The sequence below is a fragment of the Stenotrophomonas sp. BIGb0135 genome (assembly GCF_024810105.1).
Classification (GTDB): Bacteria; Pseudomonadota; Gammaproteobacteria; order Xanthomonadales; family Xanthomonadaceae; genus Stenotrophomonas; species Stenotrophomonas maltophilia_AB.
Genome location: NZ_JANUDX010000003.1, coordinates 1 through 48,859, shown reverse-complemented (window position 1 = coordinate 48,859; position 48,859 = coordinate 1). Strand labels below are relative to the sequence as shown.

The following is a 48,859-nucleotide window of genomic DNA, read 5'->3' as shown; positions in this document are numbered from 1 at the left end:
CTATTCGTTCAGATTCTGGCAGTTGGGTTCAGCAGCAGGGCACTGTAGAGATCGTCGTCAGGGTCGTACGATCGGATGCGTTTCTCGGACCCTGGAACGGCATCCAGCACCACGGTGCCGTTGTCGTAGACGAACGCGGTTTCATGCTTCATAAACCCCAGAGGTCGGACGAGGACGACGGCCTCCAGATCCGGGGCACTGCTGATCCTGAAGCCTGCGCGCAGGAGGATGCAAAGCCTCCGAAACCCACGGGCTTCAGTCGGTTCCAAGGCGCACCCTTGGGGAGCCACTCAACTGGATCTGCTGCTCAAGCATCTGCCGTAGCGCCTGAATCTCCCGCTTGGCGTCCTCGGCGGCCTGAATCGCCTTCCTGGCGTTGCGCCTGGCACCCCAAGCTTCGAGGGTTACCCCCAACAGAAGAACGATGGTTAGCCATTGGAAAACGGTCATTTGGTCACCCGTATCGAGAGCGGAGAAGGCCGGCGTCCTCAAAGGCCACGCCGTCGCGCATGCAGTCCTCGGCGCGCTCGAGGTCCTTGTGTAGCTGGATCAGGTCGTCGTCCGGCAGCTGCTCGATGTCCGCCAGACCAAAGCAGGCTTGGTCTATGACCATCTGCATCGGCAGGCCCCAGCGTCTCCGGAAGTGCCGGATCATCCTGCAGTGGGAGTCCCGCACCATCGCATCCATGCGGACGCCCTGAGGCTCCGTAGGCTCGATGGGAACGACTCGCAGGGCAGGGCGCTGCTGCGCCTCCCCCCCGGAGTGCGGCGGTCCTAGCCGCCAGCCGCTGCGCGAGTTCCTCGAACTTGTCCTTCTGCATCCTGTGACCCCCTGATCCGCTTCGCCAGTACCTTCGTTAGGTCGAAGACATTGCCCGGCTGGACCTCCGCGCCGAACTCTTCGACCACCTCAAACGCCGTTTCCAGAAGAACCTCGTCACTGATCCACTCCGGTGGGTCACCGGTGAAGTCCAGGTAGTGCCGGAGCACTAGAACCGACGCAGCCAGCTTGCCGAAGTCCGGTCGCGCTGCCTGAGACGACGGACGCTCGGTCAAAGAGCGCGGTCCTTCCCCTGTAGACAGCCAGCGTGGGCTGACCGAAAAATGCCGGGCCCAGCCGGTAAGGAACACCCCATTGGGAGTTTGGTTCAGTCCTTTTTCCAGCCGGCCAACGTACTGCTTCGTCGTCCCGACGATGTCAGCCATCTGTTGCTGGGTCATCTGCGCGGATCGCCGCAGCTCCTCTAATCGGGCGCCAATGCTCATGTAACGAATGATTGACGGAAACGTGGAAATCATGGTTGACTTCTCCCAGTAACCGATGATTTACTGGAGCCATGAACCCGACCCTTGCCCAAGCCAAAACCGCCCTCGGCATCGAAACCAATGCCGATTTCGCCCGCTTCCTTGGCCTTCCCAGGCAGTCCATGACCGGCCGGGATGAGAACAAGCCGATCCCCGACGGCTGGTGCTGGCGGGCTGCCCAGAAGCGCCCCGATTTGTTCTCGCCGGCTCCGAAGGCGTCCCGTCGCCGCAAGGCCGCCGCTGCCTGACATGCGCACCTCACCGGCCACCGCTGGGGAAGGGCACCACGGTGCCGCTGCCGGGAGCCGGCGGGTTCTTCCGCTCCACCTGCGTGATCTTCACCCGATCGCCGTAACGCCTCAGCACGAACAGCCGGCCGGCAACCGGGACCAGCTCTACGACACCGCTCGACCGCTTCAACTCTGAATTCACTTGGCTCAATCCGTTGTGGGTTGGGCCTTTATTCCGCCCTAAGGCGGTTGGCAACGATAGGAAACGCATGGAAACGCTTGGCAACCAAAGTTCGCTCCCCCTCGCATTCGGCGTCCACCACGCCGCGAAGGATGCGCCGTCACAGATCGTCCGGCAGATCGAATCGGCAGCCCATGCGCTGGCCGTGATGATCCGCGCCGGCCACCACAAGCTGGACTACGTGGCTGCCTGCGTGGGCAAGTCGCGGTCGTACATCTCGCGGATGCAGAACGGCGTCCGCCCGATCCCCGAGAAGCTGGTCGGCCCGCTGTGCGCCGCCACCGGCTCCAATCTCCTTCGCCAGTTCCTCAGCCTGCAGGCCGCCCTAGAGGGCATCTGCGAGGTCGAGCGCCTGGCCGACCTGATGAGGTCCGCCAATGAAGAAGTCCGAGTGCCTGCAAAGGCTGGACGAGTGCATCCGGGTTATCGAGTCCAGCCCGCCCATGACGCGCGAGCAGATCGTCGCGCACCTGTCCCGATGCGCGCACGAGCAGGCCAGGGCGGAAGCCCGGCGCTCGGCTACGCCGCAGCCTGACCTCCTGGGAGCTGCGTAGTGGCCCGCATCCGAACAATCAAGCCTGAATTCTGGAAGCACGAGGACCTGAGTGCGCTTCCGGAAATCACGCACATGCTCGCGGCGGCGCTGCTCAACCACGCCGATGACGAGGGGTACTTCAACGCCAATCCTGCTTTGGTCAAAGCCGAGTGCTTGCCGCTCCGTGAGTACTCACTGAGTACGCAGGAAATGCTCAATCAGCTCTCAAACGTTGGCTACATCGAGCTCGGTGCGGGCGCTGACGGAAAACGCTACGGCCGCGTGGTGAAATTTGACGAGCACCAGCGGGTGAACCGTCCGACTGCCAGCAAAATCAAGGTGATACACATCGTTTGGGGTGATGGTTTGAGCACTCACGGAGCGCTCAGTGAGGACTCATCGCCTGAAAGGAAGGGAAAGGAAGGGAAAGGAAAGGAACAGGGAAGGGAACCCACTGGCGTGGGTTTGTCGACAGGCGGCGGCGATGCCGCACCTGACGACCACGCCGACGACGAGGGCGAAGAAGGGCAGCACCTGCTCGGCAACCGCCCGAAGAAGCCGGCAGTGCCCAACTGCCCGCACATGGAAATCATCGACCTGTACCACGAAGTGCTCCCGGAGCTGGCGCAGGTCCGGGTGTGGGAGGAGGACCGCAAGGAGCTGCTGCGAGCCCGTTGGAAGGGGGCGCCGGAGCGGCAGAGCCTGGACTGGTGGCGGGAGTTCTTCACGTCGGTGAGGGACATGCCGTTCCTGATGGGCGAGCGCACGGGGCGCGATGACCGCGCCTTCGCCTGCACCCTGGAGTGGCTGGTCAGGCCCAAGAACTTCGCCAAGGTCCTTGAGGGGAACTACCTGGAGCTGCGCCGATGAACGCCCTGATCGATTCGGGCGTCGAGACGGCGCCCCACAACCTGGACGCGGAGACGGCGGTTCTGGCTGGCCTGATGCTCCACAACGACGAGCTGTCGAACGTGCAGGACTGGCTCTCGGAGCAGGACTTCTACAGCCACCAGCACCGGGTGATCTACTCGGCAATCGTCGCGCTGGCTGGCAGCAACAAGCCCGCTGACGGTGTGACGGTGGGCGAGTGGATCTACGCAAACGTCGCCGATGGCGCCGACGCGCTGGCGATGCTGGCGATCAACCTCGCCTGCGAGGCCTACACCGCCGCCAACGTGGTCAGCTACGCCGAGGTGATCGTTGAGCACTCGCACAAGCGCCAGTTCATCGACACGTGCCAGAAGGCGCTGCAGGCGGCCTACAGCCGGCGTGGGCACTCGGCCGAGGAACTGGCCGCGCACATGGCCGCGCGCCTCAGCTCCATCGCTCCAGTCCGCACCACGGGCCTGCGGCCGTACCGGGAGGTGATGAAGCGGTTCTCCGACGAGCTGCTGGCCCGGCACCGCGACGGCAAGCCCATCGGCATGCCCACGCCGTGGGCCGACGTGAACAAGGCCATCGGCGGCCTGCAGGACGGCCAGGTGATCGTGCTGGCGGCGCGCTCGAACATGGGTAAGTCGGTGATGGGCTTCCAGCAGGCTCGATTCACCGGGCTTCGGGGCGACCCGGTCGCAGTGTTTTCGATGGAGATGGTGGACACCGACGTTGCTGCACGCGATGTGGCAGCGCTGGGCGAGATTCCTTTGCAGTGGGTTATCGGACAGGACCTGAGCGAATCGCAGGGCGACACGGATGGCTATTGGTCCCGTGCCACGGTGGCCATCAGCGACATGATGGGCGCGGCGATCATGATGGACGACGACCCGCAGCTCAGCGCGCCGCAGATCGTTGCCCGCGCCAAGCGTGCGCACGCGCGCAAGCCCCTTCGCCTAGTGGTCATTGATCACCTGCACGAGATGGCGCTGCCCGGTAAGCAGGGCGAGGTGATCGAGCGAGGGCAGGCTATGCGTGACCTGAAGGGACTCGCCAAGTTCCTGCGCTGCCCGGTCCTGATCTTGGCGCAGCTCAACCGAGATGCAGCGAAGGGCGAACGGCCTCAGGTGAAGGATATCCGCGGCTCCGGCGGCATCGAGGAAGTGGCCGACGTGATCCTGTTCGTGCACCGGCCCGATGTCTACAACCCGACCGACCGACCCGGCCTGGTCGAGGTCATCGTGGGCAAGGGTCGAAACATCCAGACGGGCACCGTCGTGTCCCTGCGCAACCAGTACCAGTACCAGCGAGCCGTCGATTGGGACGGACCCGCCTACGAGTTCAACGAAGCCCCGGCAGAGCCGAAGAGGCCGACGCGCCAGCTTGCGCCGCGTCTTGGCAGCCGGCGCGCCCGCCAAGGAGATGACGAATGAGCGAGATCGAATTGAAGGACGCATACATCGTGAAAGATCTGCGGCGCATCGTCGGCACTGGCGAGGGCGAACCAGTATGGATAAACCGCCACCACGCCGAAGCATTGCTGGCCGCCATCGATTCGCTCGCGCCGCAGTGGCAGCCGATTGAGTCGGCAGATGCAGCTACGCCGGTTCTGACGCTTGGTCCCGATGGCATGAAGATCGCCTTTTATTACGACGGGTCATGGGCCGAGCAGTGCGGCGATGAGTTGTTCTGCATCGACAAGCCTACCCACTGGCAGCCGCTGCCCGCTCCGCCGGAGGTGGAGGGATGAGCATGTCATGGGTCCGCAAGAACTATCGGGTTCCGGCAAAGCGCGGCGGCCGGGTGGTGTACACCGGAGAGGGCAAGCCTGAGTTGGGCACGATCCGATCCGCCAGTGGTGGCTATGTCCACATCCAGCTGGATGGCGTGAAGCACACCATGCCGTTCCATCCGACGTGGGAACTGAGGTATCTCGACGGTAGCGCCGAGGTGCAGGGATGAAGCGCACCTACCTGATCGACCCGCAGGGGAACCGTAACTGGCCGCAGGTGATCTCCAACGTCGTGAGCGCCATCAACGACTGGATCAAGGGCGGCCCGGTGCAGATCACGCTGGACGAGCCGAAGCGGAGCCTGGACCAGAACGCGGCGATGTGGCCGGCGCTGACGGACATCGCCAAGCAGGTTCCGCTGGTCATCACTCGTCGCGATGGCAGCAGCCGCCAGGCCACGGCCTACGACTGGAAAGACGTGCTCACCTCTGCGTTCGAGGAAGAAACCGAGTGGGCTCCCGGTCTGCGCGGTGGCGTGGTGATGCTCGGCGCGCGCACCAGCAAGTACAGCAAGCGAAAGATGGGCGACTTCCTGACCTTCATCCACGCCGAATTCTCGGACCGGGTGCAGTGGTCGGACAGCGCCGTGGAACGACTGGCGCAGTTCGCGCCGACCATCAAACAGCAGAGGGCAGCAGCATGAAAATGTGGAATGTTGAGGTCAGCCATGTAGCGGTGGTGCTGGCTGATAATGAGATTGAAGCGGCTGAGGTCGCACGCCGATTCACCCGCGAAATAGTCAGTGATTCTGACGAAGCTCATTGCGTGGTTACCCATGAAGTGAAGGCCATCTCGGACTTCCGTGATGGCTGGGATGGGGCTTGCCTTCCGTATGGAGGAGACGGCAATACGCGTATCAACGAACTGAACCAAGCGCTTCGTTCGGAGGGAGATGCAGCATGAACCTCCAGCAGATCGATGCCGTCCCGGCCATCATCGCCATTTTGTCCTCGCTCGTGCTGGTGTGTGTGAGCAGAGGGTTTTGGGCCAACAACCGCACCTACAGCGAGCGCATGGAAATCATCGGTGCGCTGAGAAAATTGGGTTGGCCGATGGGCGAAGAGGGCGACTACAAGCGGGTTGAGTACCACGACCACTACCGTGAAGTCTTCTGGGGCCGAGATCCACTGAGGCTGTATAGCCCCCGGCTGGTGGCGATCATCAAGGCATATCGCAGTGCGGAGGCATCGGCATGAAATACATCGACGTAGCATTGTTCCTACTGGATGGTCACACCGACCGACTGATGGGTGTGGCCGACCTGGTTGGCGACGTAACAGGAAGCGAGGCAGCGCGGGCAGGATCGATTCTGCCGCTCATTGTGGTGAGCTTCGTTAGCGTGATTCTTGGTTTGGTGCTGCTGATCGTGGCCGCCCCGTTCCTTGCGGTGTGGACGGCCGTATCGCTTATCTGGTCTGCGCTGAAATGGGCGTTCAAGGTTGTTCGCCCGGAGGTGCCGTGATGGCAGCAGTGGCAGCCGCAACCGTTGTCGCAGCTGGATTGGCTTACCAGGCGGATGGCCGCCAACGCAACGTTATCGAGCCTGGCAAGGCTGCGATTCTCATTCAGCCGAATGTTGCTTCCCGCTGCCCGGCTTGCGGATCGCACAGCTACGCTCGCATGCAAGGCGTGGAGGTTTGCAGCTACTGCAGGACTCCGAGGGGTAGCGCATGAACTACCGTGACCGCAGCCTGTTGGACCTGGCCTACCAGCTCAACTGCACCCTGCAGATCGACGGGGTGTGCGAGGGCGGCCCGGGCGAGCCCTGCCACAGCAACCAGTCCCGCCACGGCAAGGGTGGCAGCATCAAGGCCCATGATGTGTTCTTCGCGTCGGGGTGCCGGTGCTGTCACCGAGAGCTCGACCAGGGGAAGCGCTTCACCCGCGAGGAGAAGGCCGACATCTGGCAGCGCGCCCATGAGCGGACCATCCTGCAGCTATTCCAGCTTGGCCTGGTCAGGGTGGCGGCATGATCGTCCTGCCGTGGCCGCCGTCGGTCAACACCTACTGGCGAACCTTCCGGGGCCGGATGCTGATTTCGGCCCACGGTCGGGACTACCGCGTCCGGGCCGTCGCCGCGGCGGTCTCTGCCCAGCGGTATGGCCAGGCCAAGGTCGCCGTCCGCATCGAGGCGTGGGTGCCGGACAACCGCCGCCGCGACGTGGACAACCTCCTGAAGGCTCCGCTGGATGCGCTGGCCCACGCGGGCGTCTACGAGGACGACAGCCAGATCGTGGAGCTGTCCATCCGCCGCGCCGGGCTGGACCGGGCCAACCCGCGCCTGGAAATAACCGTGGAGGGGGCATGAGCGCGCTCAAAACACAGATTGGCGGAAACCACTACCGCGAAGGCGGAGTTCAGCCGGTTCAGTACATCGAGGCCAACCAACTCGGGTTTTTGGAGGGATGCGTGGTCAAGCGGCTGACCCGCCATAACCGGGATACCGGGAAAGGCAGACAGGACATTGAGAAGGCGATCCACGAGCTGCAGTTACTGCTGGAGCTGAGGTACGGGAAATGACACCGGCCTTCCCCCAGTACACCACCCCTGAGCTGGAAATCGTCGCCCGCATCGATCGCGCCCTGGCCGATGAGGTGTTCAGCCTCCACCGGCAGGGCTACGACGTGCGCGAGGTGTTGCACGAGGCCCGCGCCTTCAAGGCCGAGGCCCAGATGATGAAACGTGAAATCCAACGGAGGAAGTCGAAATGACCGACGTTCGCGAGATGCTGGGCCGTCTGAACGAACAGACGGTCAAGTTCGATACTGGCCGGGGTGGCATCCCTGAGCTGACCAATCAGGACATAGCCGCAGCTCTTGCCTTTATCCCGGCAGGGCTTGGGAGGGAGGTCTTCATCGCTTGCCATTGGCCGGACGGGGCCGCGCTGAGCCGGCGCCGGTTGGATGCCCTGTTCAACCATCTGGCGCTGACCGAGTGGCGGAAGCGCATCAACCGCGCCATCGACGCCAAGGTCACGTACGGCCTGGCCGTGGCGCTGCGGCAATGGCAGCGGGCTGAGACGGCTGAGCAGCGGGCCGAGGTGTATCGGGCGCAAGTGGCCCTCGACAAGGCGCGTGAGGACCAGTGGCCCGATAGTCTGCCTGAGGTGCTTCCCAGCCTGCTGCGAACCATCGTGGAGGAGATCGCCTGCCCAAGGAACTGCGGTGCCTGCCGAGGCCGTGGCAACGTCCTGGCCGGCGAGTTGGTCAGGGCCTGTGCGGATTGCGACGGGACCGGCCACACGAAGAACAGCGACGGGTGGAGGGCAAAGAAGCTGGGCAAGGACCCCTCCAACTTCCGGCGAGACTGGAAACCTTGCTACCAGTGGCTGTTCGAGCGGATCCGTGACGCGGAGGCAGAAGCGGCGCATCATATGGCTGATGCTGTGAAGCGGGAGGCTGCATGAACCAATGGGAGTCAATGGGCTCTGCGCCGAATGACGGCGTAATTCTTCTGCGGGTGAGGGCTAAGGAACTTGAGAGGGAGGAGAAGGTCTTCGTAGCAGCACCCTCTTTCAGAGACGGCGTTAAAGTCTGGCTTATCACTGTGGGCTGGGCTGGTTGGACAACTCTGCACAGCGGATGGCAGCCGGTTGGTTGGCAGCCCCTCCCTTTACCTGTCGGCGAGGTCGTGACCTGACCTTGTTTTAGGTGTCATCCTACGCGCGACCAAAGTAGCCCCTGCGAAAGCCGGGGCTTTTTTATTGCCTGGAGAAAAGCCGTGTCAGCCCTTGCCTACGCCGTCTCACTCATCAAGAAGTGGGAAGGCTGCAGGCTGGCCGCCTATCCCGACCCTGGATCCGGGGGTCACCCTTGGACCATCGGTTACGGCGCCACCGGGCCCGGCATCAAGAATGGTGTCACCTGGACGCAGGCGCAGGCGGATGATCGCCTGGCGCTGGATGTGGACCGTTTCCTGAAAGGTGTCCGGTCGGTGCTGAAGAAGCCCGCGACTGACGCCCAGCTCGGTGCCATGACCAGCTTGGCCTACAACATCGGCGTCAAGGCGTTCGCCAATTCCACCTTGCTGCGCAAGTTCAATGCGGGCGATGTGGCCGGGGCAGCAGCGGAGTTCCCGCGCTGGAACCGAGCGGCGGGCAAGGTCATGAAGGGCCTGACCAACCGCCGGCTGGACGAGCAGGGGGTGTTCCGCTCATGAACTGGCAGATCGTGGTGAACGTGGCTGTCGGGGTGCTCATGCCCCTGGTGATCTTCGCTCTGGGCTACATCGTGAGCCTGTCGAAGCGGATCACGGACCTCCGAGTCCTGGTCTCGGACGAGTTCGTGAAGAAGCCCGAGATCACCCGCATCGAGCAGACCATGGCCACCATCAGCCAGACCTGCACCGAGCTGCTCAAGGCCGTGGCCGAGATCAAGGGCGAGATTCGAGGCTCTGGCCGGTGACCGACCGCCTCACGGATCCGCTGGATAGGCTGGAAGCCAGCATCACAGACCTGAGCGCGATGCTCCGCCCGCCGGCCAGCAGCAACAACAACACGCTGCGGATCGAGGGCGCCGGTTCCATCTGGAACGGGATCGCCATTGGGTTGTCCATGGCAGGCGTCATCGCCGGCGCGGTCTGGATCTCCCATGTGGCCACTGCGGTGGATTCCGCATCCCGGCAGGCAGAGGCCTACCAGAAGGCGGTGTACATGCTGGCCCCGCGCTTCGCCGAAGAGATCGACAAAGAGCTTCAGCGCCAGAAGGAGCGCGAACCCAAATGAGCAGCCCGACCCCCATCATCACCCCGCCGACACGGCCCAAGAAGGTCAGCCTTCTTCCGCAGGGCCTGGTACCGGTCAAGGACACCCTGAAGCACTGGACCACCTGGCTGTGGGGCTTGCTGCTGGCCAGCCCGGACGGCCTGTACGCCGCCGCCGCTGCGCTGGGCATGCTCGCCGATGAGGCAATGCCCGGCGCGATCACCACGTTCATCCGGGTGTTCGCAGGGGCCGGCCTGGTCGCCAAGTTCGTGAGCCAGCGGAAGGGCTGACAGTGAGCATCCTGTCCCGCGCCCTCATCGCGGTCGTTCTTGCCCTGAGCCTGCTCGCCATCTGGCAGCGTGGCTCGGTGGCCAGCGCCAAGAGAGAGCGGGACAACGCGGTCACGGCCAAGAAATCGGCCGAGATCGAACGAGACAACGCCAAGGCCATCACGGCCATTGAGCGCCAGAGGGTGGCGCGGGCCGAGCAGGTCGCCACCCAATTCGAACAGGAGAGGCAAGATGCGGAGCGCAAAGGGTCTGCTGTGGCCGCTGGGCTGCGCAATGGCAATCTCCAGTTGCAGCAGCGTTGGCAAGGTTGCGAGGCCGCCCGAATGTCCGATCTTGGCGCCGGTATCGCCCAGCCTGATGCTGGAGCCAACGACCGAAGCGACAGTGCGGGCCGAATTGTTCGCGCCGCCGCCCAGTGTGACGCCCAAGTCCGCGGACTCCAGGCTCAAGTGAGAGCTGACCGTGAGTGACATGGGGCGCGCCACCCGGAACATCGTCTCGGGCTACAACCGGGACCGTGTGTTCCAAGCCAGGCTGTACGCCCCGGAGCGCCGCGCACTGGTGAGCGACTTCAATGGCGCTCTGCCAGTCGGTGTGACCATCGCCCGCGCGGTATGGGACACGCTCGACACCTTCACCGCGGCCATGAGCACCCCGCAGGTTCTGGCCGGCGGCCGGTCTTGCCAAGTGATGCTCACTGCCCAGGTCGACGGCTTCTGCTGCATCCGACTGACCGCAGAGCTGAGCAACGGTGAGAAGTTCGTGGCGCACCACGTGATCCAGATACTGCCCGCACGCTACATGTCCACGGACATCTGGGCGAATGGGCCCACGCAGATGGTCGCCACCCCGGCAACCTGAATAACAATCATAGGATTCATATATGGCACGCGGAGGCAAGCGTGAAGGCGCCGGCCGGCCGAAGGGCGCCATCGACAAGAACAACAAGCAGCTCCGGGAGATGATCCTCGAGGCGCTGGAGCGCAACGGGGGCGTTGACTACCTGGCTGCGCAGGCAGTTTCGGAGCCCAAGGCATTTATGAGTCTGCTGGGCCGAGTGCTGCCTTTGCAGGTGACTGGCGAAGGTGGCGGGCCGCTTGAGACGGTCACCTCGTTCAAGCTTGTGCCGATGAAATGACTGAGATGCGGATCGAGCTTCCACCGAAGCTCATCCCGGTGTTTCAGGGCCGTGCGGACGTGCGCGGCGCATACGGCGGTCGCGGCTCTGGCAAGACCCGATCGTTCGCCACGATGGCGGCGGTTTGGGGCATGAGGTTCGGGCAGGCCGGCATTCGAGGGCAGATCCTCTGCGCTCGCCAGTTCATGAACTCACTGGATGACTCCTCGCTGGAGGAGATCAAGCGAGGAATCGAAGGCGATCCGCTGTTGTCCAGGTACTGGAACGTCGGCGAGAAGTTCATCAAGAGCCACGATGGCAGGGTGTGGTTCTCCTTCGCCGGCCTGGATCGGAACATCGGGTCTGTCAAGTCGAAGGGCCGCATTCTCCTGTGCTGGGTCGATGAAGCCGAGCCGGTCACCGATACCGCATTCGACACTCTGGGGCCTACCCTTCGAGAGGAGGGTGCTGAATGGAACGCCGAGCTCTGGGTGACCTGGAACCCTGCGCGCAAGTCAGCCGCGGTTGAGAGGTTCCGGCGCTCGACAGATCCGCTCGTCAAGGTCGTGGAGATCAACTGGAACGACAACCTCAAGTTCCCCGAGGTTCTGAAGCGCAAGCGCCTTCGGGATCTCGATGAGAAGCCTGACCAATACGCCCACATCTGGGACGGTGCTTACCTGATTGCGGTGGCAGGCGCCTACTTCGCGAAGGACCTGGCTGCAGCCAAGGAACAGGGGCGTATCAGCCGGGTTGCAGCCGACCCCCTGATGACCCTGAGGGCGTACTGGGACATCGGCGGCACCGGCGCCAAGGCTGACGCATGCGCAATCTGGATCGTCCAGTTCATTGGGCGCGAGGTGCGCGTGCTGCGCTATTACGAGGCGGTCGGGCAGCCGTTGGCCACTCATGTGGACTTCCTGCGCCGGAATGGTTTCAGCAGCGCCATGTGTGTGCTGCCACACGACGGCGCAGCGCACGACAAGGTGTTCTCGGTCAGCTACGAGAGCGAGCTGCGCAAGGCTGGCTTCGAGGTGAAGGTGATTCCCAACATGGGACAAGGCGCGGCGATGACCCGTGTGGAGGCCGCGCGCCGGCTGTTCCCCAGCGTCTGGTTCAACAACACGCCGGTCAAGGACGCACGCAAGGGCGAGGACGCCGAGGCGCTTGACGCGACCGAAGCGGGCCGCGATGCGCTGGGCTGGTATCACGAGAAGCGCGACGAGAAGAGAAACATCGGCTTCGGCCCCAACCACGATTGGGCCAGCCATGGCGCTGATTCGTTCGGGATGATGGCCGTGGACTACCTGAGCACCGACCACAGTGAGCCGGACATGTCGGCCCTGGACAACTACACGACGGACTACTGATGGCTGACAAGAAGCGGGACGATGCGCTGGCTGAGATGCTGAAGCGCAGGGATCTTGCGTCCGAAGCCTGCCGCGAGCTGTACGACCAGGCCAGTGACGACGTGAAGTTCGTGACCGTTCCGGGCGCTCAGTGGGATCAAAAGCTGAAGGCGCGCCGCGGCGATCGCCCGACCTACGAGTTCCCCAAGCTGGCCGCACACGTCCGCCAGGTCATCAACGAGATGCGCCAGAACCGGCCGCAGGGCAAGGTTCGCGGCACCGAGGAGGGCGACAAGGGCCTGGCCGAGCTGATGCAGGGCATCTGCCGAAACATCGAGGCGGTCAGCAACGCCGACCAGGCCTATGACATCGCCTATGACTTCGCGGTCAAGGGCGGCTTCGGCGTGTGGCGGATCTGCACCGAGTACGCCAACCAGGACGATTTCGACCAGGACATCTTCATCAAGCCGGTGCGCAACCCGTTTGCCATCAAGTGGGGGCCTTCGGTTGAGCTGGATCGGTCAGACGCAGAGTACGCCTTCGAAGAAGAACTCATCTCGAAGGAAGAGCATGAGCGCCGCTGGCCTGACGCCAGCCTGACGGACTGGGAAGACGACAACAGATGCACGAGCTGGCGCGACAAGGGCCAGGTTCGGATCGCAGCCTACTGGTGGAAGAAGCCGCGGAAGGCGGAGATCTGGCAGCTTTCCAATGGCGCCACGGTGTCGGTCGAGGACTTGGGCAAGGAAGCGAAGCGGCAGGGCATGGACCAGTCGCCGGACGCTCTCGAGGCGATCCTGGCCGGGGAGGGCGTGCAGATCATCCGTCGGCGCGAGATCGACACGCACGACGTGAAGATGCGCTTCACCAACGGGCACGAGTGGCTCGGCGAGGAGTATGACTTCCCGTCCAAGTTCATCCCGCTGATCCCGATCTGGGGGAACATCACCAGCATCGACGGCGAGGACTACTGGTTCGGCATGGTCCGGCCAAATAAGGACCAGCAGCGCCTGCACAACGTGCACCGCACCGCGGCGATCGAGGCGGTGGCCAAGGCTCCGAAGGCCCCGTTCATCGTCAAGCTGAGGTCGATCAAGGGGCTGGAGCGGTTCTGGCGCAACGCCAACTCCGAGGATTACCCCTACCTGCCGATCAACGACGAGGCAACAGAGATCCCGACGCGCGCCGGCCAGGCAGAGATCCCTGCGGCGCTGCTGCAGCTTGGCGCGCTCGACAATGAGGACATCAAGGCCAACACGGGCATCCACAACGCGAGCCTCGGCGCTCAGGGCAACGAGACGAGCGGTAAGGGCATCCTGGCCAGGCAGCAGCAGGGCGCCACGGCGACCTTCAACTACATCGACAATCTGGCCTATGGCATCCGGCACACCTACCGGGTGCTGGTGGACATGATCCCGCGCGTGTACGACACCCCGCGCGTGGTTCGCGTGCTTGGCCCCGATGGCGGCGAGAAGTGGAAGCGGCTGTACCAAGAGGTGATCGACCCGGCCACAGGCCAGAAGATCGTCCTGAACGACATCGGCAAGGGAAAGTACGACGTGGCTATTACCGTTGGCCCCAACTTCGCCACGCAGAGGATGGAGGCGGTCGACGCCTTCACCACCATGCTCGGCCAGATGGGCCCGGGCTTGCCGCCGCCGATCGCCTCGCTGATGGCATACACGGCAATCAACAACATGGACCTGCCTGGCAGCGAGGAAGTGGACGCGGCATTCCGCAAGATCCTGGTCGGGGAGGGCTTGCTGCAGCCGAAGGATGGCGAGGAGCCGCCACCGCCCCAGCAGCCCGATCCCAAGGCCATGGCCGACGCCCAGAAGGCCGAGGCAGATGCAAAGAGGTCCGATGCACAGGCCCAGCTCTATGGAGAGCAGGCAGTCGGGCAGGCGATCGAGAACGCAGCCGGCTTGGCGCTTCTCGGCGGACCTCCGCAGCCACCGTCACAGCCACCGGCAATGCCGATCACCCAGCCGCCTCAGGGCGGCTTTTTTGTGCCCGAACAAACAGGCGGCTATCCCGCCTGACCGCATCGGCCCGGTCTGGCCGAACCCCGTGAGGATGCTATGAGCGACGAGAACAACGCCCTGGATCAGGGCGGCGGCGAAGTGCTGCCCACCACCCAGCAGCCCCGCAACGATGCGGAGGCGGCCAGCCAGGATGATCTGCAGCGGCAGGAAGCCGACAAGGCGAAGGACGCCGAGCAGCAGAAGGCCAAGGCTGACGAGGAGAAGCGCAAAAACCGCACCAGCCAGTACATCGACCGGCTGAAGAACGAGGCCGCTGCCGCGCGGCAGGCTGCTCAGGAGACGAGCAAGCGCCTGGAGGCATTGGAGGCCCGTTTCCCCAAGCACGACCCCAAGCCGCCCACCATGGAGAGCGCAGGCTTCGATCCCGAGGAGCTGGCCCGGCAGACGGCCCGCTACGAGGTCGAGCAGGCCCGAAAGCAGTGGGATGAGCAGCAGAAAACCGAGACTGCAGCGCGGTCGGAACAGGAGAAGGTGCAGGCGTACGGAGCACGTGTGCAGGCATTTGCCGCGGAGAACCCCGACTTCGAAGAGGTCGTTGGGTCCATCCCGGCGCAGTACCTGGTCCCTGAGCTGCAGAAGGCGATCATGTCCCACGAAAAGGGGCCGAAGATCGCCTACCAGCTCGCCTTGAACGAGGACGAGCTGTTCCAGCTGGCAAGTGTCCGGCCGGAACTGATGGAAGCGGCAGTTGCCCGCTATGCATCGCGCTTGGAAGCAGCGCCGCCGGCCCAGGAGCTGACCGCTCCGCCGGCACTTGCTCCGCAGACCAACAAACCCGTGTCGCAGGCTCCCGCCCCGGCCCCGCGCGTCAGCGGCCGCTCGCCGTCGGAAACCCCGCCGGAGAAGCTCACCGATGACCAGTGGTTCGCCAAGCGGCAGGAAGCCCGGCGCAAGCGCTAATCCATCCTCAAGGACACCGAAATGGCAAACATCAACCAGGCACTGACCCACCAGATGATCGCCCGCGAAGCAGCGGCGATGCTGGTGGAGGAAAACACCGTCGTCCCGAACATCAACACCTCCCGCGAGCGCGAGTTCGGCGAAGAGGTCAATGGCTACAAGAAGGGCGATACCGTGCGCGTCATGGTCCCGCCGGTGCCGGTCACCTTCAGCGGCTCCGTCTTCGCCGGCGGCGGCAATGCGCCGTCCACCAATGAGACCTCCGTCAACCTGACCGTGGACCAGCAGGAGCACGTCGCCCTGACCTTTACGGCCAAGGAGAAGAAGCTCGAGCTCAGCGACTTCAAGGAGCGCTTCCTGCGCCCGGCCATGAACTCGCTGTCCAGCAAGGTGAACTCCATCCTGCTGGCCGAGATGTACCGCAAGACCCCCAACGTGGTCGGCACCTGGGGCACCGTCCCCAACACCCGCACCACCTGGCGCTCCGCGGACTCCTCGCTGTCGCGCTTCCTGGCCCCGAACGACATGCGCTATTCGCACTTCTCGCTGGATGCGAGCGATGCGCTGGCCGAGGCCAACTCCGCGCTGTTCCATGACGGTAAGGAGATCCGCGGCGAGTTCAGCGACAACGCGGTCGGCCGCTTCGCCAACCTGGACTTCTTCGAGCAGCTCTCGCTGCCGGTCCACACCAACGGCGCGGGCACCGGCTATGCGGTCGGCGGGGCGGGCCAGACGGGCAACACGCTGGCCGTGGTCACCGGCACCGGCGCGATCACCCGAGGTTCGACCTTCACCATCGCCGGGGTGTTCTCGGTCCACCCGATCACCGGCGTCAGCACCGGCAAGCTGCGCCAGTTCGTGGTGACGGCCGACTACGCCGGTGGCGCGGGCAACGTGTCGATCTTCCCGGCGATCACCCCGACGAGCTCCACTGTGATCGGCACCGTGAACGCCTCGCCCGCGGCGGCAGCTGCGATCACCATCTTCGGCACCGCGTCCTCGAGCGCGCTGCAGAACCTGGTGTTCCACAAGAACGCTTTCGCCTCGGCATTCGCCCCGCTTCCGGTGCTGGCGTCCTGCGAGGGCTACACCGCGACCACCAAGGGCATCAGCGTCCGTGTGATGACCTTCGGCGACGGCAAGAACGATATGGAGAACACCCGTATCGACGTGCTGTTCGCACTGCCGGCAGCCATCCGTGCGGACCACGCGGTCCGCGTCACTCAGTAACGCCCAACGGGGCCGGCCGGATTGGCCGGCCCCTCTTTTTCGGAGGTCCTATGGACTACCCCAAGATGATCTATCTCGGCGGCGATCTGGCCGGCGAGTACCGAATCGTGCAGGACGAGGACGAGGAAGCCACCGCTGAGAAGGACGGCTTCTTGGCGCATGATCGCCAGCCCAAGAAGGTTCCGGCGCGGGCGGCCGCGGCGGAGCCCGATGAGGGCGCGAGTGCTGCTGATGGCCCGAAGCCGAAGGGCAAGCCCGGCCCGAAGCCGAAGGCACCGTAATGAGCAAGGTCGGCGAGGTCATCCGCGATTCCCTGCTGCTGCTGCGCGTGCTGGACGCTGGAGAGGCCCCGGAGGCGGAGGATAGCCAGGACGCGATACGGGCTCTCAACCTGATGATGACCTCGATGGAAGCCGAGGGCATCAGCATCGGTTGGTCCAACGTTTCATCGCCTGATGACGAGATGCCTTGCCCCTTTGAGAACGAGCAGGGTATTGCCTACCTGCTCGCCACGCGGCTTCGTCCGAATTACGGGAAGCCGCTGGACCCTGACGTGATCCAAGGTGCACGTGAGGGGATGGCGGCGATGGCTGCGCAGGTGGCTTCTGCTGACTACTCGCGCGTCACCTACCCGGATCTCCCAGCCGGTCAGGGCCAGCCGTGGGGCGCCTGGTATGAGGGGTTCTACCGCTGATGAGCGCCACCCCCGTTGACCTCATCGGCGGCTACTACGCCGACGACACCCTGCCGTGGTCGTGCCAGGACACCGTGAACTACCTGCCGGTGATGGCCGAGATTGCGGGCACGCGCACGCCGAAGTACCTCAAGACCCCGCCTGGCCTGAAGCCATACAAGCAGGTGGGTTCCGGACCGATCCGGGGCATGCACGACTGCGAGGGCGCTCGGTTCGTGGTGTCCGGGCAGACGCTTTGCCGCATCAACCCGAACGGCTCGATCAGCCCGCTGGGCACGATCCCCGGCGTTGGCCGGGTGACCATGACGCACAACCAGTTCAAGACCGGCAACCAGTTGCTGGTGGAGAACGGGCAGGGGGGCGGGGGGTACGTCTACGACACCAGCGCCGGCACCTTCGCCAAGATCACCGACGAGGGCTACCCGGGGTCGATTTCGTCCGACTACCTGGACTCCTACCTGCTGGGCGTCGAGCCGCAGGGCCGGTTCTGGTTCCATTCGAACCTGTCCGATGCGACCGACTACAACACGCTTGACCGCTACGAGTCCGAGGCTTCGCCGGACCGTATCGTCGGCCTGGCCGTGAGCCAGTTCGAGGTCGTGGTGTTCAACCAGACCACGATCGAGTTCTTCTACAACTCCGGAGCCAACACCGGGACGTTCCAGAACCGCCGGCAGACCATCACCCGCGGTTGCGCGTCCCGGCACAGCATCGCCAAGCTGGACAACACCCTGTTTTGGCTGGGTGACGACGGAATCGTGTATCGGATGGATGGCTACTCGGCCACGCCGATCTCGACCGGGCCGATGGCGCGCTCGTTCGTCGGGAAGAACTGGTCCGAAGCCTTCGCCTTCACCTGGGAGGACCAGGGATTCAAGGTCTACTACCTGACCTTCCCGGATGGGCACACGTGGGGCTATGACGTGGTCTCGCGCCTCTGGACGCGCCGGGAGTCCTTCGGGCTTGACCGGTGGCGGCTGTCGCATATGGTCAAGTGGGGGCGTACCTGGTACGGCGGTGATTTCCAGAGCGGCCGCCTGTGGGAGATCGACTGGGACTACCTGCTGGAGGGCGACGACGAGTTCATCTCCCGACGCGTGTCGCCGGTGCTGGCGGATAACCAGAGCCAGGTCGGTATCCCGTTCGCCGAGCTGATCTTCGATCCCGGCCAAGGTCCGGCCACCGTGGCTACCCCGTTCCCGACTTCTGTGTCGCTGACCGGCACCCCGCCGGCCGCGCTGGTCGGCTTGGCCTATCCCGCCTTCAGCTTCGGCGCGGTCGGTGGAACGGCACCCTACGCCTTCTCGATCACCGAGGGCTCGCTGCCTGCAGGCCTTGCCCTCAGCTCAGCTGGCGCGATCACCGGCACTCCCACTGCTGTCGGCACGTCGAACTTCACCGTGCGGGTGTACGACGCAAACCTCAACTGGACCGAGGGCAGGTACAGCATCCTGTCGCGCTCGGGTGTGCTGGCGCTGGCAATCCCGGAGATGCTGTATGCCGGGAGCTACGAATCGCTGGTGCCCTTGGCGCCAATCACCAACAGGGTGCCCAGCATCGAGGCCGCGTTCTCTGTGTCGCCTAACGCCGGCTACGCATACGTGGGCCTCACCGCAACGCCCTTCGGCGTCCTGTGCAAATACAACCCCGATACCGGCACGTTCGCGGAATCGGCCAGCATCAGCTTCGTCCCCGCGCAGTCGGTGCGCTGCAGCCACTTCAGCCCGGACGGGCTGCACCTGGCGCTGGTCACTGGCACTGGCGCCGCCGCGGGGACCCTCCGGGTGCTCAAGCTGGAGGCTGGGGTCTGGAACGAGAAGTCGACGGCGGTGCTGGGCACCTTCTGCGAGTCGGTGACCTTCAGCCCCAACGGCTCTCGCATCGTGGTGTCGCAGACTGCCACCGCTCCGAATCTCGGCTGCCGGATCTACGAGTTCAACAAGACGACCTCAGTGCTTGGGGCGTTCATCTACGGCGGCGGCACGCCGAACGCGCAGTCGCCTACGGGTTTCGGCTGGTCGCCGGACGGTCGGTTCCTCGCCGAGTGGAGCAACAACACGCTGAAGGTGCGCTCCACCACCGGTGCCAGCGCGCTGGTCGTCTCCACGGGCACGCTGCTGTCTGGGCGCGGCGCGCATTTCAGCGCTGACGGCAAGTTCGTCTACACCTTGGGCTCACCGACAGACCGCCGCATCGCCGCCTATCCGGTGAATGAGGGAGTCCTGGGCACGGCGGTCGTGTACCCGAGCCTGATTCCGGCCACTGGCTTCAGTCCGAGTGATTCGGCGATGTCAGGCGACTACATGGCGGTGGTCAGGATCGGCAATGCCACGCCCGCCGCGCCCCCGGTGATGCTCTTCAAGGTATCTGGCACGACGGTGCAACTGGCCAATGTGCAGCCCTCTTTCACCAGCGCTGGTTCCATCGGCGCGATCGCCTGGACGCTGTGACATGGCCGACACCGACCACTTCGTGGAAGTGCGCTACAGCAAGGACGGCGGCCGCAACTGGAGCAACTGGAAGCGCCGCTCCATTGGCCAGATCGGCCAGTACCAGCAGCGGGTAAAGCTGATGCGCATGGGGGTCGGTCGCCAGTGGGTGTTTGACATCAAGGTGTCGTCCCCGCGCAAGCGCGACCTGCTCGGGGCTGTGGTTACGGCGGAACCTCTGGAGGATTGATGATCGTTGTAGATGATGCGATCCCGGACGCTCAAGGCCTCCGGGCGGCAGCGCTGTGCGCGCCATACGTGGACTGGAAGGGCTACGACGGCGAGGTCTACAAGCGCGTCTGCCTGACGCCGGTGCCTGGCCTGCAGGAGGCGATTGAGGCCGAGTGCGGCCCGGTCGAGATGCTTGGCATGGGCTACCGGCTCAATTTCAACCAGGAACTGCCCAATGCCTCGATCCATTCGGACATGGGGTGGGGCACGCACGCCGCGGTGCTCTACCTGAGCGAGGGCGAGGGCGGCACTGCCTTCTGGCAGCACAAGGCCACCGGTGCCAGCCGCATCGAACAGGGCGACATGGAGCTGTTCGAACAGGTCCGCCACGACTGGGACGACGCCAGCAAGTGGGACCAGGTTGGCCTGGCCGAAATGAAGCTGGGCCGGCTGCTGATCTACGAATCGGCGCTGTTCCACAGCCGCTGGCCGTTCGAGGCCTTCGGCACTGACCACGAATCCGGCCGCCTCATCGCGGTGGCCTTCTTTACCCCGAGGGGCTGATGACCACCATTCGCAAAGCAACTCTGGCCGACGTGCCGGAGATCGTCCGCATGTCCGCAGCTTTCTACCCGACCACGCATTACGCCCAGTGGTGCGATATGGACGAGGAGACGGTTGCCGACCTGGCCTCGAACCTGATCGAGAACCACGTGTTCCTGGTCGCAGAGCACGAGGGCGAGCTGCTCGGCATGGTTGGAATCTTCCTGGCCCCGTTCCTGTTCAACCGGCACGCCACCTTCGGCGTCGAGGTTGTGTGGTGGGTTGACCCCAAGGCGCGCGGCTCGCATGTGGCGGCCTCGCTCCTGCAGGCGATCGAGCAGCCGCTGCGCGATGCCGGTGCCGACCGCATCCAGATGGTGCACATGCCCAACAGCCCGCCGCAGGCCGCTGCGCTGTACGAGCGCCTGGGCTATTCCCGCTCCGAAGTCAGCTACACCAAGGACATCTGACATGGCCGCAATCACCGCAGCAGTAGTCGTCGGCGCCGGCATGGCCTACTCGGCCAACCGCCAGGGTGCCGCCGCCAAGAAAGCAGGCCGGGCACAAGCCAGCGCCGCGCAGCAGACCCTGGACCAGCAGCAGGCGCTCTACAACAACGCGGTGGAGGGCGCGCAGCCCTACGCCGACGCCGGCACCAATGCGCTCAGCCAACTGGAGGCCGTCAACCGCGGCGACTACTCCGGCTTCGAGAACGCGCCGGACTACCTGTATGCGCGCGACCAGGGCATCCAGGGGCTGGACCGGGGGGCTGCGGCGCGCGGCGGCCTGTATTCGGGTGGCGCTGATGCCGACCGCATCGCCTTCAGCTCGGGACTGGCCAGCCAGAACCTCGGCAACTACACCAACCGGCTGATGGGGCTGACCAACCTCGGATCCAACACCCAGCAGTACCTGGGCCAGCTCGGTCAGAGCTACGGCAACCAGTTCGCCAACGCCATGGGCATCAAGGGCCAGGCCAACGCACAGATCGCGGCTGCAGGTCCGATGACGCAGGCCGGTTATGGCAATGCCTTGGCATCGGCGGCCAGTACCTATGCAGGGGCTGCAGGTGGCGGCGGCGGCATGTCCAGCATGTTTAGCGGATTCGGCGGCGGTGGCGGCGGCCAGGGCAGCATGACGGGCTTCGGCAACAACATGGACAATTTCCTGGGCGGCAACGCTCGCAAGTCGAGCTGGGGCTAAGACATGGCTGACTATCAGCAGAATTTCCTCGCCTCGCTGCAGGGCGGCTTGAACCTCGGCCAACAGCTGCGGGGCATCCAGGACCGCAACCAGCTCAACAAGCTGGCCTCGCAGGCCTACAGCACGCCGACGGACCAGCGCGACGGACTGCTCAGCCAGATGGCAGGCGTTGACGCGCAGTCCGCACAGCAGCAGGAGAAGGCGTTCGCCAACAGCGACGAGCGGCGCAACACCACGATGGTGAACATGGCCAAGCTGCTGACCTCGGCACCCGAGCAGGCCCGGCCGCAGTTGTGGCAGCGCTTCATTCCGACCCTGAGCCAATACGGGCTGTCCGATCTGCCGACCGAGTACAACGCCCAGACGGCGCCGATCATCGACCAGGCCGCGCAGTCCCTGGTGCAGGCGTACAGCGGCAACGGCGGCGCGTCCGGCGTCCAGTCCACCTACGTGGACAACAACGGGCAGCGCGTGGCGATCATGCGCGACGGGTCGACGCAGATCCTGGGCGGAAACGACGCCGGCGCCAACCAGCAGACGCTGACGATCGACGTCAACGGGACGCCGACGCAGGTCACCTTCGACCGGCGCACGGGGCGCTACACCAACGCCAGCCTTGGCGGCCAGGGTGCGCCTCAGCAGCCGCAGCCGGCGGCGCAGGGCGGCTACCAGCAGATCAACGGGCAGCAGACCTACATCGACCCGAGCCTCCCTCCGCAGGTCCAGCAGCAGATCCGGCAGTCGCTGGCTGCGGGACAGGAGCCGCCTGCACAGATGGCGTTCGCCGGTGACGGCGGCCAGGCCGGCACGCCTTTGGTGGGCCGTCGAGATGAGGATCGGGCATCCGCAGTGGAATCGGCAAAGATTGAGGCACAGCTTGCAGCGGCACAGCGAGTCGCCGAGGCAGAAGCCAACGCAGCTCGGCTTAAAAAAGAGGCGGAGATTGAGGTCCAGCAGCAGGGAGAGAGAGCAGCCGCCGGCGCCACGCGACTGCGAGATGCTCAGGAGACCGTGGCGGTGTTGCAGGAGGCGCTGCCCTTGCTAGACACCGCTACCGGCAGCGGCTTGGGTGCAATCCGGGACGCAGGCGCGGCATTCGTCGGTCGTGCAACCGATGGCGCCAAGGCCAATGCCTCGCTTCGCGTCCTGGCCACGCGCCTGACGGCGAAGGTGCCGCGATTCGAGGGTCCGCAGTCGGACAAGGACGTGGCCGAGTACAAGGCCGCTGCCGGCGACCTGGCCAACGAAAGCCTGCCGGTGGAGATCCGCAGGGCCGCCGGCATGACACTGCAGCGACTGAGCCAGAAGGCAATTGCGCAGGCTAAGGCAGCGGGCCAGGGCGGCGGCCAGGGCGGTAACAGTCAAGGCCGCACCATCGTGCGCCGCGGCACCTCCCAGGGCCGGCCCGTGATCCAGTACAGCGACGGGACCATCGAATATGGCAATTGATCCGTCCACCATCGTATGGGATGACGCCGCCCCGGCTCAGCCGGCAGTTGGTTCTATGCCGACAGGCCAGATCGATCCTGCAACCATCGTGTGGGATGACGAGGGCGAGGGCGGCCAGCCTCCGCTTGAAATCGACATCGTTGGCGGGACGCGCGCTACTGACACCATGAGTGGGGTGGACCGCTTCCGCGCCGGCCTCGGCAAGTCGCTGGTGGATACGGGCTACGGCATCGCGCAGGCGCTGACGCCTCCGAAGGTCCCCGACTTCATAAACCGAGCTGCGGATTCCGTTGACCAAGCCATTGGCAGTCCGACCTACAGCGCCATCCGCCGAGGTGTGATGGATGCCTATACGGCCCCGGGGGAAGCGCTTGAGGCGGCGGCAGCAGAGCGACGGGCCACGGATCAGGACCTGATGGATACCGGCGCCGGCATGTCGGGCAACGTCGTGGGCACCATTGCGCAGCTGCTGGGGCCTGGGTTCCTCGCGCGCGGAACGGCGGCGGCGCCGGCACTGCTGCCCACCACCATTCGCGGGAACGCGCTGAACGGCCTGATTATGGGATCGCTGCAGCCATCCACCAGCAGCAGCGACCGTGCGCAGAACGCATTGGTCGGCGGTGTCCTTGGTGGAACCGGAGCCGGGGTGGTGCGCGGGGCAAGCGCGGGCGCTGGTGCTGCACGGAACCTGCTGTCGCGTACCGGGATGACCGCGACCGACCGCCAGGCCGCCCAGGTTCTCGCACGCGAGGCCACGAACCCCAACCAACTGGTGATTCAGGGATCTGCCGTTCCCGGGGTGGAGCGCACGCTCGGCGAGGCCAGTGGCGATTCTGGCCTGATGGCGCTTGAGAACGTCATGCGCGCGCGCGACCGCGGCGCATTCGAGCCAATCGACCTGAGGAACAACGCGGCACGGGTATCCCAACTCCAGAGGATCGCCGGCAGCGACTCGGACATGGCGGCCGCTGAGGCTGCGCGAGACAGCGTTGTGGATACGCGTTTGGCCCAGTCCCTACAAGAGGGCGGCCAGTATGAGCAGGGCTTGCGTGCTGCACAGCAGGCAGAGCGGCAGTCTGCGATCAGTGCGGCGGGCGCAGCGACTGCCGAGAACCAGCGCCTGGCATCGATGGGGCTGGGGGGCCGGGTGCCAGTTCCTGAGGTTCCTGCAGAAGGCGCCACCGTCTCGGAGGGTCTGCGCAACCTTCGCGGCATGGTGACCGAGATGCAGGGGCAGAACGCGGCGCGGCCCAGTGTCCAATCCGCGATCAACGATGTCAGCCGGGCGCTGCGTGGCGCTGATGAGTCTGTCGGCTCGCTCTACCAAGTTCGCCAGTACATCGGGGATCTACTGGCTGGCAAGGCTGGTGCGGACAAGAGTTACGCGCGCTCCGCATCCCGCGAGCTGATTCAGATCCGCGATGCCCTCGACGCCGAGCTGGCAAATCGTGCTCCCAGCTTCCCCGAGTACCTTGGCGCTTACCGAGCGGCGTCCAAGCCGATCAACCGGATGGAGGTTGGACGGGAGATCCTGAATCGATCGTCCAGCACCGCCCAAGATCAGCTGGGAAATCCGATCCTGACGCCCTCAGGGGTTTCTCGGGCGACCAACGACCTTGACGCCATCGCGGCGAAAGCGACCGACTTCAAGAAGGCTCGGGCCGATCAGATCCTCACCGCCGATGACCTGGCCTCTCTGCGAGCGATCCAGGACGACATGCAGCGGATCGCGCAGCGGAATCGGTCGGCCGCGGCGGGGAGCCAGACCATGGAGCGCCTGAGCGTTGGGGAGCGGGCGGCGATGCGCGGCGCGGCATCCAAACTGCCGTGGGTTGGGCCGCTGTTTGAACATTTCGAAGGCGCCGCCAACCAGCGGTTGAACGAGCGCCTGGCGTTCCTGATGGCGAACCCGAAGGAGGCGCAACGAGTAATGGCGGCGCTGCCGAAGCAGGACGCCAGCAACCTCAGGAAGACGCTCGGGCAGCTTGCCTTGGCCTCTGGCCGGTCGGCGCAGCCGGCCAGCGACTAGAAATAGCGGTCCTTGGTCAGGATCTCGCGCCACTTTTTGCTCGGGACCAGCCAGCGAACGATGGTATTCCCTCCCTTGATCGCCACCAGCCAGTAGAGGTAGGCGAACACGGGCATCAAGATGGCCTTCAGGCCGAGGGCGATCATCCAGCTCATGGCGGTCTGTCTTCAGTGGGTCCGCCGATCCTACCACCCGAAACCACCAGCCGCCTTGAGCGGCTTTCTTTTTGCCCGGAGATCCCATGGCAGCGTATCGCTTCTACAACCCGGCCCCGGTCCTGATGGATCTCCTTGGCCTGCAGCCCTGCGCGGGCGGCAGCCTGGCCTTCTACGAGATCGGGACCACCACCCCCAAGAACACCTGGAGTGATTCGGGCAAGACGGTGCTGAACCCCAATCCGGCGCCTCTGGACAGCTCCGGCCGGGTGAACACCAACGTCTGGCTGGACGGGGCGTACTCCGTTCGCCTGCGCGATTCCGCAGGTGTGGTGATCTGGACCCGTGACGTGGACAGCGGGACCGCCGCCGGCCTGACGATCCCCACGCTCGCCAGCGGGCAGTGGCTGACCAACGACGGTTCCAACCTGCTCTGGGGCAGCTTCTTCCAGCTCCCCGACCCGACCGGATCGGATGGGAAAATCCCGGTGGCGAGCGGCGGCGGCTACGTCCTGCAGGCCCAGCCGACCATTCCGACGTTGCCCGTCGTGACCACCGACAACTCCGTGAAGGTGAACAACATCCTGGACCAGTGGGGCGTGGTCAGCATCCCGGCCAGTGGTGCACAGCTGGCGACGGGCACGATCACGTTCCCCACGCCGTACATCGCCGTCCCCAACCTGCAGCTGACGATCAACAAGGGATCGGGCGTGGTCACCGCCGGCTATATCGGTGACATCGGCGCATCGTCGGTGACGCTGACTGGGGCCACGATCAACTGGGATCTGGGAGTGGATGCGGTCAACTCGAACTACAACCTCGGCACCCCGCTGCCGGTCATGTGGCGCGCCATCGGCAAGGTCGCCTCCTGATGGCAAGCCCGAATGACGTTCCGCGAATCTCGGAGCCGATTGCGGGCCAAGGCGGGTATCTGACCCAGGCGTGGCTCAACTTCTTCATGAAGCTGGCCTCGCAGCAGTCCGGTGCGGAGCTGGAGGCGCAGATCCAGGCGCTCGAACAGTTGGTTCAGCAGATCCAGCAGGCTCAGGGCGCCAACCTGCAGATCAATGGCCCGCTGTCGGTCGAAGTGCAGGGTATCCCGGCCAATGGCGTGGTCACGCTGACGCTCAAGGGCGACACCTCGGCGCCGGGCAACACCTACGTGTATGGCACTGGCCCCGCCGGCGGCAAAGGGTGGTATCCGCTGGCAGACGCTATTGCGGTTGCGGCTGGCCAGATTTCGAAGGCGGTGGGTGCCAACGGCGTGGCCACGCTGGGCCTTGATCCGGCGGTTATTGCCTCGCTGGCCAAGGCCGACAGCGCGGTCCAGTCGATCGTGGCCGGCACCGGCGTCACCGTGAACAATGCCGACCCCCGCAACCCGATCGTGTCGGCGCCGGGCGCGACAGGCCTCCCAGAGGCTCCGATCGATGGGAACCCGTACGCCCGCATGGACGCGGCCTGGCAGCAGATCCATGGCCCGGGCTCGCGGTTCTTCCTGATCGAGTACCCGCTGCTCACCGACCAGCTCGGCAACCAGCTCACCGACCAGGCCGGGAACCCGCTGATCGCCAACAGCCCGATCATCCCGCCCGGCTGGCCCAGCATGACGACGATCGTCGTTGCCGCCGCGCCGCAGGTGCTGACGCTCTCCCAGGCCAACGCACTGGCCGGCGTATTGGACGGGCAAGAGGTGCTGATCACCGACCTGGCCGGCGGCCGCGAGCCGTGCTGGTACGACGCCACCATTTCGAGCGGCACGCGCTGGCGCCGCTACTCTGACCGGAGCATCGCGAACTGATGGCCCTCGACCCCTCCATTTCGATCATCCGCGGGCTGCAGGCATCGGTCGACCTCAACGGCCTGACGGTCCGGGTGACGCCCGGCATGTGCTACGTGCCAGGCACTGGCCGCGTGCTGAGCGACGGCACGGCCTCGGTGACGCTGGTGAGCCCGACAGCCAACACGTTCTACCACCTGTACGCCTACGACGCCGGCGGCGGCCTGATGGGCCTGGAGGCCAGCACCACCGCGCCGGATGCCCCGTACCTGGGCACGGCGCGCTGCAAGACGGGCGACCCGACGCGCCGCTACCTGATCTCCGGCCGCACCAACGCCAGCAGCGTCCTGCGCCCGGGCAAGCACACGCGGCCGGCGGAGATGGGCAACCGGGTGATGCTCGACGCGGCCACCGCGGCCGGCAGCATCCCGCTGGGCTTGCTGGCGCTGTTCACGGCCACCAGCAGCACGAACATCGACCTCTCGGCGGTGCTTCCGGTGACCGCCACCCGCGCGATCATCCAGGTGCTGAACCCATCCAGCCGGACGCTGTACGTCTCGCGTTCGGAGCTGGGCGCGGCGTCGGCTACCAATTACCAGTACGTCGCCATCCCCGGCTCATCGCCGGTGCTGGACGTGACCCTCAGTGCCGACCGCAGCTTCAACTGCGTCCTCAGCTCCACCGACATCCTCGGCGGGATCATCGCGATCCTGACCGGCTCTGTGACCATCAACCTGATCGGCTACGAGTTCGATCGATAGGACCCCCACCATGGCCAACGTCAAGTACGCCGATCCCTCGTTCCCCGCCATCACGCCGACCGATGACGATCAGCTCATGTTCCGAACCGCCGCCGGCGCCGACGGCCGCGCGCCGCTGGTCCAGCCCAAGGGCCACATCGATGGCCTGAAGCTGGTCTGGGTATCCGGCACGCAGGTACAGGTCACCTCCGGCGCCGCCTATGTGCCTGGACCGAAGCGCATCGCAGAGTTGGCCTCGGCGGTCACGCTGACGCCGACCCTTGCCGCCAATACCTGGTATCACATCTACCTGACCGTCAGCGGCAGCACGGTGGGCGTGGAGACGGTGACCACCGCTCCCGCCGCCCCCTACAGCGGCACCGCGCGCGCAAAGACCGGCGACACCTCCCGGCGGTACATCGGCAGTTTCAGGACCAATTCTGCGGGGGCTATCTTCAAGTTTGACCACTCTCCTCAGAGTGGGACGTTTGAATATGTGGAGAACATCAGCAGCCCCGATTTCCTCATACTCAACTCTCGCCCAACCTCGGCGGTGAGTGTCTCTGTCGATACTCGTGCACCGGTCACAAGATCGGCGGTTCTTCTCCAGTACCTGAACCTTTGCAACGCCAATGCATACGTAAGCAGCACTGACGGCCCTGTAGTTGCGGATGGATCATGGCGGGACTTCGTCCCCCCCAGCCAGAAGTCATCGATGCCCCTGTCCCTGAGAAGCGGGCAAGATCTGACGGTAATTGTCCCATCATCGTCTAGTGGGCTTCTGTATTTGTGGTGTTCGGGTTTCCGATTCGAGAGGTGATCATGTTCGCAATCACAGACACCGGCTACCGCGCCGTCACCGCGGACATGGCGCTCTCGCCTGGCGAAACCCGCGTCGATGTGCTGCCTGCCGTGCTCCTGACCAAGATCAGGGGCGAGCAGATGAAGGCTGAGCGCAGCCAGCGCCTGCGCAGCACGGACTGGACCCAGATGGACGACGCGCCGCTGAGCCTCGCCGAGAAGCTGGCCTACGGCGTATACCGGCAGGCGCTGCGGGATCTCCCGGCGCTGGCCGGTTTCCCTGACGTGGTTTGGCCGCAGCCGCCCGGCCTGGCCAACGGAGCGGCGGGGGACGGCGGGACCATTCGCATCCCCTGAGACGCCCGGGCGTATCCTGCCCGGCATGCGCCCGCCCTGCGACGACACCGAATTCATGCTTGCGCCCCGGCCACAGGGCTGGGTGCAGCTCGGTCAGACGTGGACGCTCTGGTGGAACGGTCGGCAGATCGCCAACGTCAATCCAGACGCCAAAGGGGCCGCGGTGACCTTGGCCTGCCGGAAGCTGTGGCAGGACAAGCGGGTGCGGGCGGCCAGCATCGGCCAGGGCAAGCGCTACGCCGAGCGGTGGTGCGCGGCCAGGGTTCTGCCGGACCTACCGCTGCGGCAGGCGGTCGAGAGGATCACCGCGAAGGAAGAGCCGGCGCGGCCCGCCCGCACGGCCACAGAGAGGCAGCAGGAGCGGCGCCTGCGCGAGGCGCTGCGTCCCCCTATCGTCCGGTAACCTGTTGATCTGTATGTGCAGCTATTGCCACTTTTGGGGTGGCATCTGGATGGCTAGATTCCTTTCCAGTCAACGAGATAGCACGGAGAGGGGCGCTGCCTGGGGGGCAGAGGGTCGTCGGTTCAAATCCGGCCGTCCCGACCAATGTTGGTAAACGATCAAGGGCTTGCACAGCGATGTGCGGGCCCTTTTTCATTGCGTGCGGGAAACACCGCGCGCGCTGGCGCTGCCGTCAACCGCGCGCCACGCCCGCGCCGGCATCCTCGCAGGTGAAGCGCAACACGGCGTCCAGCAGTGCCTCCAGGCCGTCGGTGTCATACGCACCGAAGCCACTGCCCAGCATCTGCAGCCAATAGCCGTCGGCGGCCAGCCGCGCGACCCGCAGCCTGGGGTCGGTGCGCTCGGCCGGGAGCGCGTCCAGGCGGGCGCCGAGCCACTGCCGCCACTGTTCGGCGAACGCCGGTTCCACCAGCGCGGTGAGGGAGAACCTCGCCCAGCTGCGATCGTCCCTCTGCATCGCCGCGAACGTGGCCCGCACATACGCGCGCGTGAAGCGCCCGTGGGGCGTCGGGTCGCCGGCGAGCAGCGCGTCTATCGCCACGCCGAACTGCGCCAGGCACTCGGCATACGCGGCCTCGAGAAGCGCCTGGCGGTTGGGGAAATGATGGAACAGCGCGCCCTTGCTGACGCCCGCGCGTGCGGCCACGGCGAGCACGGTGACGCTGCCCAGGCCGGCGTGCACGGCCTCCTGCACGACCGCGTCCAGCAGCGCGGCGCGCACGATGTCCGGCTGCCGGCGGCGTGGGGTGGCGCCCATCAATGCGCCGCCGCCTTGGAGAAGGCATTGATCATGACCACGCCCGCGACGATCAACGCCACGCCGGTGACGGCCTGCCAGTCCAGCGACTGCTTGAACACGGTCACGCCGATCACCAGGGTGAGCACGATGCCCACGCCGCCCCAGATCGCATAGGCGATGCCCAAGGGCAGCGTCTTCAAGGCATGGCTGAGCAGGTAAAAGGACACCAGGTAGCACAGGGCCATGCCGAGCGTAGGACCGAGCTTGCTGAACTGCTCGGTCTTCTGCAGCAGCAGGGTGCCGGTGACCTCGGCCACGATGGCGCCGGACAGGAACAGGTACGCAGTGATGAGGGGGGACATGATGTCATCCGTTGTTAGATACCGACCGGGCGGTATGTTACTTGCCTGTGCGATGAATGGCGGATGACCGCGCATTCACGCGCGCCGCTTTCGGGACGGGCGTTGCGGGTCGTCGGCGCGTCGGCGAGCGCGACTTCCAGGTGGCGGGCCCGTTGCGGGGGGCGACGTAGCGGCTACCATGCCGCATGACTACTTCTCCGGCGGATCCAAACGCACCGCGCCTGCTTGGTTTCGACGTGCCCGACCTGCACAGCCGCGTCGACCACGCCGAGGACGAGGCCATCGTGGCCATGCTCGATGTCGAACCCTCGAGCGCGTGGCTGCAGGTCTTCCACGCCCATGTCGATGCCCTGAAGGGCGAACTCGGCCTGGCCGGGGTGGCCATGGAGGGCCGCAGCATCCGCTTCTTCGGCTCCATCGCCGACAGTCGACGCCTGGCCAATGAGATTACCGGGCTGATCAAGGACGTCGCGCAGGCGCTGTCCAGCCAACGCTGACCCTCCGCACGGCGGACCCGCCACGCGATCGCGCGGCGTGGGGCATGCCGTGCGGTTTCCCGTAGCGCAGCCGACCGACGGTCGGCGTTACATTCAAGGTATTGCCATGAACGAACAACCCCCGCCGTACGCCACTCCCAAGAGCCCATTGGCGCAGGCCAAGCGCGTGCGCATTCCGCACTTGCAGCAGATGAAGGAGCGCGGCGAGAAGTGGGCGATGCTGACCGCCTACGACATGTACACCGCGGCGATCTTCGAGGATGCGGGCATCCCGGTGCTGCTGATCGGCGATTCGGCGTCCAACAACGTGCTCGGCAACGACAGCCTGCTGCCGATCACCGTGGACGAGCTGATGCCGCTGGTGCGCGCGGTGAGCCGGTGCACGCGCCGGCCGCTGGTGATTGCCGATCTGCCGTTTGGCTCTTACCAGGCCTCGCCGGAGCAGTGCTTCCACACCGCGGTGCGCTTCATGAAGGAGGGCGGCGCGCATGCGGTGAAACTGGAAGGCGGGATCGAGATGGTGCCGCAGGTGCGCAAGCTGGTCAGCTCCGGCATCCCGGTGATGGCGCACATCGGCTTCACCCCGCAATCGGAGCACCAGTTGGGCGGCTTCCGCGTGCAGGGCCGTGGCGATAGTGGTCCGGTGCTGGTGGAAGCGGCGCGTGCGTTGGAAGCGGCCGGTGCGTTCGCGGTGTTGATCGAGATGGTGCCGGCCGACGTGGCCGCGCAGATCACCGCCGCGGTGTCGGTGCCGACGGTAGGCATCGGCGCGGGCAGCGACTGCGATGCGCAGGTGCTGGTGTGGCAGGACATGGCCGGGCTGCGAACCGGCGCATTGCCGCGTTTCGTCAAGCAATACGCAGACATGCACGGGCTGCTGCAGAAGGCCGCGCGCGAGTTTGCCGCCGAGGTGGAGGCGGGTGTGTTCCCCGGGCCGGAACACGCGTTCCAGTCGTAACCGGCAGGGGCGGGGTGCAGCGCGTCGGGTGGCCGTCCTAGCCGATGGCGCGCAGCACTTCTTCGATCAGAACCACGTAGCAGGCCACGAAGTAGAACTTCAGCAAGGCCGGATGTTGCTTGGTGATAAGCGCGCGCATGGGCGTGAGCAGGAAGGAGTGGACGCCTCGATTGTGACGGAGGCGTGAATTTGTGGCAATGATCACAAATTAAACGCGCTTAGCGAGATGATGAACGTTCATGAGGCCATCTCGATCCAGCGCCAAGTGATTGATATTAAAGGGGTCAATCGGAGTTCAATCGCTCCCGGATGGCCCGTCTCGCCGTCCGGAATGCCTTCAGCGTGTCCCTGCCGCGCCGCGCAGCAGCCGGCGCAGGAGCGCCGCGGCCAGAGTGAGCGGCAGGATGATCGGCCACTGCAGGAGGAACAAGCCGGTGGTGACCTCCCATGTTGTCCAGGTCGTGCCGAATACCTGCGCATCCGGCGGTCCGAGGCGGATCACCGCCAGCGTGGCCAGCACGAATGCCAGGTCCTGCCAGACGCTTGGCCGGCGCAGGCGGGGCAGCCGGTCAACCAGGACCAGCGCGGGCAGGACCACCAGGCTGGCCAGCAACGCATGGATCAGCACATCGCCACGCGCGTAGCCGTAGGGAATCGAGGGCCATGTCCAGCCGAGCCGGTCGCTCACAAGGGCGGCGGTCAGCACGCACGCGAAGGTGACCGACGTGGTGGACAGCACGGCAAGATCGATGGCGGCCTGCCACAGCGTGCGTGCGAGCGTCGGTGGTGATGCAGCGGGCAGGGTCGTCATGCGGGCGTGGGCGGTGCGGGCGGCAATCTCAACAGATTTCGCCGTCGCTGTCGCGCCCGGTTTCCCGCGTGGCGTGCGCAACGTGTAGCGTGATCCAACCGACCACGCCATGACGGAGAACAGGATGATCAGGATGTTGCTCGATGCCGACCTGGACGCTGCAAGCGCGGTGTGCATGCGTGCCTTCCTGATGGCCGTGGCGCCGTCGCTGGCAGCGCACGGCGTGGCGACGTTCCGCATGATCGCCGCGCCGGATGGCTTTGCACAGCGCCGTGACCAGGACAACCTGCAACTGGTGTACGACGCGTCGGGACAGTTGCAAGGCGTCGGCGAACTGAAACAGCGCCGCCACGTGGCGATGCTGTTCGTCGACCCGGCATGCCAGCGCCAGGGCGTAGGCGAGGCGTTGTTGGCCGCGCTGGTCGCGCAGGCACGCACCGAGGTGCTCACCGTCAGCGCCTCGTTGCCGTCGGTGGGTTTCTACGCACGCCATGGTTTCCAGTGCGCCGGCGACGTGGCCGAGTCGGCGGGGCTGGTGTACCAGCCGATGCAACGCACGCTGGTCGCAGGGAGCGGCTGAGTCGCACGCTGCTTCACGCCCTTCGTGCGCGCTGTTCACGAGGGCGGGACGGGCGCGCGACTATCGTGACTGCCTGTCAGTCATCCCGTTCCGGGAAAAAGGATCAGCATGATCAAGTGGGCCATCATTTTCGCCATCATCGGCCTCATCGCCGGCGCGCTCGGCTTCGGCGGCCTCGCCGGTGCATCCATCGGCGTGGCCAAGTTCCTGTTCTGGGCCGGCATCATCATCGCCGTGGTGCTGTTCCTGCTGGGCATGACCATCGCCAAGAAGGTCACCTGAGCAAGAAAGTCACCTCAGCCTGGCCGATGCCCGGCGGCAAACGACGAAGGCCTGCGCAGCGATGCGCAGGCCTTCTGCGTTACTGGAAGAAGAACGACACGCCCAGCCCGGCCTGCAGGTCGGGGCTGTCGTGGTCCAGGCCCACATCGAAGGAGGCGTCCAGTTGCACCGTGCGCGCCACCATCCAGGTGAGGCCGGCGCCGGCGATGGCGGTAGACGGCTCGCCGTCGGTATGCGTGAACCCGGCTTCGATGTAACTACTGACGCGGTCGCTCAGTGCCACGCTCAGGCTCGGCGACCAGGTGACGCTGTCCTCGCCCGCGCCACGGGTGGCATTGGCATACAGTGCGCCGCTCCAGCGGTCGTCAAAGGTGTACTCGTAGCTGGCGCCGAGGGCGTACTGGGTGCCGCCTTCGCTGAAATCGCGGGCGCCGGTGGCGAAACTGCTGCTGGCGAGCAGCGCGAAGGCGTGCCTGTCGGAGGAAGAAGGCAGCGCGATCTTCAGCGCCAGGCCGCTGTCGCCGGCCCCGTTGATGCTGCGCGAGCGGGCGCCGCGCGGGTCCACCTGCAGGTGGTTCCAGGGCGTACTGAACACCTGCAGTTCCACGTGCTCGGCCACGCCGATGCGCAGGTTGAGGTCACTGCTGTACTGGGTGGAACGGGTGCCGTCCTCATCGCGGTCGCGCTCCACGCTGGGCAGGCCCCACTCCAGCGCCACGCTGCCGCGCGGCAGCGTGCTGGGCGAGAAGCCGATGCCGGGGCGGTCGAAGGCGGGGGTCTCCTCGCCGCCGTCCTGCGCCAGGGCAGGTGAGGCGAGCAGCAGCAGGGCCAGGGTGGTGGTCAGGCGCATCGTACGATCTCCGGTAAGCGCGGCAGCTTGGTAGAGCGCGCGCCAAGGGATCGTGAGGGTAGTGACCGAACGCGCTCAGGCGTCTGGCCGGGTCAGGGCCAGCAGTCCATCGAGCAGGCGGTTGGCGCGCGGCCGGCCATCGGCATCGATCGGGTCGGCCAGCGACTGCAGCCAGAAGCCGTGCGCGGCGCGGCGCGCGGCGGTCAGGCGATGGTCGCTGCCTTCGCCGGGATGCTGCAGCAGGCGCCCCTGGATCCAGTGCTTGAGCGCCTGGGCGATCTCGGGATCGGGCCGCCCGCGCGGCGCGCCGGGCCCCGGATCGTTGCGGGCCAGGCAGGCGCGGAAGATCGCGGTGACGTAGGCGCGCGAGAAGCGCCCGTGGATGACCGGGTCCGCTGCGATCAACGCCTCCACGGCGTGATCGAAATCGACGAGGGCCTGGGCGAGCAGCGGATCGCCGCTGCTGTCCTGGGTGCTCATCATCGGGAAGGGTCGGCTCATGCGGGCTCCGTCGGGTGGGGCGAAAATACGGACCGGCGCAGCTAGTGCAAGGCCGGCGGCGCGGCCTGTGGCAGCCGTGGCACGGTGTCGCCGGGCTGCAGCAGGAGGTCGTTGAGCAGCGCGATCACCCGCTCGCCTTCGCCGTTGCAGGCCAGCTCGAAGGTGGTCTGCATGCCCAGCGAGGGCAGCGGGGTGTGCAGGATCCAGTCGAGCACCGCCGTGCGGTTCGGCTCGATGCGCAGGGCCATTTCGGCGACGCGGCGTACGATTCCCTGGCGCATGTCAGAACCCGTAGCTGAGCGAGAGCGCGGCCGCGTCCATGTGGTCGCCACGCGTCATCGGGCTGTCCTTGATCGCGTCGGACAGAACGGAGCGACGCAGCGAGGCCGTCGCGGTCCAGTGCGTGCCCAGCGGCATCACCGCGGTCAGGTCGATGTACGGCGAGACGCCACTGCCGGCACGATAGCGGGCCAGGCCGCTGCGGCGCGCTTCGGCGTCGCTGATGCCGAAGTAGTAGTCGTTGAGGGCGCTGCCGGCATAGTTCACGCCGATCCCGGGCATCAGGGTGACCCGGCCGGTGGGCAACGGATAGGCGTACTTGGCGTCTGCGGCGATGCCACCGCCGTGGCCGCTGACCTCGGCCTGCACGTTGGTCTGCACCAGGCCCCACGATGCGTTGTGGCGCAGCGCCACGCCGGCCATCGCGGAGAAGCCGCGGTTGGACAGCTGGCGCAGTTGCAGGTCGTCGCTGTCCTTGCGCTTGAAGCGCATCATGTACGGCGAGGCCATCAGCGAGACTTCGGTCTGTTCGGTGTCGAACACCTTGTAGCCGATGCTGCCACCGCGCAGGTGGAACCTGCGGCCTTCGTAGCTGATGATCGGTGCCGCGACGGTGTCGGTCCCGTAACCGGCATACGGCGATTTCAACGCCACCACGGCCACGCCGAGGCTGCTGCGCGGCTTGGCGCCCGGCGCCTGGGCCATGGCGCTGCCCGCGGCCAGCCAGGCCACGGTCATCAGCGCGAGCGCGAGCAGATAGGGGCCGATGGCCCGCGGGGCGCCGTCGTTGGCGTTGGGGCGGCAGTGGCCTGCCTGGGGGGAGTCTTCCTTGGAACGCACGCGCGTGTACCTGCAACAGTGGGAATGCCAGACAGGCAGGGTGCCGGGGCTACATTGTCGGAACGTTGCGCCGGGCCGCGCGGTACCATCGGCAGCCGTCGACCCTGTCCCCCACGCCCATGCGCATCCTGCTGCTCGAAGACGATCCGGAACTGGCCAATGCCATCCAGGCCAGCCTGGGCCGGCACGGCATGGTGGTGGACGTGGTGGCCAGCATGGCCCAGGCCGGCGAAGCGCTCAAAGCCGGCGTGCACCAGATCCTGCTGCTGGACCGGCAGTTGCCCGATGGCGACGGCGCCAACTTCGTGCGCGTGGCGCGCAGCCTGGTGCCCAACCTGCCGGTGATCATGCTCACCGCGCGCGATTCGGTGGCCGACCGGGTGGTCGGCCTGGACGTGGGCGCCGACGACTACCTGACCAAACCTTTCGCGGTGGAAGAGCTGCTGGCGCGGATCCGCGCGATCTCGCGGCGGCCCTCGCAGATCGCATTGCCGGTGCTGCTGCTGGGCCGCCTGCAGTTCGATTTCGTCGCACGCGAGGCGACGGTCAATGGCGTGCTGCTGGCGTTGCCGCGCCGGCAGTTGCTGGTGCTCGAAGCGCTGGCGGTACGGCAAGGTCGCACGGTGGCGCGTGCGGCCCTGCTGGAAGCGGTGTACGGTTTCGATGATGCGATCCAGTCCAATGCGCTGGACGCGCACGTGTCCAAGCTGCGCAAGGCGCTGGCCGAGGCGGATGCGCAGGTGGAAATCCACGTCATGCGCGGCATCGGCTACCTGTTGAAGGAGGTGGCATGAAATTCCTCAAGCCCGGGTCGCTGTCCTTCAGCCTTGCCTGGAAGATCATCCTCATCCAGGTGACCATGGTGGCGATGGGCCTGGTCGGCATGGTGCTGATGTATGGCGACAGCGGCGCGGGCTACATCGACTGGAAGATGAGCGAGTCGATCGCCAAGTCGATCCGTGTCGACGGCGATGCGCTGCAGGTGGACTGGGCCGCGCTGGACCGCGCCGCGCAGGACCGACCGGCCACGTTCTGGTTTGCCGCCAGCGACGAGGACGGTCGCCAGCTCACCCACGGCACCGTGCCGGAGGTCTTCCGCCCGCTGGTGGCGCAGCTGCAGTACCTGGAGCCCACCGACATCCGCACGCGCACGCGCGCGGCCGAGCTGGCGATGCGGATCTGGGTCAACGACACGCCGGAGGGACGCGTGCACGTGATGATCGGCGGCATGCCGCATCGCGGGTTGTGGCGGCAGATGCTGGTGGTGATCGGTTACCTCGGTGGCTGGATCACCGTGCCGCTGATCGTGATCACGCTGGTGGTGGCACCGTGGGCGATCCACCGCTCGCTGCGCGGGGTCAACCGGGTGGCCGCGCAGGCGGCGGCGATCCAGATCAACGAGCGTGGCGGCGGCCTGGATACGCACGCGGTGCCGGCGGAAATCTTCCCGCTGGTGGATGCCTTCAATGCCGCCGTGCGGCGCATCGGCGAAAGCTACGACGCGCAGGACCGTTTCCTGGTGGGGGCGGCGCACGAACTGCGCATGCCGATCGCGATCCTGGCCACGCGCATCGACGACCTGCCGCCGGGGCCGGCGCGCTCGCGGCTGCAACGCGACCTGAGCCGACTCAGCAACATCGCCGAGCAGTTGTTGGACCTGCAGCGGCTGGATCACCATCGCAGCCACTCCCAGCGCGTGGACCTGGCCGCGCTCACCCGCGAAGTGGCCGGTGACGTGGCACCGCTCGTGCTCGACGCCGGCTATGCCTTCTCGGTGGATGCACCGGAGGAGCCGGTGTGGGTGCGGGGCGATCCGCATGCGCTGCATCGGGTGGTGGCCAGCCTGTTGCAGAACGCGATCGCCCACGGAGGCGACCGCGGCATGATCGCGGTGGCGCTGCAGGCCGATGGCGTGCTGGCGGTGACCGATGAAGGCTCCGGCGTGCCCGAGCAGGAGCGCCAGGCCATCTTCGAACCGTTCCATCGGTTGCGGCCCAGCGGCAGTGGCAGTGGCCTGGGGTTGTACCTGGCGCGCGAGATCATGCTGCGCCACGGCGGCAGCATTGCGGCAGAAAGCGCAGCCGGCGGCGGCGCGCGCTTCGTGGTGGCATTGGCGGTCGATCGCGGTGCTGCGACGCCGGGCTGAGGCCTGCCCGACTGCGATACGCCCGCACCCGCGGCACCCGCGCGGGGGCGATCAGCGCGACGCGCCCGGGCCATCGTGGCGCGCTGGCGCCGCCGCGCAGTACGCATCGAAGGCGGCCGCGCTGTTGTCGATCTGGCGGGCCTTGGCGAGTTCCCAGGGCCGCTCGCATTGCGCGGTACGCGCGCACCAGCGGTAGCCGGCCGAACCAATGCAGCCGTGGGGGTCACGGTCTGCGCCGGGCATCGGCGGGGCGGGGGAGGGCCCTGCAGCGCCGGGGTGGCTGCAGGCGGTGAGCAGGCTGACCAACAGTACGACGGGAAGGGATCGCCACATGGCCGGAGCTCCTTGTGCAGGTCCGGCCAGCGTAGCGCGTGCAGGGGCGTTGCCGGTTCACTGCCTCATCACCGGGCATGGGCTGTGATCGGGCGCATCACCCCCGCCCTGCCCGGAGACCGCCGATGACGTCTTTCGCGTACGTGCGTCTGTCGCTGCTGGCGCTGGCCCTGTCCGCCGCCGCCGCGGTCGCTCCGGCCGCGGCCTGCACCCGCGTGGTCTACCTGGGCGACCACCAGGATGTGATCACCGCGCGGTCGATGGACTGGAAGAGCGACACTGCCACCCATCTGTGGGTGCTGCCGCGCGGCATCGCGCGCACTGGCCAGGCCGGCCGCCATTCCATCCGCTGGACCGCCCGCTACGGCAGCGTGGTCGCCAGCGCGTACGACGTCGCCACCACCGACGGCCTCAACGAGGCCGGGCTGTCGGCCAACCTGCTGTGGCTGGTGGAGTCCGGGTATCCCGCGGCGCGCGGGCGCAAGCCGGGCCTGGCGATCTCGCTGTGGGCGCAGTACATGCTCGACAACTTCGCCACCGTGGCAGAGGCCGTGGCGGCGCTGCAGCGCGAGCCCTACGCGCTGGTGACCGACAGGGTGCCCGGCGAGACGCGGCTGGCCACCCTGCATCTGTCGCTGTCCGATGCCAGCGGCGACAGCGCCATCATCGAGTACATCGACGGCAAGCAGGTCATCCACCATGACCGCGCCTACCAGGTGATGACCAACTCGCCGGTGTTCGAGCAGCAGTTGGCGCTCAATGCGTACTGGCAGCAGATCGGTGGCACGGTGATGCTGCCTGGCACCAACCGATCGGCCGATCGGTTCGCGCGCGCAACGTTCTACGTCAACGCCATTCCCAAGTCCGAGGACCCGGTGGTGGCGCTGGCCAGCGTGTTCAGCGTGATCCGCAACGTGTCGGTGCCTTACGGCATCACCACCGAAGGCGAGCCCAACATCTCGTCCACGCGGTGGCGCACGGTGGCCGACCACAAGCGAAAGCTGTATTTCTTCGAGTCCGCGCTCACCCCCAACACCTTCTGGGTGGATCTGAACAAGGCCGACTTCAGCGTCGGCGCGCCGGTGCGCAAGCTCGACCTGGGCACCGACCAGCGCAACGTATTCGCCGGTGATGCACTGGCCCGGTTCCAACCCGCGGTCCCATTCGTCTTCCTCGGCACCGGCGACTGACGCCGTAGATTCAGACCAATCCGATATCCCGGCTGCTGTGCCGCCCGTATCGTGCTGCACGTGCGCTTCTTTCCGCACGGATGCGCGCCGCAGGAGCGATCAGCATGGTGATCAGAGTGCAATGCAAGAACCGCCGCTGGCAGGTCATCCACCCGTTGCGTGCCGCCCCGATCGGCTTTGCCAGCGGCGCGGTGGCGTTCGATTTCGCCGACGCGCTGGCCCGTGCGCACCACGACCAGACCGGGCAGGTCAGTGCGGTACGCGTGGAGGCGCTGGGCGCGTTCGTCGATGCGGTGCGTTACGGCGCGGCCGCCGCGACGGACTTACGCGTCGCGGTCGAGGTTGCCACTGAGCCGCTGCAGGAAGCTTGCCAGCAGCATGGTTTCATCGACACTGAAGCCGGCCAGCATGCGGGTGTTGCCGTCGTTGAGGATCTCGCGCGCCTGCGGTAACCGCTGCAGCGCCAGTGGGGTGAGCTCGATGCGCTGCGCGCGCGGGTGGTGGGGATCGGGAAAGCGCTGGATCAGGTGATCGCGCTCCAGCCGTGCCAAGGTCTGCGCCATCGAGGGTTGTTCCACCCGCAGCAGGCGGGCCAGCTCGGCCTGGGTCGCCGCCTTGCCTTGGCGCAAGGCCTCCAGCACCGGCAGGCTGGCCATGCCCAGGCCCAACGGGCGCAGCTCGGTTTCGGCCATCCGGCTCAACTCGCGGGCCACCCGCTTGATCAGGAAAGACGGGACGTTCCTGGGATCGGGACGCTCCATGCGCTCGCTCCGGTCTGTTGACATAGGCGCCTATGATATAGAGCATAGGGTCCTATGTTTAAACCCTGGAGGCGGTCGATGTCCCCGTTCCCCCGTATTGCCATCGTCGGTGCCGGCCCGGCCGGCCTGCTGTTGGCCTGCCGCCTGCACCAGGCCGGCAGGCCGTTCACCCTCTACGAAGCCGACGGCGCCGCCGACGCGCGCAGCCAGGGCGGCATGCTCGACCTGCATGTGGACACCGGCCAGGCCGCGCTGCGCAGTGCCGGCCTGTTCGAGCGTTTCCAGCAGTGGGCGCGCTATGAAGACCAGGGCATGCGCCTGTTCGATGCCGACGGCCGGCTGCTGCTGGAGGACGACGGCCAGGCCGGCGACCGCCCGGAGATCGACCGCGGCCACCTGCGCGACCTGCTGCTGGCGGCGCTGCCGGCCGACACCGTGCGGTGGGGCCACGCGCTGCAGCAGGCTGCGTTCGAGGGCGAGCAGGTCGAGCTGCGGTTCGGCAACGGCCACGTCCAGCGGCATGACCTGGTGGTCGGCGCCGACGGTGCCTGGTCGAGGCTGCGCCCGCTGCTCACCGGGGTGCGTCCGCTGCATGCGGGTATCACGCTGTACGAGCTCTCGCTGCCGGATGTCGACCGGGCCCATCCGCAGTTGGCGGCGCTGGTCGGGCACGGCACGTTGATTGCCAAACGCGGACAGACCACGTTGTTCGCCCAACGCAATGCCGGGGCCCACGTGAGCGTTTACGCCTCGCTGCCGCAGGTGCTGGGCGAGGGCGACCTGGCGCCCCTGTTGTCGCGCGAGGACCTGCTGCAGCAGTTCGCCGATTGGCATCCCGACCTGCGCCGCCTGATTGCCGAAGCCGGCGACGCCGTGCGGCCGTGGCCGATCCACATGCTGCCGGTGGGCCATCAGTGGACGCATCGCCGGTCGCTCACGCTGGTGGGCGATGCCGCGCACCTGATGCCGCCGGCAGGCGAAGGCGCAAACCTGGCCCTGCGCGACGCGGCCGACCTGGCCGACGCCGTGTGCAGCGGGGCGTGGGAGGTGGCCGTACCGGCCCATGAGCAGGTGATGATGGCGCGGGCGGCGGTGGCTGCGGCGAGCGCGCAGCGCCTGCTGGTGGCCAACTCGCCGACGCATCTGCTGGAGGTGCTGGGCGGTGACCCGGCGACGGCCTGACGCGCATCCCGCGGTGGGGCAGGGGGATGTGACGCAAGCCGGCACGGCCCAGTCAGCCAGGCGTCGGTTACCTAAATAGGGGATGAAATCAGCGACTTTCGGCCTATGTCGCGTCCCCTCGCTTTGCCACATCCTGTGTCCCACCACCACACACGGTTCAGAGGCAGGCATGAGGAGCAACGGGATGAAGCACGGAAAGCGCACGTGGATGTGGGCATTGCTGCCCTCGATGCTGCTGTTGGGCGGCGCGGTGCAGGCGCAGTCGTACGGCGGCTACAGCGATGGCCCGGTACGTTGCGAATCGATCAAGGGCCGCACCCAGCAGTGCGCACTGGATGGCCGTGCCCGGCTGGTCCGGCAGATCTCCGGTACGCCCTGCGTGGAAGGGCAGACCTGGGGCCAGGCCCGCAACGGCGTCTGGGTCACTCAGGGCTGCCGTGCCGAGTTCATCGCCGAAGGCCGCGGCCGGGGCGGCGGCTGGGGCAACAACCACGGCGGTAACAACCATGGCGGCAACAACGGGGGCAATTGGGGCGGGCGTGGCGAGCTGCTGACCTGCGACTCGAACAACCGCCGCCGTCAGCGTTGCACGGCCAACGTGCGCAACGAGGCGCGGCTGATTCGCCAGACCTCGGGCACCGCCTGCGTGGAAGGCAGCACCTGGGGCTGGGACCGCACCGGGATATGGGTCGACGGCGGCTGCCGCGGCGAGTTCATGGTCAACTGATCGACCGGGCCGCTGCCGTGCGTAGATTCAGAAAAATCTGATACGGCGCACAGTTTTGATGGAGTACTGTCCGGGGCGGGAAGCCCCGGCTTCCCTGCCGACAGGGGCCGCCGCGCTGCAATGGCGCGGCCTGGCCGCCTCCGGTATGCCGCCTCATGGAGAGAGAGCATCGCATGCTGATCCGCCTGCAACTGGAGCACCGCCTGTGGCGTGTGCTGCACCCGGATAGACTGGAATCCTTCCGCTTCCACGACAGCGCCAAGGCGTTCGATTTCGCCGATGCGCTGGCACGCCTGCACCACACCGAAACCGGCCACCGCAGCTCGGTGCGGGTGGAAGCCAGCGGCGCGTACGTGGAGGCGGTGCGCTACGGTTGAGGCCCGCGCGGCGGCACACGCGCGGACACCAGAGCGGCCGCGTCGAGACGACGCGGCCGCTTGCCGTGTGGCCGCTACGGACCGTGGGCCGACGGCCCTGGATCAGCCAGCGGCGCTGAGCGGGCGGCCGTTGCCGGCCAGCTGCGGCCAGCGCTTGAGCACCGCCGCACGGATGCCGGCGGCATCGATGCCGGCTTCGGCCAGCAGGTCTTCGCGGCTGGCGTGGTGCTGGAAGCTGTCGGGCAGGCCCAGGTGCAGGATCGACTTGAGCACGTCCTCGGCATTGAACAGCTCGGCCACGCCGGAGCCGGCGCCGCCGGCCACCACGTTGTCTTCGATGGTGACGAAGCCGTCGTGGGTGCGGGCCAGTTCCAGCAGCAGGGCACGATCCAGCGGCTTGATGAAACGCATGTTGACCACGCTCAGGCCCAGTTCGCGGCCCACCGCTTCGGCGGCCGGCACGGTGCTGCCGAAGGCCAGCAGGGCCACGCGGCTGCCCTGCTCGCGCAGGTCGGCCTTGCCGATTTCCAGCGTGGACAGATCGGTGCCGGCCGCCACGCCGGTGCCGCTGCCACGCGGGTAGCGCACCGCCGCCGGGCCGGTGTAGGCCAGGCCGGTGCTGAGCATCTGCCGGCATTCGGCTTCATCGGCCGGCGCCATCACCACCATGTGCGGCACGCAGCGCAGGAAGCTCAGGTCGAGGTTGCCCGCATGGGTGGCGCCATCGGGGCCGACCACGCCGGCACGATCGATCGCGAACAGCACGTCCAGTTCCTGCACGGCCACGTCATGCACCAACTGGTCATAGGCGCGCTGCAGGAAGGTGGAGTAGATCGCCACCACCGGCTTGGCGCCCTGGGTGGCCATGCCCGCGGCGAGCGTCACCGCATGCTGCTCGGCAATGGCCACGTCGAAGTACCGGTCCGGGTACTCCTTGCTGAAACGCACCAGGCCCGAGCCTTCGCGCATCGCCGGGGTAATGCCCAGCAGCTTCGGCTCGGCCGCGGCGGCATCGCACAGCCAGTCGCTGAACACATCGGTGTAGGTCGGCTTCTTGGCGCCGCCCTTGGAGACCAGGCCCTTGTCCGGGTCGAACGGGCCCACCGCGTGGTAACCGATCTGGTCACCCTCGGCACGCTCGTAGCCCTTGCCCTTGGTGGTCATCACGTGCAGCAGCTTCAGGCCCTTGAGGCCCTTGAGCGTCTTCAGCGTGGCCACCAGCGCCGGGATGTCGTGGCCATCGATCGGGCCGGTGTAGTGGAAGCCCATTTCCTCGAAGAACGTGGAGGGCACGAACATGCCCTTCCAGTGCTCTTCCCAGCGCTTGACGAAGCGCGCGGTGGGGTTGTTCTTCTTGTCGCCGAGGATCTTCTTGCCGCCTTCGCGCAGCGCGTTGAGCGTGCGGCTGCCGGTGGCGCGGCCGAGCATCTTGGTCAGCCCGCCGACGGCCTCGGAGATGGACATGTTGTTGTCGTTGAGGATCACCAGCAGGTTCGGCTCGTTGTCCATGCCACCGGCATGGTTGAGCGCCTCGTAGGCCATGCCGGCGGTCATCGCGCCGTCGCCGATCACCGCCACGACCTTGCGGTCGTCACCGGCGGCCTGGCGCGCGATGGCCATGCCGAGTGCCGCCGAGATCGAGGTCGAGGAGTGGCCGACGCCAAAGGTGTCGAACTCGCTTTCCTCGCGCTTGGGGAACGGCGCCACGCCGTCCTTCTGCTTGACCGTGTGGATCGCATCGCGACGGCCGGTGAGTATCTTGTGCGGGTAGGTCTGGTGGCCCACGTCCCAGACCAGCTGGTCGATCGGGGTCTGGTAGAGATAGTGCAGTGCCACGGTCAGTTCGATCACGCCCAGCCCGGCGCCGAAGTGGCCGCCACTCTTGCCGACCGACTCGATCAGGTAGGCGCGCAGTTCATCCGCGATGGCGGGAAGGTCGGACTCGTCGAACCTGCGCAGGTCATCCGGTGACTGGATGCGCGACAGGCGGGGATAGCGGGCGGAATCGATCATGTTTATCGCGCTTCTTCTGAGCGCCTATTTTCCCCCCCAAACTCGGGTGGGGCAAGCAAACCGCCTTTGCAGTGAGCAAACGGTGAGCGCGCCTGCGACAGTCGGTCGCAGGGTTCAGTCGGCCAGCTTGGAACGTTTGGGCAGTTGCGCCTTCAGGAACGCCATCTGGTCGGCCAGGATGTTGCGGTTGGACAGGATCATGTGTTCGATCCAACTGGGGCGGTACGGCACCGCCAGCAGGGGCATGCCCGCCTGCTGCGGGGTACGGTCGCTCTTGCGCGAATTGCAGTGGAAGCAGGCGCTGACCACGTTCTCCCAGACATCCCGGCCGCCCTTGGAGATCGGCATGACGTGGTCGCGGGTCAGCTGTGGGCGGTGGAACTGCTGGCCGCAGTACAGGCACAGGTGCGCGTCGCGGGCGAACAGCGCCTGGTTGGACAGGTTCGGGGTGGGATCGAGCGCGCGCGAGCGGGCGTGGCCGCGCGCGGCGATGATCGGGTGCAGGTCCATGCCGCTGCGCAGCCCGGTCAGTCGGCTGGTGCCGCCGTGGATGTGCAGGCACGGGTCGCCCAGGGTCCAGGCGACGGCATCACGGGCGTAGAGGCAGGCGGCGTCCTGCCAGTTGATCCAGTCCAGCACGCGGCCATGCGCGTCCAGGGACAGCAGGCGCACGCTGCCGGGACGATGCAGGGGGGCGAGGGGCGATACTTCGTCGACCGGGGCGGACGAGGCTCCGGTATCGATCAGACCTAGGCGTGTAGTGTCTGTCTCCATCGGGAAAACAGCTTATACCCGAATCGTTACGAATTGGGTATAGGCGCTTGCGTGCCTGTACCCAATTGGTAACGATTCGGTAGGCATTCCACCTAAACCCCGCGCCCTTGGCGCGCCCAACGCGACCGCCTGTGGCGACCGCGTTCCGCGCATTCCACCTAAACCCCGCGCCTTTGGCGCGCCCAACGCGACCGCCTGCGGCGACCGCGTTCCGCGCATTCCACCTAAACCCCGCGCCGTTGGCGCGCCCAACGCGACCGCCTGTGGCGACCGCGTTCCGCGCATTCCCCCTAAACCCCGCGCCTTTGGCGCGCCCCCTTTAACAAAAAGGGGGCTTTTCTCCAGATGGGGTGTCGGTGGTGCCGACCAGCGGTCAGCACCTGGCCGGAGTGACAGCCGTGGTGGTATTCAGTGACCGTGGGTCGGTGGGTCGGTGGGTCGGTGGGTCGGTGGGCCGGTGCGGTGCTCAGGCTTCGCCGAAATGCGCGTCTTCCATGGCCATCAGCGGGGCGGCGCCGGACTGGATCGCGGCGGCGTGGCTGAGGGTGCGCGGGAGGACGCGGGCGAAGTAGAAGCGGGCGGTTTCGCGCTTGGCCTGCTTGAACGTTTCGCTCTGCGCGGAGGCCTCGGCGGCGGCGACGCTGCGGGCCCACCAGTACGCCAGCACCACATAACCCGAATAGAACAGGTAATCGAAGCTGGCCGCGCCGAGTTCGTCCGGGTTGCCGGCCGCGCGCTGCAGGGTGGCCAGGGTCAGCGTGCCCCATTCGTCGGCCTTGGCACGCAGCGGGGCGATGAACTCGGCGAGCGCTTCATTGCCTTCGTTGGCCTGGGCGAAGGCCTCGATCTCGGCCAGCATCAGCTTCAGCCCGGCGCCCTGGCTGGAGGCGGTCTTGCGCCCGATCAGGTCCAGCGCCTGGATGCCGGTGGTGCCTTCGTACAGCGTGGTGATGCGGGCATCGCGGGCCAGCTGTTCCATGCCGTGCTCACGGATGTAGCCGTGGCCGCCGAAGCACTGCAGGGCGTTGTAGGTGTTTTCGATGCCCCATTCGGTCTGGCAGGCCTTGGAGATCGGGGTGAGGAAGCTGACCAGGGTATCGGCGCGCTCGCGCTCGCCGGCGTCCTCGGCGTGGTGGGCGACATCGACCAGGGTGGCCGCGTGCAGGGCGAGCAGGCGGCTGCCTTCGACCAGCGACTTGATGGTGAGCAGCATGCGGCGCACGTCCGGGTGGACCAGGATCGGGTCGGCCGGCTTGTCCGGGTTCTTCGGGCCGCTCAGCGAGCGCGACTGCAGGCGTTCACGGGCGTACTTGAGGGCGTTCTGGTAGGCACGCTCGGACAGGCCGATGCCTTGCAGCCCGACACCCAGGCGCGCGGTGTTCATCATGGTGAACATGGCCTGCAGGCCCTTGTGCGGCTGGCCGACGAGGTAGCCTTCGGCGCCATCGAAGTTCATCACGCAGGTGACCGAGCCCTTGATGCCCATCTTGTGTTCGATCGAACCGCAGCGCAGCGCATTGCGTTCGCCGACCTTGCCGTCACGGTCGACCTTGAACTTGGGGGTGACGAACAGCGAGATGCCCTTGGCGCCGGCGGGGGCGTCGGGCAGCTTGGCCAGGACCAGGTGGACGATATTGTCGGTGAGGTCGTGCTCGCCGGCGGTGATGAAGATCTTGGTGCCGGTGATGGCATAGCTGCCGTCGGCGTTCGGTTCGGCCTTGGTCTTGAGCAGGCCGAGGTCGGTGCCGCAGTGCGGTTCGGTCAGGCACATGGTGCCGGTCCAGCGGCCCTCGATCAGCGGCTTGAGGAAGGCGTCCTGCTGCCAGGCTTCGCCGTGCTGCTTGAGCGCTTCGATGGCGCCATGGGAGAGCAGGGGGAAGTTGCCCCAGGCCAGGTTCGCGGCGTTGATCATTTCGTTGAGCGGCACGCCGAGGGTGTGCGGCAGGCCCTGGCCGCCGAGTTCGGGCGCGGCGGTAAGGCCGGTCCAGCCGCCCTCGACGAACTGGGCGTAAGCCTGCTTGAAGCCGGGCGGGGTGGTCACTTCGCCGGTCGCCTGGTCAAGCGCGCAGCCGATTTCGTCGCCGACGCTGTTGAGCGGGGCGAGCACGGTGGCGCTGAAGCGGCCGGCTTCGTCGAGGACGGCATCGACGACGTCGGCGGTGGCGTCGGCAAAGCCGAGGCGGGCGAACAGGGGTTCGACCTTGAGCACGTCATGCAGGGCGAAACGGATATCGGAAAGCGGTGCGGTGTAGCTGCTCATCGTCAGGTCTCGATCAGGTGCAAAGGGGGGCCGGGGAAGCGGGGGTCAGCGCAGCACGCCGGGCAGGCCGGGGGCCTGGTTGAGGGTGCTGCGGCTGTCGACGTCGAAGCTGCGTTGTTTCTTTTCCTGCGGGGTGGCGCTGACCGTGCCCTTGAGCGCGTACGCGAGGGTGCGATTGCCGGCGAGGGCATCGGCGACGACCAGGCGGGCGCCGGAGGCGGGCTGGAGCTGGAGGGTGATGACGTCGGCGGAGACGCCGCCGATGGAGAGGGCGGGTCGGGTGGCCAGGGTGCCGGCGGTTTCGTCGCCGACGGTGAGGGTGAGGTTGACGTCATCGAAGTGCATGGGCATGGAGCTGAAATTCTGCAGGCGCAGGGCGACGTCCCATCCGCCGTCGGCGCGGACGGTGAGCTGCTGGACGCTGGCGGCCGGGGGCGAGACGCGCTTGACGACGCCGCTGTTGCAGGCGGCAAGGGCGATGGCGGTGGTGGCGGCCAAGGCGATCATCAGGGCGGTACGGAAGCGGTGGTGCATGGGCGCAATCCTCGTGCGGGTGCTGCGTGGGCCAAAGCATACTACGGCGTATGGTGGTTTTGATGGCTTTGGGTGGGTGGGGGGTTTGAGGGTAGTGGGTGTGGGGTGGGTTTTGTTTTTTTCGACGGCGGGGCGGGTGCAACGGCGACGGCGACGGCGACGGCAGGGCAACGGCAACCGCAACGGTAGGGCAACGGCAGGGCAACGGCAGGGCAACGGCAACCGCAACGGCAACCGCAACGGCACAGAGCCAGGGCGGGTTCCGGATCGGTGGGAGGGGGAGGGGGGGGGGGGGGGGGGGGGGGGGGGGGGGGGGGGGGGGGGGGGGGGGGGGGGGGGGGGCGGGGGGGGGGGGGGGCGGGGGGGGGGGCGGGCCGGGG

The 48,859-nt window shown here is 66.5% G+C and carries 70 protein-coding genes and 1 pseudogene; 52 read left to right on the top strand and 19 right to left on the bottom strand.

Annotated elements, in window-relative coordinates:
* Positions 1-8 precede the first annotated feature (8 nt).
* From M2421_RS07965 to M2421_RS07950, 4 genes are all read right to left on the bottom strand, one after another.
* Positions 9-152: a hypothetical protein gene (locus M2421_RS07965; RefSeq protein ID WP_259205335.1), complete on the bottom strand. Its 144-nt coding sequence runs from the start codon at positions 150-152 to the stop codon at positions 9-11.
* A gap of 103 nt (positions 153-255) precedes the next feature.
* On the bottom strand, positions 256-450 hold the full coding sequence (locus tag M2421_RS07960) for a hypothetical protein (protein ID WP_259205334.1): 195 nt from the start codon (positions 448-450) through the stop codon (positions 256-258).
* A 4-nt stretch (positions 451-454) separates the two neighbouring features.
* Positions 455-688: a hypothetical protein gene (locus tag M2421_RS07955; RefSeq protein WP_259205333.1), complete on the bottom strand. Its 234-nt coding sequence runs from the start codon at positions 686-688 to the stop codon at positions 455-457.
* Positions 689-774: 86 nt separating this feature from the next.
* The gene (locus M2421_RS07950; RefSeq protein ID WP_259205331.1) at positions 775-1,299 is read right to left on the bottom strand and encodes a helix-turn-helix domain-containing protein; all 525 of its coding nucleotides are present in this window, start codon (positions 1,297-1,299) and stop codon (positions 775-777) included.
* A 38-nt stretch (positions 1,300-1,337) separates the two neighbouring features.
* Between M2421_RS07950 and M2421_RS07945 the strand changes: the two genes are divergently transcribed.
* On the top strand, positions 1,338-1,553 hold the full coding sequence (locus M2421_RS07945) for a hypothetical protein (protein WP_259205330.1): 216 nt from the start codon (positions 1,338-1,340) through the stop codon (positions 1,551-1,553).
* Positions 1,554-1,563: 10 nt separating this feature from the next.
* Here M2421_RS07945 and M2421_RS07940 read toward each other — a convergent pair whose 3' ends face one another.
* The gene (locus M2421_RS07940) at positions 1,564-1,737 is read right to left on the bottom strand and encodes a hypothetical protein (protein ID WP_259205328.1); all 174 of its coding nucleotides are present in this window, start codon (positions 1,735-1,737) and stop codon (positions 1,564-1,566) included.
* 67 nt (positions 1,738-1,804) lie between these two features.
* Here M2421_RS07940 and M2421_RS07935 point away from each other — a divergent pair, with 67 nt between their 5' ends.
* The 34 genes from M2421_RS07935 to M2421_RS07770 all read left to right on the top strand — a co-directional run bounded on the left by M2421_RS07935 (position 1,805) and on the right by M2421_RS07770 (position 25,187).
* The gene (locus tag M2421_RS07935; RefSeq protein ID WP_259205326.1) at positions 1,805-2,311 is read left to right on the top strand and encodes a hypothetical protein; all 507 of its coding nucleotides are present in this window, start codon (positions 1,805-1,807) and stop codon (positions 2,309-2,311) included.
* Between the two features lie 18 nt (positions 2,312-2,329).
* Positions 2,330-3,181 carry a hypothetical protein gene (locus M2421_RS07930; RefSeq protein ID WP_259205325.1) on the top strand — a complete coding sequence of 284 codons (852 nt, stop codon included), beginning with the start codon at positions 2,330-2,332 and terminating at the stop codon, positions 3,179-3,181.
* Positions 3,178-4,617: a DnaB-like helicase C-terminal domain-containing protein gene (locus tag M2421_RS07925; RefSeq protein WP_259205324.1), complete on the top strand. Its 1,440-nt coding sequence runs from the start codon at positions 3,178-3,180 to the stop codon at positions 4,615-4,617. The genes M2421_RS07930 and M2421_RS07925 overlap by 4 nt, the downstream gene beginning before the upstream one ends.
* Positions 4,614-4,934 (top strand): DUF551 domain-containing protein, encoded by a 321-nt coding sequence (locus M2421_RS07920; protein WP_259205321.1) that lies wholly within the window; start codon positions 4,614-4,616, stop codon positions 4,932-4,934. Before M2421_RS07925 ends, M2421_RS07920 begins: the two co-directional genes overlap by 4 nt.
* Positions 4,931-5,146, top strand: a complete 216-nt coding sequence (locus M2421_RS07915) for a hypothetical protein (RefSeq protein WP_259205319.1) — start codon at positions 4,931-4,933, stop codon at positions 5,144-5,146. Before M2421_RS07920 ends, M2421_RS07915 begins: the two co-directional genes overlap by 4 nt.
* Positions 5,143-5,619: a recombination protein NinB gene (locus M2421_RS07910; protein WP_259205318.1), complete on the top strand. Its 477-nt coding sequence runs from the start codon at positions 5,143-5,145 to the stop codon at positions 5,617-5,619. The genes M2421_RS07915 and M2421_RS07910 overlap by 4 nt, the downstream gene beginning before the upstream one ends.
* Positions 5,616-5,879, top strand: a complete 264-nt coding sequence (locus M2421_RS07905; protein ID WP_259205316.1) for a hypothetical protein — start codon at positions 5,616-5,618, stop codon at positions 5,877-5,879. The genes M2421_RS07910 and M2421_RS07905 overlap by 4 nt, the downstream gene beginning before the upstream one ends.
* Positions 5,876-6,172 carry a hypothetical protein gene (locus M2421_RS07900; protein WP_259205315.1) on the top strand — a complete coding sequence of 99 codons (297 nt, stop codon included), beginning with the start codon at positions 5,876-5,878 and terminating at the stop codon, positions 6,170-6,172. The genes M2421_RS07905 and M2421_RS07900 overlap by 4 nt, the downstream gene beginning before the upstream one ends.
* Positions 6,169-6,438 (top strand): hypothetical protein, encoded by a 270-nt coding sequence (locus M2421_RS07895; protein ID WP_259205314.1) that lies wholly within the window; start codon positions 6,169-6,171, stop codon positions 6,436-6,438. Before M2421_RS07900 ends, M2421_RS07895 begins: the two co-directional genes overlap by 4 nt.
* A 208-nt stretch (positions 6,439-6,646) precedes the next feature.
* Entirely contained in the window at positions 6,647-6,949 is a 303-nt protein-coding gene (locus M2421_RS07890; protein ID WP_259205313.1) for a DUF1364 domain-containing protein, read from the top strand.
* On the top strand, positions 6,946-7,284 hold the full coding sequence (locus M2421_RS07885; protein WP_259205311.1) for a RusA family crossover junction endodeoxyribonuclease: 339 nt from the start codon (positions 6,946-6,948) through the stop codon (positions 7,282-7,284). The genes M2421_RS07890 and M2421_RS07885 overlap by 4 nt, the downstream gene beginning before the upstream one ends.
* Positions 7,281-7,496, top strand: a complete 216-nt coding sequence (locus M2421_RS07880; RefSeq protein ID WP_259205306.1) for a DUF3310 domain-containing protein — start codon at positions 7,281-7,283, stop codon at positions 7,494-7,496. Before M2421_RS07885 ends, M2421_RS07880 begins: the two co-directional genes overlap by 4 nt.
* Positions 7,493-7,687 (top strand): hypothetical protein, encoded by a 195-nt coding sequence (locus M2421_RS07875; RefSeq protein ID WP_259205302.1) that lies wholly within the window; start codon positions 7,493-7,495, stop codon positions 7,685-7,687. The genes M2421_RS07880 and M2421_RS07875 overlap by 4 nt, the downstream gene beginning before the upstream one ends.
* Complete coding sequence (locus tag M2421_RS07870; RefSeq protein ID WP_259205300.1) at positions 7,684-8,382, top strand: hypothetical protein; 699 nt, start codon at positions 7,684-7,686, stop codon at positions 8,380-8,382. The genes M2421_RS07875 and M2421_RS07870 overlap by 4 nt, the downstream gene beginning before the upstream one ends.
* A 314-nt stretch (positions 8,383-8,696) precedes the next feature.
* Positions 8,697-9,134, top strand: coding sequence for a lysozyme (locus M2421_RS07865; RefSeq protein WP_259205298.1), 438 nt, complete (start codon positions 8,697-8,699; stop codon positions 9,132-9,134).
* Positions 9,131-9,379: a hypothetical protein gene (locus M2421_RS07860; RefSeq protein WP_259205296.1), complete on the top strand. Its 249-nt coding sequence runs from the start codon at positions 9,131-9,133 to the stop codon at positions 9,377-9,379. Before M2421_RS07865 ends, M2421_RS07860 begins: the two co-directional genes overlap by 4 nt.
* Positions 9,376-9,699, top strand: coding sequence for a hypothetical protein (locus M2421_RS07855; RefSeq protein WP_259205294.1), 324 nt, complete (start codon positions 9,376-9,378; stop codon positions 9,697-9,699). Before M2421_RS07860 ends, M2421_RS07855 begins: the two co-directional genes overlap by 4 nt.
* Positions 9,696-9,968 carry a hypothetical protein gene (locus M2421_RS07850; protein WP_259205291.1) on the top strand — a complete coding sequence of 91 codons (273 nt, stop codon included), beginning with the start codon at positions 9,696-9,698 and terminating at the stop codon, positions 9,966-9,968. Before M2421_RS07855 ends, M2421_RS07850 begins: the two co-directional genes overlap by 4 nt.
* A 2-nt stretch (positions 9,969-9,970) precedes the next feature.
* On the top strand, positions 9,971-10,438 hold the full coding sequence (locus tag M2421_RS07845; RefSeq protein WP_259205289.1) for an endopeptidase: 468 nt from the start codon (positions 9,971-9,973) through the stop codon (positions 10,436-10,438).
* Positions 10,431-10,829: a hypothetical protein gene (locus M2421_RS07840; protein ID WP_259205287.1), complete on the top strand. Its 399-nt coding sequence runs from the start codon at positions 10,431-10,433 to the stop codon at positions 10,827-10,829. The genes M2421_RS07845 and M2421_RS07840 overlap by 8 nt, the downstream gene beginning before the upstream one ends.
* Before the next feature lie 22 nt (positions 10,830-10,851).
* Positions 10,852-11,106 (top strand): hypothetical protein, encoded by a 255-nt coding sequence (locus tag M2421_RS07835; RefSeq protein ID WP_259205286.1) that lies wholly within the window; start codon positions 10,852-10,854, stop codon positions 11,104-11,106.
* A complete protein-coding gene (locus M2421_RS07830; RefSeq protein WP_259205285.1) occupies positions 11,103-12,455 on the top strand; it encodes a phage terminase large subunit in 1,353 nt (450 codons plus the stop codon). The genes M2421_RS07835 and M2421_RS07830 overlap by 4 nt, the downstream gene beginning before the upstream one ends.
* Complete coding sequence (locus M2421_RS07825) at positions 12,455-14,476, top strand: portal protein (protein ID WP_259205283.1); 2,022 nt, start codon at positions 12,455-12,457, stop codon at positions 14,474-14,476. The genes M2421_RS07830 and M2421_RS07825 overlap by 1 nt, the downstream gene beginning before the upstream one ends.
* A 39-nt stretch (positions 14,477-14,515) precedes the next feature.
* Positions 14,516-15,379, top strand: a complete 864-nt coding sequence (locus tag M2421_RS07820; protein WP_259205282.1) for a hypothetical protein — start codon at positions 14,516-14,518, stop codon at positions 15,377-15,379.
* 21 nt (positions 15,380-15,400) lie between these two features.
* Complete coding sequence (locus tag M2421_RS07815) at positions 15,401-16,609, top strand: P22 phage major capsid protein family protein (RefSeq protein WP_259205280.1); 1,209 nt, start codon at positions 15,401-15,403, stop codon at positions 16,607-16,609.
* A gap of 50 nt (positions 16,610-16,659) precedes the next feature.
* A complete protein-coding gene (locus M2421_RS07810) occupies positions 16,660-16,890 on the top strand; it encodes a hypothetical protein (protein ID WP_259205278.1) in 231 nt (76 codons plus the stop codon).
* The gene (locus M2421_RS07805; RefSeq protein ID WP_259205276.1) at positions 16,890-17,303 is read left to right on the top strand and encodes a packaged DNA stabilization gp4 family protein; all 414 of its coding nucleotides are present in this window, start codon (positions 16,890-16,892) and stop codon (positions 17,301-17,303) included. Before M2421_RS07810 ends, M2421_RS07805 begins: the two co-directional genes overlap by 1 nt.
* On the top strand, positions 17,303-19,753 hold the full coding sequence (locus M2421_RS07800) for a packaged DNA stabilization protein (protein ID WP_259205255.1): 2,451 nt from the start codon (positions 17,303-17,305) through the stop codon (positions 19,751-19,753). The genes M2421_RS07805 and M2421_RS07800 overlap by 1 nt, the downstream gene beginning before the upstream one ends.
* 1 nt (position 19,754) lies before the next feature.
* Positions 19,755-19,982, top strand: coding sequence for a hypothetical protein (locus M2421_RS07795; RefSeq protein WP_259205242.1), 228 nt, complete (start codon positions 19,755-19,757; stop codon positions 19,980-19,982).
* A complete protein-coding gene (locus M2421_RS07790) occupies positions 19,982-20,527 on the top strand; it encodes a DUF6445 family protein (RefSeq protein WP_259205240.1) in 546 nt (181 codons plus the stop codon). Before M2421_RS07795 ends, M2421_RS07790 begins: the two co-directional genes overlap by 1 nt.
* On the top strand, positions 20,527-20,976 hold the full coding sequence (locus M2421_RS07785) for a GNAT family N-acetyltransferase (RefSeq protein ID WP_259205237.1): 450 nt from the start codon (positions 20,527-20,529) through the stop codon (positions 20,974-20,976). Before M2421_RS07790 ends, M2421_RS07785 begins: the two co-directional genes overlap by 1 nt.
* Position 20,977: 1 nt before the next feature.
* Positions 20,978-21,709, top strand: a complete 732-nt coding sequence (locus M2421_RS07780; RefSeq protein WP_259205235.1) for a hypothetical protein — start codon at positions 20,978-20,980, stop codon at positions 21,707-21,709.
* Between the two features lie 3 nt (positions 21,710-21,712).
* Entirely contained in the window at positions 21,713-23,158 is a 1,446-nt protein-coding gene (locus M2421_RS07775) for a hypothetical protein (protein WP_259205232.1), read from the top strand.
* Entirely contained in the window at positions 23,148-25,187 is a 2,040-nt protein-coding gene (locus M2421_RS07770) for a hypothetical protein (protein ID WP_259205229.1), read from the top strand. The genes M2421_RS07775 and M2421_RS07770 overlap by 11 nt, the downstream gene beginning before the upstream one ends.
* Here the strand turns inward: M2421_RS07770 and M2421_RS07765 are convergent.
* On the bottom strand, positions 25,184-25,342 hold the full coding sequence (locus M2421_RS07765) for a hypothetical protein (RefSeq protein WP_259205226.1): 159 nt from the start codon (positions 25,340-25,342) through the stop codon (positions 25,184-25,186). The two genes, M2421_RS07770 and M2421_RS07765, sit on opposite strands and share 4 nt — an antisense overlap.
* A gap of 86 nt (positions 25,343-25,428) precedes the next feature.
* Between M2421_RS07765 and M2421_RS07760 the strand changes: the two genes are divergently transcribed.
* Genes M2421_RS07760 through M2421_RS07735 form a run of 6 tightly spaced genes read left to right on the top strand, consistent with a single transcriptional unit; the run spans position 25,429 to position 29,423 of the window.
* Positions 25,429-26,214 (top strand): hypothetical protein, encoded by a 786-nt coding sequence (locus M2421_RS07760; protein WP_259205223.1) that lies wholly within the window; start codon positions 25,429-25,431, stop codon positions 26,212-26,214.
* Positions 26,214-27,143: a hypothetical protein gene (locus M2421_RS07755; protein WP_259205220.1), complete on the top strand. Its 930-nt coding sequence runs from the start codon at positions 26,214-26,216 to the stop codon at positions 27,141-27,143. Before M2421_RS07760 ends, M2421_RS07755 begins: the two co-directional genes overlap by 1 nt.
* Positions 27,143-27,883: a hypothetical protein gene (locus M2421_RS07750; RefSeq protein ID WP_259205216.1), complete on the top strand. Its 741-nt coding sequence runs from the start codon at positions 27,143-27,145 to the stop codon at positions 27,881-27,883. The genes M2421_RS07755 and M2421_RS07750 overlap by 1 nt, the downstream gene beginning before the upstream one ends.
* A 10-nt stretch (positions 27,884-27,893) precedes the next feature.
* Positions 27,894-28,682: a hypothetical protein gene (locus tag M2421_RS07745; protein ID WP_259205202.1), complete on the top strand. Its 789-nt coding sequence runs from the start codon at positions 27,894-27,896 to the stop codon at positions 28,680-28,682.
* Positions 28,683-28,684: 2 nt separating this feature from the next.
* Complete coding sequence (locus M2421_RS07740; protein WP_259206506.1) at positions 28,685-29,020, top strand: tail fiber assembly protein; 336 nt, start codon at positions 28,685-28,687, stop codon at positions 29,018-29,020.
* Positions 29,021-29,045: 25 nt separating this feature from the next.
* Positions 29,046-29,423, top strand: a complete 378-nt coding sequence (locus M2421_RS07735; RefSeq protein WP_259205187.1) for a hypothetical protein — start codon at positions 29,046-29,048, stop codon at positions 29,421-29,423.
* Positions 29,424-29,655: 232 nt separating this feature from the next.
* Here the strand turns inward: M2421_RS07735 and M2421_RS07730 are convergent, their stop codons facing one another.
* Positions 29,656-30,240 (bottom strand): TetR/AcrR family transcriptional regulator, encoded by a 585-nt coding sequence (locus tag M2421_RS07730; protein WP_259205184.1) that lies wholly within the window; start codon positions 30,238-30,240, stop codon positions 29,656-29,658.
* On the bottom strand, positions 30,240-30,584 hold the full coding sequence (locus M2421_RS07725) for a multidrug efflux SMR transporter (RefSeq protein ID WP_345780464.1): 345 nt from the start codon (positions 30,582-30,584) through the stop codon (positions 30,240-30,242). The genes M2421_RS07730 and M2421_RS07725 overlap by 1 nt, the downstream gene beginning before the upstream one ends.
* Before the next feature lie 185 nt (positions 30,585-30,769).
* Between M2421_RS07725 and M2421_RS07720 the strand changes: the two genes are divergently transcribed.
* Together M2421_RS07720 and panB are read left to right on the top strand one after the other, a co-directional pair.
* Positions 30,770-31,081, top strand: coding sequence for a hypothetical protein (locus tag M2421_RS07720; RefSeq protein WP_259205158.1), 312 nt, complete (start codon positions 30,770-30,772; stop codon positions 31,079-31,081).
* Between the two features lie 106 nt (positions 31,082-31,187).
* Entirely contained in the window at positions 31,188-32,039 is an 852-nt protein-coding gene (panB, locus tag M2421_RS07715) for a 3-methyl-2-oxobutanoate hydroxymethyltransferase (RefSeq protein WP_259205155.1), read from the top strand.
* A gap of 337 nt (positions 32,040-32,376) precedes the next feature.
* Here panB and M2421_RS07710 read toward each other — a convergent pair whose 3' ends face one another.
* A complete protein-coding gene (locus tag M2421_RS07710; RefSeq protein WP_259205132.1) occupies positions 32,377-33,027 on the bottom strand; it encodes a hypothetical protein in 651 nt (216 codons plus the stop codon).
* Here M2421_RS07710 and M2421_RS07705 point away from each other — a divergent pair.
* Positions 33,026-33,430, top strand: a complete 405-nt coding sequence (locus M2421_RS07705) for a GNAT family N-acetyltransferase (protein ID WP_259205130.1) — start codon at positions 33,026-33,028, stop codon at positions 33,428-33,430. The genes M2421_RS07710 and M2421_RS07705 overlap by 2 nt on opposite strands.
* A 108-nt stretch (positions 33,431-33,538) precedes the next feature.
* Positions 33,539-33,712: a DUF1328 domain-containing protein gene (locus tag M2421_RS07700; RefSeq protein ID WP_259205127.1), complete on the top strand. Its 174-nt coding sequence runs from the start codon at positions 33,539-33,541 to the stop codon at positions 33,710-33,712.
* A gap of 79 nt (positions 33,713-33,791) precedes the next feature.
* Here M2421_RS07700 and M2421_RS07695 read toward each other — a convergent pair whose 3' ends face one another.
* From M2421_RS07695 to M2421_RS07680, 4 genes are all read right to left on the bottom strand, one after another.
* Complete coding sequence (locus M2421_RS07695) at positions 33,792-34,562, bottom strand: transporter (RefSeq protein ID WP_259205125.1); 771 nt, start codon at positions 34,560-34,562, stop codon at positions 33,792-33,794.
* A 75-nt stretch (positions 34,563-34,637) separates the two neighbouring features.
* A complete protein-coding gene (locus tag M2421_RS07690; protein WP_259205119.1) occupies positions 34,638-35,063 on the bottom strand; it encodes a hypothetical protein in 426 nt (141 codons plus the stop codon).
* Positions 35,064-35,104: 41 nt separating this feature from the next.
* Positions 35,105-35,344 carry a hypothetical protein gene (locus M2421_RS07685; protein ID WP_259205116.1) on the bottom strand — a complete coding sequence of 80 codons (240 nt, stop codon included), beginning with the start codon at positions 35,342-35,344 and terminating at the stop codon, positions 35,105-35,107.
* 1 nt (position 35,345) lies between these two features.
* Positions 35,346-36,182, bottom strand: coding sequence for a MipA/OmpV family protein (locus tag M2421_RS07680; RefSeq protein ID WP_259205113.1), 837 nt, complete (start codon positions 36,180-36,182; stop codon positions 35,346-35,348).
* A gap of 119 nt (positions 36,183-36,301) precedes the next feature.
* Here M2421_RS07680 and M2421_RS07675 point away from each other — a divergent pair, with 119 nt between their 5' ends.
* A complete protein-coding gene (locus M2421_RS07675; protein ID WP_259205093.1) occupies positions 36,302-36,976 on the top strand; it encodes a response regulator transcription factor in 675 nt (224 codons plus the stop codon).
* Positions 36,973-38,328, top strand: a complete 1,356-nt coding sequence (locus M2421_RS07670; protein WP_259205092.1) for a HAMP domain-containing sensor histidine kinase — start codon at positions 36,973-36,975, stop codon at positions 38,326-38,328. Before M2421_RS07675 ends, M2421_RS07670 begins: the two co-directional genes overlap by 4 nt.
* 51 nt (positions 38,329-38,379) lie before the next feature.
* Here the strand turns inward: M2421_RS07670 and M2421_RS07665 are convergent, their stop codons facing one another.
* Entirely contained in the window at positions 38,380-38,661 is a 282-nt protein-coding gene (locus M2421_RS07665; RefSeq protein WP_259205091.1) for a peptidase, read from the bottom strand.
* A 125-nt stretch (positions 38,662-38,786) separates the two neighbouring features.
* Here M2421_RS07665 and M2421_RS07660 point away from each other — a divergent pair, with 125 nt between their 5' ends.
* Positions 38,787-39,851, top strand: a complete 1,065-nt coding sequence (locus M2421_RS07660) for a linear amide C-N hydrolase (protein ID WP_259205090.1) — start codon at positions 38,787-38,789, stop codon at positions 39,849-39,851.
* A 104-nt stretch (positions 39,852-39,955) separates the two neighbouring features.
* Positions 39,956-40,156: pseudogene (locus M2421_RS07655) on the top strand (hypothetical protein); the annotation flags it as partial.
* An 18-nt stretch (positions 40,157-40,174) separates the two neighbouring features.
* On the opposite strand, the gene M2421_RS07650 reads toward M2421_RS07655, so the two are convergent.
* Positions 40,175-40,612, bottom strand: a complete 438-nt coding sequence (locus M2421_RS07650; RefSeq protein ID WP_259205081.1) for a MarR family transcriptional regulator — start codon at positions 40,610-40,612, stop codon at positions 40,175-40,177.
* Positions 40,613-40,690: 78 nt separating this feature from the next.
* Between M2421_RS07650 and M2421_RS07645 the strand changes: the two genes are divergently transcribed.
* The 3 genes from M2421_RS07645 to M2421_RS07635 all read left to right on the top strand — a co-directional run bounded on the left by M2421_RS07645 (position 40,691) and on the right by M2421_RS07635 (position 42,898).
* Complete coding sequence (locus M2421_RS07645) at positions 40,691-41,794, top strand: NAD(P)/FAD-dependent oxidoreductase (protein WP_259205072.1); 1,104 nt, start codon at positions 40,691-40,693, stop codon at positions 41,792-41,794.
* Positions 41,795-41,978: 184 nt separating this feature from the next.
* On the top strand, positions 41,979-42,521 hold the full coding sequence (locus M2421_RS07640; RefSeq protein ID WP_259205071.1) for a DUF3011 domain-containing protein: 543 nt from the start codon (positions 41,979-41,981) through the stop codon (positions 42,519-42,521).
* A gap of 173 nt (positions 42,522-42,694) precedes the next feature.
* A complete protein-coding gene (locus tag M2421_RS07635; protein WP_259205065.1) occupies positions 42,695-42,898 on the top strand; it encodes a hypothetical protein in 204 nt (67 codons plus the stop codon).
* Between the two features lie 102 nt (positions 42,899-43,000).
* On the opposite strand, the gene dxs is transcribed toward M2421_RS07635, so the two are convergent.
* The 4 genes from dxs to M2421_RS07615 all read right to left on the bottom strand — a co-directional run bounded on the left by dxs (position 43,001) and on the right by M2421_RS07615 (position 48,479).
* Positions 43,001-44,911: a 1-deoxy-D-xylulose-5-phosphate synthase gene (gene dxs / locus M2421_RS07630; RefSeq protein WP_259205063.1), complete on the bottom strand. Its 1,911-nt coding sequence runs from the start codon at positions 44,909-44,911 to the stop codon at positions 43,001-43,003.
* 114 nt (positions 44,912-45,025) lie between these two features.
* Positions 45,026-45,685 (bottom strand): HNH endonuclease, encoded by a 660-nt coding sequence (locus M2421_RS07625; protein WP_259205056.1) that lies wholly within the window; start codon positions 45,683-45,685, stop codon positions 45,026-45,028.
* A gap of 466 nt (positions 45,686-46,151) precedes the next feature.
* Entirely contained in the window at positions 46,152-47,945 is a 1,794-nt protein-coding gene (locus tag M2421_RS07620) for an acyl-CoA dehydrogenase C-terminal domain-containing protein (protein ID WP_259205054.1), read from the bottom strand.
* Positions 47,946-47,990: 45 nt separating this feature from the next.
* The gene (locus M2421_RS07615) at positions 47,991-48,479 is read right to left on the bottom strand and encodes an LEA type 2 family protein (RefSeq protein ID WP_259205050.1); all 489 of its coding nucleotides are present in this window, start codon (positions 48,477-48,479) and stop codon (positions 47,991-47,993) included.
* Positions 48,480-48,859 lie beyond the last annotated feature (380 nt).

What these genes read in the sequence shown, in the direction of transcription:
- M2421_RS07965 (WP_259205335.1), bottom strand. Translation starts at nt 152, where the DNA reads ATGAAGCATGAAACCGCGTTCGTCTACGACAACGGCACCGTGGTGCTG.
- M2421_RS07960 (WP_259205334.1), bottom strand. Translation starts at nt 450, where the DNA reads ATGACCGTTTTCCAATGGCTAACCATCGTTCTTCTGTTGGGGGTAACC.
- M2421_RS07955 (WP_259205333.1), bottom strand. Translation starts at nt 688, where the DNA reads ATGGATGCGATGGTGCGGGACTCCCACTGCAGGATGATCCGGCACTTC.
- M2421_RS07950 (WP_259205331.1), bottom strand. Translation starts at nt 1,299, where the DNA reads ATGATTTCCACGTTTCCGTCAATCATTCGTTACATGAGCATTGGCGCC.
- M2421_RS07945 (WP_259205330.1), top strand. Translation starts at nt 1,338, where the DNA reads ATGAACCCGACCCTTGCCCAAGCCAAAACCGCCCTCGGCATCGAAACC.
- M2421_RS07935 (WP_259205326.1), top strand. Translation starts at nt 1,805, where the DNA reads ATGGAAACGCTTGGCAACCAAAGTTCGCTCCCCCTCGCATTCGGCGTC.
- M2421_RS07925 (WP_259205324.1), top strand. Translation starts at nt 3,178, where the DNA reads ATGAACGCCCTGATCGATTCGGGCGTCGAGACGGCGCCCCACAACCTG.
- M2421_RS07920 (WP_259205321.1), top strand. Translation starts at nt 4,614, where the DNA reads ATGAGCGAGATCGAATTGAAGGACGCATACATCGTGAAAGATCTGCGG.
- M2421_RS07915 (WP_259205319.1), top strand. Translation starts at nt 4,931, where the DNA reads ATGAGCATGTCATGGGTCCGCAAGAACTATCGGGTTCCGGCAAAGCGC.
- M2421_RS07910 (WP_259205318.1), top strand. Translation starts at nt 5,143, where the DNA reads ATGAAGCGCACCTACCTGATCGACCCGCAGGGGAACCGTAACTGGCCG.
- M2421_RS07905 (WP_259205316.1), top strand. Translation starts at nt 5,616, where the DNA reads ATGAAAATGTGGAATGTTGAGGTCAGCCATGTAGCGGTGGTGCTGGCT.
- M2421_RS07900 (WP_259205315.1), top strand. Translation starts at nt 5,876, where the DNA reads ATGAACCTCCAGCAGATCGATGCCGTCCCGGCCATCATCGCCATTTTG.
- M2421_RS07895 (WP_259205314.1), top strand. Translation starts at nt 6,169, where the DNA reads ATGAAATACATCGACGTAGCATTGTTCCTACTGGATGGTCACACCGAC.
- M2421_RS07890 (WP_259205313.1), top strand. Translation starts at nt 6,647, where the DNA reads ATGAACTACCGTGACCGCAGCCTGTTGGACCTGGCCTACCAGCTCAAC.
- M2421_RS07885 (WP_259205311.1), top strand. Translation starts at nt 6,946, where the DNA reads ATGATCGTCCTGCCGTGGCCGCCGTCGGTCAACACCTACTGGCGAACC.
- M2421_RS07880 (WP_259205306.1), top strand. Translation starts at nt 7,281, where the DNA reads ATGAGCGCGCTCAAAACACAGATTGGCGGAAACCACTACCGCGAAGGC.
- M2421_RS07875 (WP_259205302.1), top strand. Translation starts at nt 7,493, where the DNA reads ATGACACCGGCCTTCCCCCAGTACACCACCCCTGAGCTGGAAATCGTC.
- M2421_RS07870 (WP_259205300.1), top strand. Translation starts at nt 7,684, where the DNA reads ATGACCGACGTTCGCGAGATGCTGGGCCGTCTGAACGAACAGACGGTC.
- M2421_RS07860 (WP_259205296.1), top strand. Translation starts at nt 9,131, where the DNA reads ATGAACTGGCAGATCGTGGTGAACGTGGCTGTCGGGGTGCTCATGCCC.
- M2421_RS07850 (WP_259205291.1), top strand. Translation starts at nt 9,696, where the DNA reads ATGAGCAGCCCGACCCCCATCATCACCCCGCCGACACGGCCCAAGAAG.
- M2421_RS07835 (WP_259205286.1), top strand. Translation starts at nt 10,852, where the DNA reads ATGGCACGCGGAGGCAAGCGTGAAGGCGCCGGCCGGCCGAAGGGCGCC.
- M2421_RS07830 (WP_259205285.1), top strand. Translation starts at nt 11,103, where the DNA reads ATGACTGAGATGCGGATCGAGCTTCCACCGAAGCTCATCCCGGTGTTT.
- M2421_RS07825 (WP_259205283.1), top strand. Translation starts at nt 12,455, where the DNA reads ATGGCTGACAAGAAGCGGGACGATGCGCTGGCTGAGATGCTGAAGCGC.
- M2421_RS07820 (WP_259205282.1), top strand. Translation starts at nt 14,516, where the DNA reads ATGAGCGACGAGAACAACGCCCTGGATCAGGGCGGCGGCGAAGTGCTG.
- M2421_RS07815 (WP_259205280.1), top strand. Translation starts at nt 15,401, where the DNA reads ATGGCAAACATCAACCAGGCACTGACCCACCAGATGATCGCCCGCGAA.
- M2421_RS07810 (WP_259205278.1), top strand. Translation starts at nt 16,660, where the DNA reads ATGGACTACCCCAAGATGATCTATCTCGGCGGCGATCTGGCCGGCGAG.
- M2421_RS07805 (WP_259205276.1), top strand. Translation starts at nt 16,890, where the DNA reads ATGAGCAAGGTCGGCGAGGTCATCCGCGATTCCCTGCTGCTGCTGCGC.
- M2421_RS07800 (WP_259205255.1), top strand. Translation starts at nt 17,303, where the DNA reads ATGAGCGCCACCCCCGTTGACCTCATCGGCGGCTACTACGCCGACGAC.
- M2421_RS07795 (WP_259205242.1), top strand. Translation starts at nt 19,755, where the DNA reads ATGGCCGACACCGACCACTTCGTGGAAGTGCGCTACAGCAAGGACGGC.
- M2421_RS07790 (WP_259205240.1), top strand. Translation starts at nt 19,982, where the DNA reads ATGATCGTTGTAGATGATGCGATCCCGGACGCTCAAGGCCTCCGGGCG.
- M2421_RS07785 (WP_259205237.1), top strand. Translation starts at nt 20,527, where the DNA reads ATGACCACCATTCGCAAAGCAACTCTGGCCGACGTGCCGGAGATCGTC.
- M2421_RS07780 (WP_259205235.1), top strand. Translation starts at nt 20,978, where the DNA reads ATGGCCGCAATCACCGCAGCAGTAGTCGTCGGCGCCGGCATGGCCTAC.
- M2421_RS07775 (WP_259205232.1), top strand. Translation starts at nt 21,713, where the DNA reads ATGGCTGACTATCAGCAGAATTTCCTCGCCTCGCTGCAGGGCGGCTTG.
- M2421_RS07770 (WP_259205229.1), top strand. Translation starts at nt 23,148, where the DNA reads ATGGCAATTGATCCGTCCACCATCGTATGGGATGACGCCGCCCCGGCT.
- M2421_RS07765 (WP_259205226.1), bottom strand. Translation starts at nt 25,342, where the DNA reads ATGAGCTGGATGATCGCCCTCGGCCTGAAGGCCATCTTGATGCCCGTG.
- M2421_RS07760 (WP_259205223.1), top strand. Translation starts at nt 25,429, where the DNA reads ATGGCAGCGTATCGCTTCTACAACCCGGCCCCGGTCCTGATGGATCTC.
- M2421_RS07755 (WP_259205220.1), top strand. Translation starts at nt 26,214, where the DNA reads ATGGCAAGCCCGAATGACGTTCCGCGAATCTCGGAGCCGATTGCGGGC.
- M2421_RS07750 (WP_259205216.1), top strand. Translation starts at nt 27,143, where the DNA reads ATGGCCCTCGACCCCTCCATTTCGATCATCCGCGGGCTGCAGGCATCG.
- M2421_RS07745 (WP_259205202.1), top strand. Translation starts at nt 27,894, where the DNA reads ATGGCCAACGTCAAGTACGCCGATCCCTCGTTCCCCGCCATCACGCCG.
- M2421_RS07740 (WP_259206506.1), top strand. Translation starts at nt 28,685, where the DNA reads ATGTTCGCAATCACAGACACCGGCTACCGCGCCGTCACCGCGGACATG.
- M2421_RS07735 (WP_259205187.1), top strand. Translation starts at nt 29,046, where the DNA reads ATGCGCCCGCCCTGCGACGACACCGAATTCATGCTTGCGCCCCGGCCA.
- M2421_RS07730 (WP_259205184.1), bottom strand. Translation starts at nt 30,240, where the DNA reads ATGGGCGCCACCCCACGCCGCCGGCAGCCGGACATCGTGCGCGCCGCG.
- M2421_RS07725 (WP_345780464.1), bottom strand. Translation starts at nt 30,584, where the DNA reads ATGTCCCCCCTCATCACTGCGTACCTGTTCCTGTCCGGCGCCATCGTG.
- M2421_RS07720 (WP_259205158.1), top strand. Translation starts at nt 30,770, where the DNA reads ATGACTACTTCTCCGGCGGATCCAAACGCACCGCGCCTGCTTGGTTTC.
- panB (WP_259205155.1), top strand. Translation starts at nt 31,188, where the DNA reads ATGAACGAACAACCCCCGCCGTACGCCACTCCCAAGAGCCCATTGGCG.
- M2421_RS07705 (WP_259205130.1), top strand. Translation starts at nt 33,026, where the DNA reads ATGCGTGCCTTCCTGATGGCCGTGGCGCCGTCGCTGGCAGCGCACGGC.
- M2421_RS07710 (WP_259205132.1), bottom strand. Translation starts at nt 33,027, where the DNA reads ATGCACACCGCGCTTGCAGCGTCCAGGTCGGCATCGAGCAACATCCTG.
- M2421_RS07700 (WP_259205127.1), top strand. Translation starts at nt 33,539, where the DNA reads ATGATCAAGTGGGCCATCATTTTCGCCATCATCGGCCTCATCGCCGGC.
- M2421_RS07695 (WP_259205125.1), bottom strand. Translation starts at nt 34,562, where the DNA reads ATGCGCCTGACCACCACCCTGGCCCTGCTGCTGCTCGCCTCACCTGCC.
- M2421_RS07690 (WP_259205119.1), bottom strand. Translation starts at nt 35,063, where the DNA reads ATGAGCCGACCCTTCCCGATGATGAGCACCCAGGACAGCAGCGGCGAT.
- M2421_RS07685 (WP_259205116.1), bottom strand. Translation starts at nt 35,344, where the DNA reads ATGCGCCAGGGAATCGTACGCCGCGTCGCCGAAATGGCCCTGCGCATC.
- M2421_RS07675 (WP_259205093.1), top strand. Translation starts at nt 36,302, where the DNA reads ATGCGCATCCTGCTGCTCGAAGACGATCCGGAACTGGCCAATGCCATC.
- M2421_RS07670 (WP_259205092.1), top strand. Translation starts at nt 36,973, where the DNA reads ATGAAATTCCTCAAGCCCGGGTCGCTGTCCTTCAGCCTTGCCTGGAAG.
- M2421_RS07665 (WP_259205091.1), bottom strand. Translation starts at nt 38,661, where the DNA reads ATGTGGCGATCCCTTCCCGTCGTACTGTTGGTCAGCCTGCTCACCGCC.
- M2421_RS07660 (WP_259205090.1), top strand. Translation starts at nt 38,787, where the DNA reads ATGACGTCTTTCGCGTACGTGCGTCTGTCGCTGCTGGCGCTGGCCCTG.
- M2421_RS07650 (WP_259205081.1), bottom strand. Translation starts at nt 40,612, where the DNA reads ATGGAGCGTCCCGATCCCAGGAACGTCCCGTCTTTCCTGATCAAGCGG.
- M2421_RS07645 (WP_259205072.1), top strand. Translation starts at nt 40,691, where the DNA reads ATGTCCCCGTTCCCCCGTATTGCCATCGTCGGTGCCGGCCCGGCCGGC.
- M2421_RS07640 (WP_259205071.1), top strand. Translation starts at nt 41,979, where the DNA reads ATGAAGCACGGAAAGCGCACGTGGATGTGGGCATTGCTGCCCTCGATG.
- M2421_RS07635 (WP_259205065.1), top strand. Translation starts at nt 42,695, where the DNA reads ATGCTGATCCGCCTGCAACTGGAGCACCGCCTGTGGCGTGTGCTGCAC.
- dxs (WP_259205063.1), bottom strand. Translation starts at nt 44,911, where the DNA reads ATGATCGATTCCGCCCGCTATCCCCGCCTGTCGCGCATCCAGTCACCG.
- M2421_RS07625 (WP_259205056.1), bottom strand. Translation starts at nt 45,685, where the DNA reads ATGGAGACAGACACTACACGCCTAGGTCTGATCGATACCGGAGCCTCG.
- M2421_RS07620 (WP_259205054.1), bottom strand. Translation starts at nt 47,945, where the DNA reads ATGAGCAGCTACACCGCACCGCTTTCCGATATCCGTTTCGCCCTGCAT.
- M2421_RS07615 (WP_259205050.1), bottom strand. Translation starts at nt 48,479, where the DNA reads ATGCACCACCGCTTCCGTACCGCCCTGATGATCGCCTTGGCCGCCACC.